This is a genomic window from Paucibacter sp. B2R-40 (assembly GCF_025717555.1).
GTDB lineage: Bacteria > Pseudomonadota > Gammaproteobacteria > Burkholderiales > Burkholderiaceae_C > Paucibacter_A.
In genome coordinates, this window is the sequence record NZ_JAJIRP010000014.1 from 1 (window position 1) to 57671 (window position 57671).

A 57671-nucleotide genomic window follows, 5' to 3' on the forward strand; every position below is an offset into this window, starting at 1 on the left:
CACCGCCTCGGGCGTGCCCTCCACCACCACCTCACCACCGGCCGTGCCGCCGTCCGGCCCCAGGTCGATGACCCAGTCGGCTTCGGCGATGACGTCGAGGTCATGCTCGATCACGACGACCGAATGCCCGCCCGCCACCAGCCGGTGCAGCACGCGGATCAGGCGCTCGACATCGGCCATGTGCAGGCCCACCGTCGGCTCGTCCAAGACGTAGAGCGTGTGCGGCGCCTTCTGGCCGCGCCGCAGCACTTGGTTCTGCAGTTACACACAGGCCTAGAAACGGGACTCACCCTGTATTGACTCGCTTGGCCAATAGAGTGGAAGCCTTCATTGACTGCTGCATTCAGCTTCGGCCGACACAGAACACCCCGGCTGCAATTAGTAGGATGCCCGCCATCCGCAAGACACCGATCTGCTCGCCGGCCCACCATCCGATTGCCGACGTGAGAATAAAACCAAGACCAACCAGCGGGTATGCCTTACTGACATCCCATTCGCTCAAGACCCGCAGCCAAAGCATCGCGCCTATCCCGTAGAGCACAAAACCAGACACTAGCCAGTAGTTACACACGCCAGCCATCAGCCACTCCAACCAACCGTCGTTGGCTGGGGCTTGGTGCCGCAACTTGTTCATGCCGGCTTTCAACGCGAACTGTGCCAGCACCGACATAGTGATGCTCCATAGCGCGAATCCCCAAGCCATTACAAGGCCCATCCCTTTGACCAAAACCTAGCCAGTAGAAACACCATAAGCACGGCCAACACGGTATAGCGACTGCCCCGATCCTTGAGTGCGAACACTACGGGGTCGTCATGCATCTCGCCGCGCGAGGTCTTGATCCACAACCGCCCCAACCAATACATCAGACAGGGCATGGTCAGCCACAGAAGTTCAGGCAGGTTGAAGCGCGCAATCGTCTCCGGCGCTTGGATAAACAAACCCATCACAAGCGTGGCACCAACGGCACTGGCTACTCCCATGGGCCATAAAACGGTCAGATCCTGCACCATATAGTCCCGCCCCGTAGTCGCCATGCGTCCTGATGCCTTCAGCGTCATCAATTCAGCACAGCGCTTGACGAGCGCGAGGCAAAAAAACAAAAACATCGAAAATGCCAACAGCCAAGTACTGAGCGATACACCGATAGCCACTGAGCCAGCCACAATACGCACCGTGTAGAGTGCCGCCAACGACAACACGTCCAACAAAACGTAGCGTTTAAGCAATAGGCTGTAGCTCAGGGTCATGATCAGATACAACAACATCATGCCGGCAAAGGCGATTGAGACAGATAGCCCAAGCAACAACCCAAACGCCAGCAACCCGATAGTCGCCAGCACAGCCTGCGGAATGTTCATCCGGCCGCTGGCCAGCATGCGCAGGCGTTTTCGAGGGTGCCGCCGGTCGTTCGGGATATCCACCATATCGTTAATAAGGTAAGTACCCGAGGCCATCAAACAAAAAGCAGCCATCGCCACCAGCGCGTGGCTTAGGTGCCCCAAGTCCAAGAAAGAGAAGGCAGTAAGTAGCGGCACCAATACCAACAAATTCTTGACCCATTGATGCACACGCAACGCGCTGGCCCAATCGCGCAGACCCATGTGCTGCGCCGGAAAATCACGTTCCACCGGCACCAGGCGTTCAGCATGCGAGCGCGTGGCCGCCGAAACTCCCACCAGAACTGCAGCGCTAGCGCTCTGCCAAACCACCAAATCAGCAGAACTGTCGCCTGCATAGACAAAGGGCTCCCCCACTAGACGGCGTATCGCGTCTAGCTTGTTGCGTCCTTTCAGGTTGAGCCCGCCTTCGGTTGCCAGTACGTCATCGAACAGGCCTAAATGGGCGGCAGCAGACTCAGCAATGTCCTTGTGTGCTGCAGTGGCCAAAATCAGGCGTCGGCCCTGTGCGCGCTGTTCGCCCAAATAGCTCAAAAAGTCGGCACGCCAGGGCAGTCCATTCATATCCAGTTGCACACGCCTGGCCAGTTCCTGCTTCAGCACCGCACGTCCCCTAACTAACCAGAGAGGAAGCATGAGCGCACGCCAAAAAGACTTGCGCACAAGGACTAAGGCAGACTCCATCAAGGTATCAGTTGGCGTCAACGTACCATCAAGATCGACGATGAGTGGCGGCTGTGCCGCTCCACCCCTCATAGGGATGGTTGCTGCTCGACCGGCGACGACGCAGGCAGACCAGTCAGTGAATGCCAGTTGCGCTGAAGATCTGCGTCAACTTTGAGCAGCAAGGTAGCAGAGTTGTACGCCATTGCGATTCCAATCAAGCTCAGCAAGCCAATATGTAGACGGCGAACAAGAGGCGGCCAAACATTGTCCGGCAGCGCCAACACAAGGACAGCAGCCCCCATCCAATGGCTCGAATACAAAAAGTAGTCAGTGCCAATACGCGCGTGCAGCAAGCCATTGAATAACACCACGCCAACCAATCCAAGCAGAATCCAGCGTTGCACGCCACCTTGGCGCCATCGCATGGCAACACACATTGCCATTGACGCACCCAAAAGCCAGCCCACCAAACTGGGCAGAATGTTCCGGCTCAGGTCGAATTGAATGTCGTAGTGATGGGGCTCGCGCAGCGACAACTGGTTGAAGATCAGCTCATAGTCGGTCGGAGCAAAAGACTGCAAAATCCGAACGGGAAAGCTAAGCAAGGCGGCCAATGGATCGCTCTTCAACGGGCCCGCACCGCTGGCCAAGAACATTTCATAGCCTCGTAGACCATAACCAAGATTCAGTAACATGGCGCTGGCAAAAGTCGCGCCGAACGCCAAGCCAGCCAGAACGACAGTGTCCCGCAAGGCCAACCCCGCACCGCGAATCCGCCAGCATGCCAGTAGATGAAGTCCCAACACCGGGAACAAATTAGTGAATGTCACCCCGGCTGTCAACCAAGCCGCAAACAACCAAGCCCACCGGCGAGGAGGTCCACCTTCAAGCCGGTCGACAAACAAATAAAGCGCAAGCGCCAGAGTCAACCCGCCCAACGCGAAGTGATCGGGCAGGCTGCTAAACAACAATTGACTGAAACTGGCTGCAAGCACAACCCCCAGCAATAGCACCTGCTCCGGCCCAACAGTGCTTCGCACCAACGTCAGCATCACAATCAACAAAGTCAGTGCACCGGCAAGTGGTGAGACAAACAAAGCCAAAAGCTCACGCTGGGACAAACGCCCTTCGGTTGAGCCCAACAACGATGCCAACGCCCGGATTGGCGGGTTGACAAAATTACAGAGATTGGGATGAACCGTGTTGCGACCATGCCCGGCCCAACCATTGGCGTAGCAATCAAGGCGGGACTTCGTATCTGTGTCAAACAGCACATCATGCTGGGCAAAGACATCGCGACGTTCCCAATGTGAAGTGATCGCGAAAGTCAATATGAAAAATGCGACAGCGGCCGCTATGCTAATCATGACACCTCGCCGACGCGTGGTGAAAGTCGCCCCTCCTCCTTGACCCATAATTCTCCGCTCCGTCTATTTAATATTCTCAAGCACGAAAACGACGCGTCACCCCCGAATTCTTGATGACTGCATCGCGCTTAGCGCGATGCCCCCTCCAATCAGAACATATCCCTTAAATCGGTAGTTTCGCTGGCGATGGGTTTGAAGGCATTATTTTCCAAGCCCAGCATTCCACTGTATCAAAAGCACCGCTACCTTCACGGACCTCCAATCTCGTTGTGGCGTGAATAAATCGAGTATGGCTGGCCTCTGACGGCCTCGACCAACTCGCTTTCAGGCTAGTGTGACCGGCGTATATGTTGGCAAGCATCGCTTCCAATACTGGGGCCTACTCACGTTTGAGTTGAACTTTGAGTTTTTGCTTGTGTGTTCCGAGCGGCTTGCCGTTGCCGTTGCCCAAGCATCACACGCTTCTGCACAGCACAGGCCGCAGCGCCACCCCCGTGTGCGAGCCCGCCGCCACCACCGCCTCGGGCGTGCCCTCCACCACCACCTCACCACCTGCCGTGCCGCCATCCGGCCCCAGGTCTATGACCCAGTCGGCTTCGGCGATCACGTCCAGGTCATGCTCGATCACGACGACCGAATGCCCGCCCGCGACCAGCCGGTGCAGCACCCGGATCAGGCGCTCCACATCGGCCATGTGCAAGCCCACCGTCGGCTCGTCCAGCACGTACAGCGTATGCGGCGCCTTCTGGCCGCGCCGCCCGACCTCGTCGCGCACCTTGACCAGCTCGCTGACCAGCTTCATCCGCTGCGCCTCGCCGCCAGACAGCGTCGGCGACGGTTGACCCAAGGTCAGATAGCCGAGGCCCACGTCTTGCATCAGCTTGAGCGGATGGCCGATCGCCGGCATCGCGGCAAAAAACGGCGCGGCCTCGTCGACCTCCATCGCCAACACATCGCCGATGCTCTTGCCCCGCCAGCTCACGCCCAGCGTCTCCGGATTGAAACGTTGGCCATGGCATTGGTCGCAGAGCACTTTGACGTCGGGCAAAAAGCTCATCTCGATGGTGCGCATGCCCTGGCCCTCGCAGCCGGGGCAGCGACCTTCGCCGGTGTTAAAGCTGAAGCGATTCGCCGCATAGCCGCGCGCACGGCTTTCCAGCGTATCGGCAAAGAGCTTGCGGATCGCGTCCCAAAAGCCAATGTAAGTCGCAGGGCAGCTGCGCGGGGTCTTGCCAATCGGCGTCTGGTCAACCTCCAGCACCCGGTCGACCAGTTCATGGCCTTCGATGCCGGCGCAACCGATCCAATGCGCGGGCGCTTTGCGCAAGGGCACGGCCTGCGCCATGTTCGCCAGCAGCACATCCCGCGCCAAGGTCGACTTGCCCGAGCCCGAAACGCCGGTCACCGCGACCAGGCGGTGCAGCGGCACGTCCAGCGTGACATACTGCAGATTGTGCAAACTCGCATCCAGCACGCGCAGGCGCGGCGCACCTTCGACCATCTCACGGCGTGCTTGCAGCGGATGGATCAGCGGCTTGGACAGAAAGCGCCCGGTGACCGAGTCGGGCCGCAGCGCCAGATCGGCGACCGTGCCCTCCGCCACCACATGCCCGCCTCGCTTGCCCGCGCCGGGGCCGATATCGATGATGTGATCGGCGCGGCGAATCGTGTCCTCGTCATGCTCGACCACCACCAGCGTGTTGCCCAGATCGCTCAGGCGGCCCAGCGCCTTCAAGAGGATCTGGTTGTCGCGCGGATGCAGGCCAATCGTCGGCTCATCCAAGACATAGCAAACGCCTTGCAGATTAGAACCTAACTGTGCAGCCAGGCGGATACGCTGCGCCTCGCCGCCGGACAGCGTCGGTGCCGCACGGTCCAGCGTCAGATAGCCGAGGCCGACCTCCTCCAGAAACTCCAGCCGCCCCTTGATCTCCGACACCACATCCCGTGCAATTTCGGCGTCACGGCCCAACAAGGTCAGGCCATCAACCCAGGCACGCGCGTCCTTGACGCTCCAGGATGCCACCGTGCTGATGGCCTGGTCTTCAAAGGTCACCGCCCGAGCGGAGGGGTTGAGCCGCGCGCCATGGCATTCGCCGCAGGGCTGATCGGCCAGGCCTTCGATCTCGACCTCCTGGCCGGCAAAGCTCTGCTCGCGGCCACCCTTGTCGTCCTGAATGGAGTCATCCAGCGCCTTGCGTTGCTCGCGCGTCAAGGCAAGACCTGTCCCCACACAACCGTTGCACCAACCGTGCTTGCTGTTGTAGCTGAACATGCGCGGGTCCAGCTCGGCATAGCTGGTGCCGCAGGTCGGGCAAGCGCGCTTGGTGCTGAAGACCTTGACCGTGCCGATGCCGAGCGTCGAATGCGCCTCGGCCAGTGCGCGGTGCAGCCCATCCAAAGGCGTCAGCAAATGCAGCACGCCCTTGCCCAGGTCCAGCGCCTTGGCCAACAGCTCGCGCAGCTCGCCTTCGTTAGCGGCGGAGATGACCAGATCGCCGACCGGCAACTCCAGCGTGTGCTCCTTGAACCGATCCAGGCGCGGCCAGGGCGCGGTGGCGATGAACTCGCCGTCGACGCGCAGATGCGTGTAGCCGCGCGCCTTCGCCCATTTGGCCAGGTCGGTGTAGAGGCCCTTGCGGTTCATCACCAAGGGCGCCAAGAGGCCGACATGCTGGCCCATGTGATCGCGCAGCAGCTGCGCGGCGATCGACTCGACGCTTTGCGGCCGCACCGGCGTGCCGTCATGCATGCAATGCTGGACGCCTAACTTCACATACAGCAGGCGCAGAAAATGCCAGACCTCGGTGGTGGTGGCCACCGTACTCTTGCGCCCGCCGCGGCTGAGGCGCTGCTCAATCGCTACCGTCGGCGGAATACCCCAGACCGCATCGACCTCGGGCCGGCCGGCCGGCTGCACGATGGAGCGCGCATAAGCATTCAACGACTCCAGATAGCGGCGCTGGCCCTCGTTGAACAGGATGTCAAAAGCCAGCGTGGACTTGCCCGAGCCCGACACGCCGGTGATCACATTGAACTTGCCGCGCGGGATCGACACATTGACCGACTGCAGATTGTGCTCACGCGCATTGACGATCTGGATTACCTCGTCGGCCTTGGCACGGGCGCGGCGGGCTCGGATCAAGCTCTGCAGCGGCATGCCCTCCTCGACCTTGTGATCCACCGCCACCGCCGGCCTGTCCATATGGGCCGAGTACTCGCGCAGCGCCAGCGCGGTATGCGATGTAGGGTGATCCTTGACCTGCTCGGGCGTGCCGACACAGACCAGCTCGCCGCCGCCCTCGCCGCCTTCGGGGCCAAGGTCGATCAGCCAGTCGGCCGCGCGGATCACGTCGAGGTTGTGTTCGATCAATATCAGCGAATGGCCGATGGTCAGGAGCTTGCGCATCGCCCGCATCAGCTTGGCGATGTCATCAAAGTGCAGGCCGGTGGTCGGCTCGTCGAACATGAACAGCGTGCCTTTTTTGGCTAAGGCTTGGCGCGGCTTGCTGGCGGCTTCGGCGAGGAAACCAGCCAGCTTCAGGCGCTGCGCCTCGCCGCCCGACAGCGTCGGTACCGGCTGACCCAGCTTCACGTACTCCAGGCCCACATCGACAATCGGCTGCAGCTTGGCGACCACCTCGCGGTCGTCTTTGAACAGGCGCACTGCCTCGCTAACGGTCAATTCAAGCACGTCGGCCACACTCATGCTGCGCTCGGCTCGCTCGAGCTTGACGTCCAGCATCTCGGCCCGGTAACGCCGGCCATCGCAATCGGGGCAGCGCAGATAGACGTCGGACAAGAACTGCATCTCGACATGTTCGAAGCCCGAGCCACCGCAGGTCGCGCAGCGGCCGTCGCCGGCATTGAAGCTGAACATGCCGGCCGTGTAGCTTCGCTCGGCCGACATCGGCGCGGCAGCAAACAGCTTGCGCAACTCGTCAAACGCACCGACATAGGAGGCCGGATTGGAGCGCGCGGTCTTGCCGATCGGCGACTGATCGACGAACACCGCGTCGGCCAACCAATCGGCGCCGAGCAGGCGTTCATGCTGGCCCGGTGTCTCGGTCTGCTGGCCAAAATGGCGCGCCAAGGCCGGATACAGAACGTCTTGCATCAGCGTGCTCTTGCCCGAGCCAGACACGCCCGTCACCACCACCATGCGCTGCAGCGGGAACTCGACGGTGACATTGCGCAGATTGTGCTCACGCACGCCTTCGATGATCAGCTTGGGCGTGCTGGCTTCGACCGGGCGCTTGACGCCCATGCCGACCAGCTTGCGCGCACCCATATAGGCGCCGGTCAGCGTGTCGGCGGCGCGAATCGTCTCGGGCGTGCCGTCAAACACGATCTGCCCGCCGCGCTCGCCGGGGCCCGGCCCCATATCGATCAAGCGGTCGGCCGCCAGCATCACCGCCGGGTCATGCTCGACCACGACCAGCGTGTTACCGGCGTCGCGCAGCCGGTGCATGGCCTGGACGATGCGGCCCATATCGCGCGGGTGCAGGCCGATGCTGGGTTCGTCCAGCACAAACAAGGTGTTGACCAGCGAGGTGCCGAGCGCCGTCGTCAGGTTGATGCGCTGCACCTCGCCGCCGCTGAGCGTGCGGCTTTGGCGGTCCAGCGTCAGGTAGCCGATGCCAACATCGCAGAGATATTTGAGCCGGTTGCGGATCTCCTCCAGCAGCAATTTGAGGGCATCGTCCAGGAGTGTGCTGGGTAGCTGCAACTGGTCGAGGAAGCTGCGCAGCCGGTGGATCGGCAGTTGCATCAAATCATGCAAGGCCAGGCCGGGCAAGGCTTCCAGTTGTTCGCGGGTCCAGTCCACGCCTTTGGGCATCAGGCGCTGCTTGGCGGGCAAGAGCGAATCGGCCAGTTCCTTGCTGCCGACACGCCAGAGCAGCGATTCGGTCTTCAGCCTCGCGCCGTCACAAGTGCCGCAGGTCGTATAGCTGCGGTACTTGGACAAGAGCACACGGATATGCATCTTGTAGGCCTTGCTCTCCAGATACTCGAAGAAGCGTTTGACGCCGTACCACTGCTTGTTCCAGTTGCCGGTCCAGTTCGGCGAACCATTGATGACCCAGTCTTGTTGCGCCGGCGAGAGCTGATTCCAGGAGGTGTCGCGCGGAATGCCGGCGTCCGCCGCGTACTTGAGCAGGTCGTCCTGGCTGTCCTTCCAGGCCGGCGTTGACAAGGTCTTGATCGCGCCATTGCGCAACGTCTTCTTGCCGTCCGGGATCACCAGGCCGAGGTCAACCCCGATCACCCGGCCGAAGCCCCGGCAGGTTTCGCAAGCGCCCATGGCCGAGTTGAAAGAGAACAGCGGCGGCTGAGGCTCCTGGTAGCGCAGATCGCTTTCAGGGCAATGCAGGCCGGTGGAGTAACGCCATAGTTCAGGCTCTGGCCCCGGGCCGTTCGCCGGGCCGCTCCCAAGAACGGCCGCGTTCCCTCGGGGGACCGCCTGTGTACCCACAGGCGAGGGGCTAGGGTCTACTGGCAAGACATAGACATTCATCCGCCCGCTGCCGCGCTTCAGGCAAAGCTCGATCGCCTCCATTGCGCGCTGCTTGTCGGTGCCCTGCAGCCTGAACCTGTCCGCCACCACATCGAGCAGCTTGCGCGGACCGGTCACCGAAGCCACTTCACGCTCGGCCTGCACCTTGGTGAAACCGCTGGCCGACAGCCATTGGGTCACCTCGTCCGAGGTGGTCGTCGCCGGCAACTCTACCGGGAAGGTCAAAACAATCCGGGGATCCAAGCTCTTGGTGCGCTCCAGCAGCTCCAAATAGACCGTCTGCGCCGTGTCATGCCGCACCGGCTGAGCGGTTTTCTTATCGAACAATTCGGCCGCGCGGGCGAACAAGAGCTTCAGGTGATCATTCAGCTCAGTCATCGTGCCGACCGTGGAGCGCGAGGTGCGCACCGGGTTGGTCTGGTCGATCGCGATCGCCGGCGGCACGCCGTCAACGCGGTCAACGGCGGGGCGGTCCATGCGGTCAAGGAATTGGCGCGCATAGGCCGAGAAGGTCTCGACATAGCGGCGCTGACCCTCGGCATACAGGGTGTCAAAAACCAAACTCGATTTGCCCGAGCCGCTCGGCCCGGTGACGACGGTCAACTCACCCGTATGCAAATCCAGATCGATATTCTTCAGATTGTGTTGACGGGCGCCGCGGATGCGGATGGTGCCTTCGGACATGGAGTAGACCTGCTGCTGCACTGGGAGGGGACATTCTAGGAAGCCTGGATGACCAAAGCTGTCAGCAGGCAGCAGCGGAGCACGAAAAAGCTTGAAACACTGCTCTGCAGCAAGGCAAACAACATCAGCGGCCGGTCAAGCCCCCGAAACCGGGGGGGTGTGGGCTGCCGAACGAACCGCCGACCAAAGCCATTGCGGCCGCGCCGCGCAGCGGCAACAATACGGGCGGCCGACAAACGCGCTCAAAAAATGTCCCCGTGAAAAGCTCGGACTGACAAGAGGCGCGCTTGAGGCCAGGCGCTCACAGCGCCGGTTTCGCGAATGAATCAGCAAGACGTAGACGTCGAGGGGGAGCAGGATGGAAACAATCAGCTTTAGGAGCGCCGTGGCGGCCAACTGGTTGCGCATGTCCACTCAGAGCTCCAGCGATTCAGCCCCACCGCACCCGCAAGCCGATCAAGCTGCCGACAGCAACTGCGCCGCCAGCATAGAGCCGCCGGTGGTGCTGCTGGTGGAAGACAACCAAATCAACCAAGTCGTAGCGCTGGAGTTTCTCGCCGTGATGGGGCTGCGCAGCCGTCTGGCCAAAAACGGTTTGGAAGCCTTGGCGTCGTGCAAAGCCAGCCCTCCCGACTTGGTCTTGATGGACATCCAGATGCCCGGCATGGACGGCCTGGAATGCACCCGCCAGCTGCGCGAACTGCAAGCTGCCGGCCAGTTGCCGGCCTTTCCCATCCTGGCCCTGACGGCTCATGCGTTGGACAGCGATATCGCCGCCAGCATGGCCGCCGGCATGGACGAGCATCTGACCAAACCGCTGGATTTCGCCGCCTTGCGTGGCCGCCTGGGTCGCTGGCTGGCGCTGCCGGGCCTCAAGACCTGACGCTTTTTGGCGTCAACGGGAATATTCACAAGGCGACTATTTCGCGCCGCAGACTCGGTTGGCCTCGGGGAAACGTAGCCCTCGCTCAGCCCGAGCTCGGCTCACCCCCCTCAAACTCGATCGAGTGGCTATAACAGCTCCGCCAAATCGCCTTCGGTAGACAGCGGCTGCAGACCCTCGATGCCACGCTGCTTGTCTACGGGGCGACAAGCCAGCTCGCCAAAGCTCTTTAGGCTAGCCCAAAAGCTAGGCATCAACAGTGGAACGGGCTCCGGACCTCGCCCTCGTGGTTCGCCCTCGGCGTGATCGACAAGCCCAGCCCGTGGCAGAGCAGCGAATTGGCAAGTCACAATCCAATCACCTGCTGCATGCTGCCCAAGCCCAATCAATGAACGCCAATCTCTTTGCCGCCCTGCAGGGCGCCTTCCCCGCCGACTTGGACGCCACCGCTATCGAATGCGCGGATGCCGGCGCGCAAGGCCAAGCCTTGATCTACAGCTGGCGCGACTTGGACCGCAGCAGTGCAATGCTGGCGAATTTATTGCTGTCGCTGGACCTGGCACCCGGCAGCCGCATCGCCGCGCAGACCGACAAGAGCGTCGAGGCCTTGATGCTCTACCTTGCTGTCTTGCGCGCCGGTTATGTCTATTTGCCGCTCAATCCCGCCTACCAGGCGGCCGAACTCGAATATTTCATCCGCGACGCCGAACCGGCCGTGCTCGTTTGCGCCGGGTCCAACTTCGGCTGGGCCTCCAAGCTGGCTTTTCTGGCCGGCACAACATATGTTTTCACACTGAACGAGGATCGCAGCGGCAGCCTGCTGGAGCGTGCGGCTTGCATGAGCGATACACACCGCATTGCCGAACGCAGCGCCGACGATCTGGCCGCGATTCTCTACACCAGCGGCACCACCGGGCGCAGCAAGGGCGCGATGCTGAGCCACGCCAATCTGCTCAGCAATGCCCGCACTTTGAAGGACTTGTGGGGCTGGCGCGCCGACGATGTGCTGATCCATGCGCTGCCGATCTTTCATGTGCACGGCCTCTTTGTCGCCTCACATGGCGCCTTGTTGGCCGGAGCCAAGATGATTTGGTTCGCCAAGTTCGAAGCACGCGCGGTGATTGGCCGCTTTGCCGAGGCCACGGTGTTCATGGGCGTACCCACGCTCTATGTGCGCATGCTCGGCGAGCCCGCCTTGACGCCCGCCGCCTGCGCGTCCATGCGGCTTTTCATCAGCGGCTCGGCGCCACTGCTGCTGGACACCTTTGTCGACTGGCAGCGACGCAGTGGCCACACCATCTTGGAGCGCTACGGCATGAGCGAAACGCTGATGCTGACCTCCAACCCCTACCGTGTGCTGGACGGCGACCGGGTCGGCGGCACGGTCGGTCCGGCACTGCCCGGCGTTGCCGTGCGTGTTCACGATGAGGCCGGCCGCGCCTGCGCGCCGGGCGAAATCGGCGCCATCGAGGTGCGCGGCCCGAATGTGTTCAGCGGCTACTGGCGCATGCCTGAAAAAACGCAAGAAGAATTCACGGCGGACGGCTGGTTCAAGACCGGTGACGTCGGTCTGTGCGACGCCAATGGCTATTTCGCCATAGTCGGGCGCAGCAAGGATCTGATCATCTCGGGCGGCTTCAATGTCTACCCGGCGGAAATTGAAGGCTTTTTGAATGAGCTGGACGGCGTGGCCGAATCGGCCGTGATAGGCGTGCCGCATGCCGACTTCGGCGAAGCCGTGGTCGCTGTGCTGGTGGCCAAGCCGGGCCAAAGCCTCGACGGTGCGGCCTTGATCAGCACGCTGAAGCGCCAGATCGCAGGATTCAAGGTGCCCAAGCAAGTTTTTGTCGTCAACGAGCTGCCGCGCAATGCGATGGGCAAGGTGCAAAAGAAGCTGCTGCGCGAGCAGCATGGCGGGCTGTTTTCATGAACTCGCCGAGCCAAGTCCTCGATGACTGTTGCCCGCGCTGCGGCGAGGCTTTTCATTGCGCGGCGGCCAATGCGCACTGCGACTGCTTCGACCTGACCCTGAGTGCGGCGCTGCGCCAAGCGCTGGCCCGCCAATACAGTGCTTGCCTATGCATCGCCTGCCTCAAACAGCTGCAAGCGCAGGCAAATGCCCTGTCGGCTCTGCAGGCGCACCAAGACTGAGCGGCTTGGCCGAAAAGGCCACGCAGCGTGCGTTATTTCCAAGCTATGCTGGCAGCGAAAGCGCCGTATTATTTGCAAGCAACCTCAGTCTCTATAGCCTGGGCCGACGGCCCCGTCACCGCAGATCATCCTCCAGCCTTGCGCCGAAAGTCAGCATGAACGCACCTCAGCACAACGCAGCCCTGCCGACCCTCTTGATCGTCGACGACTCGCCCGACATCTTGATTTTGATGGAAGAGTTGCTGAGCGATCAGTACAAGATCCTGACCGCATCCGGCGGCGCCCAAGCGCTGGACATCATTGCCAGCTCAACACCACCCGATTTGATCTTGCTGGACTGCATGATGCCCGGCATGGATGGCTATGAAACCTGCCGCAAGCTGCGCAGCTCCAGCGCCAGCAGCACGCCGGTGATTTTCCTGTCGGCCCTGAGCTCAATCGAAGAACGCCTGCTGGGCTATTCGGCCGGCGGTGACGACTATGTCTGCAAGCCCTTCGACATGCCCGAGCTGATTGCCAAAATCGAACGGCAGTTGGCCGTCGTGAGCTCCAAGCGCGAACTGGGCAACCAGCTCAACGAGGCCGTCAATGCGGTCATGAGCAGCGCCGATATGGTCGGCGAAGTTGGCGTGGTGTTGGATTTCCAGCGCGCGCTCAATGCCTGCACCGACTACGCCAGCATCGCGGCCAGGCTGTTCGAAGCCTTCGAACGCTACCGCTTGGATGGTTGCATCCGCATTCAGGGCAAGATGGGTGCCGTGTCGCTCAATAGCAAGACGAGCTGTACGGCGCTTGAGCTGTCCATCTTGGACCATTTGGCAGCACAAAAGCCCGACCCGCGCATCCGCCCTTTCGGCCCCCACACCAGCTTCAATTTCGGCAGCATCATTTTGTTTTTGCGCGATCTGCCGATGACGCGCTCACCCGAGATGGACCCCGAACTGGCCGAGCGCTATGGCCGCGCCATCGACAATGTGGCGCTGTTGATTGAAGGCGCTTGCACCAAGGTGACGGCACTGGACAATGAGCTGGCGGTGCGCGAGCTCAACAGCACCGTGATCAAAATGGTCAACATGACCAGGCTGGCGCTGGCGGATATTTCGGCCAAGAACAAGGCTCAGTCCAGCGAAGTGCAGGCGCTGTTCGAGGCGCTCGCCAAAGATGTGGACGACAGCTTTATGAATCTCGGCCTGCTTTCACAGCAGGAAGAATTCCTCAGCGGCCTGATCAAGTCCTATATGGCTGCGGTGATTCAGTCGCTGGCCAAGGGCCGCGAGACCGAGAACCGCCTGGGCAAGGTGATTGAGCAGCTCGGTCAGCTGAAATAGCGCTTCAGACGATCAAACCCAACCAGCTCAGGCCCAGCGCCGCCACGCAAGCGACGATCAAGCCAATGCTGACCCAGCCGGCCAGCGCGCCCCAAGCGCCGGTTCGCGCCGCGCCCATCACGCGCGCATCGTGCGCCAGCAATTGCAGGGCGATCACATGCATGGGCAGCATCACCGCATTGACGACCTGGCTGGTGTAGATCAGCGGAATCAAGGGCAGACCCGGCAGCGATACAACACTGGCCGCCGCCACCGTCAAGCCAACGAAGGCGGCGTAGAAAAGCTGAAAGTGGCGTGAGTCCAGGTCCAGCGATGCCGGCGCCCCAATGCCTTCGGCGATCGAATAAGCGGTTGCCAAAGGCACGATGGCTGCAGCCAGCAGCGACGCGCCGAGCAGGCCGGCACCGAACAAAACGGTGGCGAAGTTGCCGGCCAGCGGAGCGAGCGCAGCGGCCGCGTCACTGGCGTCCTTGATATGCACGCCGGCCCGGTTCAAGGTGGCCGCGCAGGCCACCGCAATCGCCAGCCCGATCACCCCGGTCAAGACCGAGCCGACGACCACATCCACGCGCTCCCAGCGCAGCTTGTCCAGCGTGACCTTTTTGTCCACCGCGTAAGACTGGATGAAGGCCAAGCCCCAGGGAGCCAGCGTCGTGCCCAGAGTGGCGGCGATCACGACCCAACCGGCCGGGCTGGTCGGGAGATGGGGAACGATGGAGTTATGCAAGACCTGACCCCAATCGGGCGCGGCCAGAATGCCGGCCACGATGTACAGCGCCAGCGTCGACGAGATCAACAGCAGGACCCGCTCGACGCGGTGAAAAGAGCCGTAGACCACCAGCATCGATATCAGCAGCGCCGCAAGCGGCGAGCTGACCCAATTGGGAATGCCGACCAAACCACCGGCGGCCGAGATGCCGGCGTACTCGGCGCAGATGGTGCCGAAGTTGGCGAACAGCAGACCCACTGCGCCGAAGTATCCGGCCGCCCTGCCCCAGCGCTGCCGGATCACCCCGACAAAGCCCAGGCCGGTCACAGCGCCCAAGCGCACCGCCAGCAAATGAAACTGCACCAACAAGATGGTGGAGGCCGGAATGATCCAAAGCAGGCGATAGCCAAAGTCAGCGCCCAACACCGAATAGGTGGTGATACCGGCCGGATCATCATCCGACAGGCCTGCCAGCAGGCCGGGACCGAGCACCGCCAAGAAAGCAGCGAAGGCGCCGGCACCGGCCGCCCGAAAGCGCTGAAACCGTAAAGCAATGCCGCGCCGGTGATGCGCGACCGCATGCGGTGGCGCCCTGAGTCGGGCGTGCTGAGGCGGGGTGAAACGATGGGCCTTGGGCGGCTTGCTCATGCGCTCAAGCTTGCTGGCCAAGGCGACGCAGGCGCATCAACTGACCCGCCACCATCTCGGCCATGGTTTGCGCCACCGCTGCGGGCTCAAGGCTGGGGTCATCGAACAGCAACTCTTGCGCAGCGTAGAGCGCGTCAATCGCCAAGCGAAAGGTCAGCCGGGCGGCGCCTCGCTCGCAGCCCGGATGCGCTTGCATAAAAGGCTCGACCAAGAGGTCGGTGACGAAATCATGCGATCGGTTACGCACCTCTTGCAGCGAGGGCACCGCCCGCAGCGCCCGCGTGACCCAAATGCCGGCCGGCATCTGCTCGGTCAAGACCACGGTCTGCAAAAACACCTCGGCCACGCTGCGCGCGAACTCGGGCTCGGGCAAGGCCATCGTGGCCGGCGTGGCCCAAGGCGTCAGCAACTCGTTTTGGACCTGCATCAAGCGCTGGCCCAGCTCATGCAAGACCGCATATTTATTCGGGAAATATTGGTACAGCGCCGGCGGCGAAATACCGGCGCGCTGGCAGATCAGATTGGTCGACAAACGTTCGATGCCGACCTCGCCGAGCAAATCTGCACAAGCGCCGAGGATGCGCTCAAAGGTCTCCAAAGCACGCGACTGGCTGGGGCTCTTTTTGGCCGCGAGGTCCGGTGTCGGCTGACGGGTGGGGTTCACCGCTGCCTGCACGTCACTGGGCTGGGTCGGGGTGTCTTGATGGCGGCTACGGGTGCGGGGCATGGCCCGAGTCTAGCGCGGCCCGACCTGGGGAATGTCCCAGGGTTTTGGGCCTAGGCAATAAATATAGTTATCGCTATATTTCAATTCGCCGACAAACAAGCCCAGGCAAAGTTCGGCGCCAACCACCAGGAGACAAAATGCTTCAAGCCCCATCGCCCCACCTGCCGCGCTCGCCGGGCCACTTGGCTGTTTGTGCCCTACTGAGCCTGCTGACGGCAGCGGCCGCGCAGGCCCAGGTCGACTCTTCCGCAGCAGCGACTGCCGTTGCGGCGGCAGCACCGGCCGCCGCCAGCAGCGCCGCACAGCTCGACACCGTGATCGTCTCGGGCCAGGGCCGCACGCAGCAGCTGCAATCGGTGCCGATCGCGCTGCAAGTGATTGGGGCGGAGCAGATCCGCAATCTGGCGGCCAGCAATTTGGGTGATATCAGCCGCCATATTCCGGGCCTGGAGCTGGACGCCAACCAAGCCACCCAGCCGCGCATGGCGCTGCGCGGGATCGGCAGCTCGGACTTTGGCATCGGCACCGATTCGCCGGTCGGCATCTATGTGGACGGCGTCTACACCGGCAAAACCGGCGGCGCTTTGACGAACTTCAACGACGTCAAGCGCATCGAGGTCCTGAAAGGCCCGCAGGGCACCTTGTTCGGGCGCAACAGCGCGGGCGGCGCGATTTCCATCGTCAGCAATGAGCCGACTCAACAGCGCGAGGCTCAGGGCTTGTTGCGCCTGGGCAGCGACGGCCTGCGCCATGTCGAGGCGCTGCTCAACCAGCCGATGGGCGAGAACCTGGCGCTGCGCGCCAGCGTGGTCTCGCAGCACAGCGATGGCTTTTTGACCGATGCCGGCAGCGGCCAGCGCGCCGGTGGCGAGGATGCGTGGGGCCTCAAGCTGGGCCTGCGCTGGCAGGCCAGCGAAGACACCCACGCCCTGCTCAGCTATGAGCATGAAAAGCTGGATCAGCGTGCGCGGCCGGCCATCGGCCTGGTCAAGGAGCCAGCCGATGGCGGCCCCCTGCCCTACCCCGCCGACCCAACAAAGTTTCTCGACCCGCATCACGCACCGCTCTTCAATGATGTGGTGGGCGACGCCGAGAAGCGCGACTTTGACGCCCTCACGCTGCGCATCGAGCACAGCCTGGCCTGGGCCGACTTCACGTCCACCACCGCCTACCGCAAGTTCAACACCCTCAACCGCCAAGACAATGACGGCACGCGCAATCCGAACGCCTTTCTGTCCACCACCAACTTGGAAGGCAACAAGAGCTGGCAGCAGGAGTTCCGCCTCAGCGGCAAGCAAGGCAGCGTCGACTGGCTGGCAGGCCTGAGCTTTTATCAAGAGCGGGCCACGCAGTCGGCCTTGATTGACGCGAGCAGCACCAGCCTCGATGCACTAACGGCCAATGCCATCGGCATGCCCTTGTTCAGCACGATTGGCGGCCTGGCCCAGCTGGCCGGCGTGCCGGGGGTCGATTTGCTGGGACTGCCCTGGCAAGAAGCGATGCACAACCAGGGCCGCTACCGGGCCGGCGCCCTCTACGGCGACGCGATCTGGCACCTCACGACGAAAACCAATTTGACCGCCGGCCTGCGCCTGACACGCGATCAAAAGCGTTTCAGCTGGCACAACCCTCTGCGCAGCGCGGCCGGCCTGGACGCCCAACTCGACGGGCTGGACGCCGCCGGCCTGTTCCCGGCTTTGGTGGCGGCCGGCGCTTTGAGCCAGGCCGAGGCCGATGGCCTACAAGCCGCCAGCCGCAACAATATGCTGGTCGCCACCAGCGGCGCCACCGCCGCGCCGCTGACGATTCAGCGCAGCTGGACCGACCTGAGCCCGCGCCTGGTGCTGGACCACAAGCTGGACGGCGGGCCGATGATTTATGCCTCGCTGACGCGCGGCTATCAAGCCGGCGGCTTCAATACCTTGCAGGTCAATTCGGTATTCGAGCCCGAACATGTGAGCAACGCCGAGTTGGGGTTGAAGGGCCAAAGCAACAGCCTTGGCTTGAGTTATAGCGCCGCGCTGTTTCACTACCGTTTTGATAATTTGCAGACCATGGACCTGGTGCCCGCCAGCACGGCCGGCGGCCTGCCCGCCTATCAGGTGACCATCAGCGACCAGCAGGCCAGCGGTCTCGATGTCGACCTGCAATGGCAGGCCACGCAGGCCTTGCGCTTGGGCTTGGGCGCCGAGCTGATCAACCAGACCTACCGCCGCGGGCGCAGCAGCGACGGCCAGGATTTGAGCGGCCAAGCGGTCGGCACGCCGCGCCTGAGCGCCAGCGTCGGCGCCAACTACCTGTGGGCGGCGTTCGGCGGCCAGGCCAGCAGCGGCCTGCAGTTCGCCTATAGCAGCGCTCAGCGCTGCAACCCCGAGTCCTATGTGCAGGGCCAGTGTTTTGAGGCGGCCGCATGGCGCGTCGGTGGCCCGCGCCAGCGCTGGGATCTGCGCCTGGGCTGGGACAGCCAAGCCCGAGCCAAGGCCGGCGACGGCGGCTGGGGCTTGGCCTTGATCGTCAACAATTTGTTGAACGAGCAGCCGGTCCACAAGATCTGGTTTGAGGCCGCCCCACTGGGCAGCGCCTACGCGACCCTGGCCCGGCCGCGCAGCCTCGCGCTGGAGCTGCACGCCAGCTATTGACCGGGATGCCCGCCATGTCTATCCGGTTTTTTCTCTGCGCCGGCATCGCCCTGCTGGCGGCCTGCGGCCCAGCCAAGCAGGAGCAGGCCTTGGCCGCCCGCCGGGCCGAGCAGCTGCGCCCGGCCGATGCGCGCTTGGCGGCCCTCTACGAGCGCAGCTGCCTGAACTGCCACGCCCGCGCCGACAGCGGCGCGCCGCTGACCGGCCAGCCCGAAGCTTGGGGCCTACGCAGCGCACGCGGCCTGCCGGCGCTGGTGCAAAGCGCCAAGCAAGGCCTGGGCGCCATGCCCGCGATGGGCTTGTGCGCAGACTGCAGCGATGTCGATCTGCGCGACCTGATCACCTTTATGCAAAGCCCCTCCCCATGACAGCAAGACGCGATTGGTTGAAACACACGGCGGCGCTTGGCGCCGGCATCGCCATCGGCGGCCCAGCGCTGGCGCAGGGTCAAGCCTTGCCTGCTGCTCCGCTGAAGCCCCAGCCCCAGCCCCAGCTGCCAGCACCCCGAGCCTGGCAAAACTGGTCCGGCATCCAGCGCTGCCAACCCAAGGCCTGGCTGCTGCCGACCGACGAGGCCGCGCTGCAGCAGGCGCTGCGCGATCACAAAAGCGGCCCGCTGCGCTGCGTCGGTGCCGGCCATTCCTTCAGCCCGCTGGTGCCGACCGAGGGCACGCTGGTGTCGCTGGATCAGCTCTCCGGCATCGTCGCCATCGACCCCGGCAATTCGGCGCAGGGCCCGAGCGTGCGCGTGCGCGCCGGCACGCGCATCGGCATGCTGGCGCGCGCGCTCAACGCCCAAGGCCTGGCCCTGTTCAACCAGCCCGATATCGATGTGCAGACCCTCGCCGGCGCACTCGCCACCGGCACCCATGGCACCGGCCAGACCTTGCCGGCCCTGCACGCCGAGGTGCTGGCGCTGCGCCTGGTCAGCAGCGAGGGCGAGCTGCTGGAGCTGAGCGCGCAGCAAAACCCTGATTTGTTCGACGCGGCGCGGGTCTCGCTGGGCACGCTGGGCGTGATCAGCGAGTACACGCTGAAGGTGCGGCCGCGCTATCAGCTGCGCCGGCGTGTCTGGCTGGAGCGCACCGAGGCCTTGTTGGAGCAAGCGCCCGAGCTGGCCGCCAAGCACCGCCACTTCGAACTCTATGTGCTGCCCTTCACCGGCTATAGCGCGGCCATCACGCATACCGAGGTGGCGGGCGGCGCGGGCGACATCTCGCACCCGGCCTCGGCCGACGAAGATGTCTTGCGCGACCTGCAGCGCCTGCGCGATTGGCTGGGCCGCTGGCCCGAATTGCGCCGCTGGACCGCCGCCAAACTGATCGCGCAGACGCCGGCCGAGTCGGCGCAGGACTGGTCCTGGAAGCTGCTCAGCAGCAGCCGCCCGACGCGCTTCAACGAGAGCGAATACCACCTGCCGCGCGCGGCCGGCATTGCCTGCCTGAAAGACATCATCAAAACCTTGGAGCAGCGCAACGAGGTGTTCTTCCCGATCGAATTCCGCTTTGTGCGCGCCGATACCGCCTGGCTGAGCCCCTTCTACATGCGCGACAGCTGCTCGGTCGCCTGCCACGCCTTGCAAGGCGAAGCGCATGACTATTTGCTCAAGGACTTGGGGCCTGTTTACCGTCGACACGGCGGCCGGCCTCACTGGGGCAAGCTGCACGATCTGGGTCGCGCGGAGTTGCAGACGCTCTACCCCAAACTGGCCGACTTCGAGGCTCAGCGCCGCCAACTCGACCCGCAAGGGCGCCTGCTCAACCCCCATGTGAAGGCGATGCTGGGGCTCAAAAATGGCTGATAACCGCCCAGTTCTGACACGCCGGCGTTTGCTGGCGGGCGGCGCGCTCGCCCTTCCCGCTGCTGCCTGGCTGGCCCGGCCGGCCGAGCAAGGCGGGCCGCATAACGCCTATTTCGAGGGCCTCAGTGCAGCGCTGCGCGAGGCCGGTCTGGCGCAAGCCTGCCTGGTGCTGGATCTGCCGCGGCTGCGCGCCAATCTGGCGGCGATTGCGCAGCACCAGACCCAAACCGGCATGGCGCTGCGCGCGGTGCTCAAGAGCCTGCCCAGCCTGGCAGTGATGAAGGAAGTGGCGCTGGCCTGGCGCAGCGACAAGGTGATGGCCTTCAACGCGGCGCAAACCGCGCAACTGCTGTTGGCACGCCCGCAGTCCGAGGTCTTGCTGGGCAAGCCGCTGCCGGCCGCCGCTGCCCATCATTTGCTGCAGACGCTGCCGCCGGCCCTGATAGCCAAGATCGAATGGCTGATCGACACGCCCGAACGCCTCGCCCAATATCAGTTGCTCGCGCAAGCGCTGCCGGCCGGTCAGGCCTTGCGGATGAATCTGGAGATCGATGTCGGCCTGCACCGTGGCGGCTTCGAGGAGCGGGCGCAAATCGGCAACGCGCTGCGCGCCATCCAGGGCTCGGGCGGCCGTTTGCAGTGGAGCGGCCTGATGGGCTATGACGCTCATGTGGCGGCGCTGCCCGAGGCCCTGGGGCTGCGCCGCAGCGCCTGGGACGGTTCGCAGCGCCGCTACCAGGCGGCCTGGGCAACCGCGCACAGCGTGATGGCTGAGCAGGCCGCCAAGCAACTCAGCTTGAATACCGCCGGTTCACCGACCTTTCGCCTGCATGACGGACGAGGCGTCGCCAACGAGGTTTCGGTCGGCTCGGCCGCCGTCCTGCCGCTGGACTTTGAAAAGCCGCTGTTGGCCGATCTATTGCCGGCCCTATTCATCGCCACGCCGGTGCTCAAGTCCTGGCCGCAATTCCGCCTGCCCGAGGGTGTCACTTGGCTGAGCCAGTTGGCACAGACCTGGGACCCCAACCAGGCACAGGGCTTGGCCGTGCATGGCGGCCATTGGCTGGCGCAACCAGTTTCACCGCCCGGCGTGCTGCCCAGCGGCCTGTTCGGGCATTCCTCCAACCAGCAGGTGATGGTGGCCTCGCGGCGGGTGCGTCTCAGGCCCGACGACCATGTCTTTCTGCGCCCCTTGCAGAGTGAGGCGCTGATGCTGCAGTTTGGCGATCTGGCCGTGTTCGACGGCCAGCACATCAGTGAGCGCTGGCCGGTGCTACCCGCCAGCGCTTGAAACAACAGCGAGCGCCCGACTTCACTTCACCACCAAGACCGGCAGCTTGGCGAGCGTCAACACCTTCTGTGCGACGCTGCCCAGGATCACGGCATCAAGGCCGCGACGACCATGCGAGCCCATCACGATCAGTTCACAGCCGCTGGACAAGGCATGCTCGGTGATCGCCTGCGCAGGCCCGTGCTCGCGCAGCACATGGCCACTGAAGGCCACGCCTGCGGCTTTGGCCGCTGCTTCGGCAGCAGCAAGGCCTAGCTTGGCCGCTGCCTCGGACGCTTCCATATACAGCGCCATCGCCTCACTGCCGCCGTCGGGAAAGTACATAAAAGGCAGTGGGTCAATGACGCTGACGATCTCCAGGCTGGCGCCATAGCGTCCGGCCAAATCCACCGCGACAAGGGCCGCTCTTTGGGCTGTTTCGGACCCATCGGTGGGCAAAAGAATTTTTTTGAACATGGTGAACTCCGGACTGATCAATCAACAATGATCCAACAGCGCGGCACCGCCTGACTTGCTTCAAATCAAGGCAAAGGCCGGCGCGAACTAATCCTGCTTGACCCGCTGCAGGGTCAGCTGCAAGACCATCGCGTCGCTGCTGGCGCGGTGGCGGCGCAATTGCTGCTCGGCACGCACCTGATCCAAGACCTGTCCCCAGCGCAAAGCCTCGGCCTCGCTGAGCAGACTGCGCAAATCGGCCAGGCGAAAACTCGGCGCCAGATCACAGACATCGAACAAGCGGCACAACCAAGGGTAGTCATGGCCCCAGGCATCGCAGTAAACGGTCTGGCCGGCCAAGCGCCGATTGATTTGCTCGGCCACCCACAGCGGCGGCTTGCCATGGCGCAGCAGGATCTCACGCGTGATGCCGTGCAAGGTCTCGGCCGAAGCGTCCCAGTGCAGCCAATCGGGTTCGGGCCGAATCAAGCAACAAAACACCGTACCCTTCGGTTCCACAAACCCGATCTCGATCGGATAACTGCCCCGGCCAAAACCAGAGGCTTCCACATCAAGAATGGTGGGCGGCGTCATGGGCCCCAGTGTAGGGGCCAGCCACTGGGGCTTTAGTCAGGGTTGTCGATGATGAGTTCGCGTTCAAACAACTCGATTGCTGCCTTGGCGACCTGCTGGGTGTCGTAATAGGCATAGGCGCTGACGGCCGCCGCGCCGACCACCGGCACCCAGCGCGACACGCCTTTTTGCAGCACCCGCTGGCTCAGCTTGGCGCCGACCGCACCGACCACACGCTGCAGCAGCGCGCTGCTGGCCGGCCGGATCAAGACCCGCTGGCCAACCCGCACCGCCAAGTCACGCACCGCCTGCGCCGCCGTGTGGCGAAACAAGCAGTAAATCATCTGCGCCTGGCCGAGCTGCGCCGAGCGGCCATAGAGTGCCGCGATGTCGGCCACCAATTGCGACTGGATATGCCAGACCGCCGCCATCTCCGGCAAGATCGTCAACCAGCCCAGCGGCCCGGGTGGCAGAGCGAATGCGCCGGCAGCCATCGCGGCCTTGGACGCCGCATCACTGGCTGCTTTTTTTGCAGCCTGCGCAGCCAAGGACGGGCTGGCACTGGGCAGAGCCTTGGACTCCGGCGCGGTGCCTATCAGTTTGAGCAAGGCGGTCGACAGCTTGGCCTGCATTTGCTCTTTCGCGGGGTCTAGGGGCAGGTATTCCTTTTGCGTCATGGTGTGACTCTACATGGCGCGGCGGGGCGGCGGGACCTCTTCTTTTTTTTGACATAGCCCCGCGTAGGCCAATCCGCTTTCACTTCCACGATGCCGACTTTTGTGAAGCCCTTGAGGAGCTTCTTAGACTGGAGGAAGGGGATGAAGGGGATGAAAAGGATAGAGAAAAAGCAAGGCTGGCATTTCGCCTCGGTCCCTGCCCTCGGTCAAAGGAGACTCAGCCACTGCAAGCGCCTGGGTGACTTCCAAGCAAGGGCTGGTAAAAACTGAAATGCCTAGGGGTCCAGACTCAAGACCTGACCCCGACTTCAGCTGAGGGTCAGGTCTTGCCTATAGATTTAAAGACAGGGCCGCGAGCGTGTGGTTTCACACGAGTGTCCGAGAAACCCCGGTTTTTCCCCCGTGGTCACGGGGTGTGTGGGCACGATCCCGCCAAACACAATGGCGACACGCACCGCAAACACAATACGTCGCAGCGGTTCTCAGCCACCCCAACGAAAAAGTAGTCCATGAAGTCACTCAAGATTGTTGCCATCGCCGCCGCTTCACTATTGGCAAATTCGGCCTTCGCTGCCGCCGTCGTGACCGACACCACCCAGTTCGATTTGGGTTTCACGGTTTCCAACACCGATCTGCTCCAGACCAGCTTGGCCAGTTCAGTTTTCACCGGTGAGTTCAGCCATGAGGGCTCCACTGGCGCTGCGGCCTTGAACAACGGTATCTACGGTGCTCAGGGCAATCAAGGCAGCTTTGGCAATGGCACCGAGGCCGCAACCGCAAGTTCAGGAAGCGTCGCCACTTTCACCTTCAGTGGCGCTGGCGGCTACAACATCACTTCCGTCGACAGCTACGCCGGTTGGGATGACTACCGCGGCGGCCAGAGCTATGACCTGTCCTACGCAACGGCTGCCGATCCAAGCAACTTCATCTATCTCGCAAGCGTCTACAACGATGCCCAGGCAGGTGGCAATACCAATACCCATGCCAACATCCTCGGCAGCAGCGGCTACCTTGCCAGCAATGTGCAAAGCCTGCGCTTCGAGTTCAAAGGCGATTTGACCTATGGCTACGCAGGCTACCGTGAAATCGACGTGCAAGGCGTCGCAGCCGCTGTGCCCGAGCCACAAAGCTATGCCTTGATGTTGGCCGGCCTGGGTGCCATCGGCTTCGTCGCCCGCCGTCGCAAGCTGGCTCAACAATAAGCCAGCTTCGAAACTAGTTCAGCCCAAAAGCCGGCCTGAATGGCCGGCTTTTTGCATTTCGGATGAGTCGGCTCTTTGCAGCTCAATAGGGCATCGCAAAGTGAACGCACAAGCTCATCCGCATTGCCCCACATACCCACAAGCGGTGCAAAAATCACAACCGTCCTTGTGAATCATCGTGCTATTGCCGCATTCCGGGCAAGGCTTGCCGGCCATCGCCTGCACCTTCTCGCCCACATGAGCCTTGGCAATCGGCGCCTGCAACAGCCCCATCTCGACCAAGGGCAGGCCCTGCTCGTCCAGCACACCTAACATCGCATAGCGATGGATGATCAAGCGCGCCACATAGGCCACCGTCGAGGGCCAGATCTGCTGGCGGCGCTCGCCGGTCAACGTCGGCACCGGCGCCATGAAGTGCCCCAAGGGCTCGCCCACGTTCAGCAGCTTACGCAGCTTCATGCCTATCCAGGCCGGATCCATCACCCGCATGTCCAGGCTCAGCAGTCGTGCCATGCCGTCCAGCGCCTTCGGGTAATTGCCCGAGAAGCCCATGGCGCACGGCCGAGTGACGAAGCCACCTTCCGGTGTCGGCAAGCTGACCTCTTTCAGCGTCAGCGTGAATTGCTCGTTGGTAGCCGGGTTGTCCACGTCGACCGCCCAGGCCAGCGTACCCATGGTGCTGGTGCGCGGCTCTTCGCGGCTGAACATCGCGTCGATCACCGGCGTGGCGCCGCCGTCTTGCAGCGCACCGAGTTGCTCGCAGCGCCAGCGGATCACGGCAGCCGTCGCCGCCACCACACCGGGGAAGAGGCGCGATTCGCCGCTTGGCGGGATCGGCATCTCAAACGCCCGCTCCTCGGCCACCGTCGCAAGCGCGTCCAGCTTCAGGCGCAGCCAGGCCGCGTCATTGGTGCGCAGGTCCATCGACAAGGTCTTGGCTACCGCCGCCAAACCGCGTGGCTGCTCGGCGCCATTGACCCAGACCTCGAAGGGCAGGTTCTTGCCGAACAGGCCGGCGTCCGGCCCCTCGGCCGGCAGCTCGCCGACGAAGAGCGCAAAGTCGCCATGCGGGTGCCGGATCATGTAGCTCCAGGCCGGGTTGCCGCCAGGCAACTCGGGCCGGCTCGGCCAGCGCAACGAGGCCAACACCGCATTCGGCAGGCGCGATACCAACATGCGCTGGTTGCTGCCATCGGCCAAGACCGGTTTCAGCGCCTCGGGCTCCTTGACGGCGGTCGGCTCGACGCTCAAGACCGAGCCCAGAATGCTGTTAGGCCGATAAGTGGCTAGGCCCTTCAGACCCGCCTTCCAGGCATCGGTGTACAGATCCTGGAAGTCGGCATAGGGGTAATCAGCCGGCACATTGACGGTTTTGGAGATCGAGGTATCCACAAAGGGCGCGACGGCCGCGACCATGGCCGCATGGTCGGCCGCGCTCAGCTCCAGCGCGGTCACAAATGCGTCGGTCAGCGGCGCGTCCTTGCCGAACATATGGCGATACAGGCGCCAGGCGTGATCCTCGACGGCATATTCCTTGAAGCTACCGTCGGCCATACGCTTCTTGCGCGTATAGCTCCAGCTGAAGGCTGGCTCGATGCCGTTGGAGGCGTTGTCGGCAAAGGCCAGGCTGATGGTGCCGGTCGGCGCGATCGACAGCAGGTGCGAGTTGCGCAGGCCTTGCGTGCGGATCTTGTCCTTCAAGCCATTCGGCAGCCGCGACGCGAAGTTGCCGCCGGACAGATACAGATCGGCATTGAAGAGCGGGAAGGCGCCTCGTTCGATCGCCAGATCGGCCGAGGCCTCATAGGCGGCATCGCGCATCACCTCACTCAAACGGCGCGCCACATCGCGGGCAGCTTCGGTGTCGTAGCGCTGATTCAGCATCACCAAGGTGTCACCCAGGCCGGTGAAGCCCAGGCCCACGCGGCGCTTGTTGCGCGCTTCTTGCTGCTGCGCCGGCAGCGGCCAGGGCGTCACGTCCAAGACGTTGTCGAGCATGCGGGTGGCAACGCGGCAGACCTCGGCATAGCCTTCTTCATCGAAGCTGGCATTCGGGCCAAACGGGTCGCGCACAAAGCAGGTCAGGTTGACCGAACCCAGGCAGCAGCAGCCATAAGGCGGCAGCGGCTGCTCGGCGCAGGGGTTGGTCGCCGCGATCGACTCGCAGTAGTGCAGATTGTTGTCGACATTGATGCGGTCCAGGAACAGCACGCCCGGCTCCGCATGGTCATAGGTGCTGCGCATCACCTCATCCCACAGCGCGCGCGCCTTGAGCTTGCGATAGACCCATTGGCCATCAGCGCGCTGGTAGGCGCCGGCCTCAACCTGCTTCTGGCCCGGCTCGGCCTTGTGAGTCAGCTCGATTTCGCCGTCAGCTTCAACCGCTTGCATGAACTGATCGGTGACGCCGACCGAGATATTGAAATTCTTCAGGTCGCCCTTGTCCTTGGCGCGAATGAATTCTTCGACGTCGGGGTGGTCGCAGCGCAAGACGCCCATCTGCGCGCCCCGGCGGCTGCCGGCGCTCTCGACCGTCTCGCAGCTGCGGTCGAACACGCGCATATAGCTGACCGGGCCGGAGGCGCTGCTTTGCGTGGAGCCGACCCAGGCGCCGTGCGGGCGGATGCGCGAGAAATCGTAGCCCACGCCGCCGCCACGGCGCATGGTCTCGGCCGCCTCGGTCAAGGCCGTGTAGATGCCGGGGTGGCCGTCTTCGCTGGAAGCAATCGAGTCACCGACCGGCTGCACAAAGCAGTTGATCAAAGTGGCGGAAAGTTCGGTGCCGGCGGCCGAATTGATGCGCCCGGCCGGCACAAAGCCGCGCCGCTGCGCATCCAAAAAACGCGCTTCCCACTCGGCCCGCGCTTCGGGCGCCTCGGCTTGTGCCAGGGCGCGCGCGACGCGCTGGCGCAGTTCGTCCAGCGTGCGCTCGTCGCCCTTGGCGTACTTCTCCAACAAGACCTCGGCACTGATGTCTTGGGCCGGCAAGGCGGAGGCAGGCGCTACTGCGACTCGGAATGCCGGCGTGTTGCCGAAGATATCGGCTTGAGCCTCATGGCTGTTGTGAGCGGCATTGGGGGTGGCGATGTGGGTGGGGTTGGGCGAGCTCATGCAGGTCTCCGAGACGGCGGGATCAAATTGTGTGCGCAATACTGCGGTCATCTTAGCGAGCGAGGCTTGACGCTAGACAGGGCTTGGCCTTCTTTATTCCTTGATGACCCTCGATCAAGCCGCCAGGACGGGCGCAAAAATCATCAATTGTGAGCGGTCACTCTGAGGCGGGCGCTTGCGGAAAATAGGCCCAGCTTGCTGAGCTGACCCGCACCAGGCTTGAAAAACTCACCGATGCAAGCGCTGCCAAGTCATTTCAAGCCAGCCCTAGTGCAGCCGACAACTCGGCCGCTGTGTAAAAGGCTTGGCGCCCTGGCACCCAAGCCTGCACCAAGGCCTGCATCCGCGCGTTCAAGGGCGCTTGGCGGCCCATTCCTGCCGCCAAGCGAACGACCTCGCCGCACAGCGCGTCCACCTCCGTCGGCCGCCCCAGGCTGAGGTCATCGGCCATGCTGGAGCGCGCCTTGGCGTCGATTCTGAGCATGCGCGCTGCCAGCAGACGAAACACCGGCGTCGGCAAGCGCAGCATGGTGATCAGCCGGCGCGGCGGCAGCGGCGTCATCGCGGCGACCTCGATGCCAGCTGCGTCCAAGACATCCAAGGCCTCGCTCTGCAAAGCCGCAAAACAACGCCGATAGCCGCGCTGCAGCAATTGCTCGCGCAGCGGCCGGCCGGACATCGCATTGACCGGGTTGTTCAGATTGATGAGCAGCTTGCCCCATTGCACCGCACGCAAATCCGCATGCAGGCGCAGCACCAAACCCTGGCGTTTGAACGCGGCCTGCAGGCCCGCCAAGGCGGGCTCACTGGCCTGACCTTGCATCGCCAAGGCCCCAAGTGTGCCGCGGTGGAAATGGCCGGGGGCTACTTCGGCCACATTGAACGGCGTCATGCCGGCGCGCCAATCAAGCGCCGGCGCAGCGCTGTTCGCCCGCTCGGCATTGCCGACACCGTTTTGCATGGAAACAACCAAGCTGCCGGCCGGCAGCGCTTGTTGCAACTGCACGGCGGCCTCGGTCGTAGCTGCGCTCTTCACGCACAGCAGGGTCACCGCGGCTTGCAGCCCGGCAGGCACGCTTTCATGCAGACTCAAGCCGGCGGCGGGCAAATGATGATGGCCACCGTCCAAATCGCTCACGGTCAGCCCGCAAGCCCGCAGATCAGCCAAAACACGCGGTCTGCCCACAAAGTGGACCTGCAAACCGGCTGCGGCCAACACCGCGCCCAAATAGCAACCGACCGAGCCGGCGCCCAGAATCAAGACAGAAATCGGCTCATGCTCTGGCGCGCTGACAGCCATCGCTCAAGCGAGTGGATGGGCCAAATCGCGCAAATGGGTGGGCCCAACACGGCGCTCAATTTCGCCCAGCATGTCTTGCCCCCAACCCAGCGCAAACATGGCCTCACCGACGACAAACATCGGCCCCACCAGCAGGCCGACCAGATCATCCACAAAGGCGGGCTTTTTGCCTTCGTAATAGTGCCCCAGAAACTGGATCACCCAGCCGACGACAAAAGCCCCGACTCCCCAGGCCAGCCAATTGCCCAGGCTGCCTGCTGCGAGTGGTTCCGCCAGAGACATCAGCAAAGCATTGACGGCGCTAACGGCCAATCCCAAGACCAGATTGCCGCGCGTCAAATACCAAGCCGTGCTGGCGCCCCAGAGCAGCCAGGCGGCCGTTAGTTGAACGCCGCCAAGGCTGAGTTCGGCGCGCGCCAGCAAGACGCCGATCGCAAAAACGATCAGCGGAATGCCGACGAAATGAGTCGCGATATTGCGGCGGTCGCGGTGATAGCTGGCGTATTGCGCCATCAAATCGAGTGCGGGGCGAAAAGGACTGGCAGCCATGCTTGTCTCCTAATTCAAAGATCATGGGTCATATCAGCCATACTAAAGCAGCATGGCGCGGTGAGGCTGTCAAAATCGATACAGATTCTGCGGCAGTTTGGCCGATAAAAATGAACCTGACCCCATTTTTGAGATTATTCCCTCTTTCATTTGGGGTGTTGCTGCTCTGCGCTTGCGCGGCTCAGGCTCCTCCGGCTCCGCAATTGACAGCCTGGGCGCCTGATTTTGCCGACTTGCGCCAGCTCAGCCAGGGCCAAGCGCTGTGGCCCGTAGATGCGGGGACCTCGACCCTCAGCGTCCATGTGTTTCGCGGTGGCCGAGCGGCGCAGCTGGGTCACAACCATGTGTTGAACGCGCCCAAGCTGGCAGGTTTGCTCAGATTGAATGCGAGCGAGTGCTGCCAAGATTTGGATCTCAAGACGGCCGCTTTCGAACTGGCCTTGCGCTTGGATGAGTTGGAACTGGATGCGGCCGCTTCCCGCGCGACTTTAGGCGTCGGCTGGGCCAGCGCAATATCGCCCGAGATGATCGCCGCCACTCGCCGCAATATGCTGGGCGAAGCAGGTCTGCAGGCCAGCAGCTATCCGCTGCTGAGAGTGCGCTCGCTGCGCATCAGCGGCGCCTACCCAAAACTTGCTGCGCTGGTAGAGATTGAATTGCATGGCCACAGACAGCGCCAATGGTTGGCCTTGAACCTCTCAAACAAGCCTGGCGGCGGCGTGCAAGCGCGGGGGACCATGGTGATCAGCCAAAGCGAATTTGGCTTGACGCCGTTTTCGGTCGCCGGCGGCTTGCTGGCGGTGCAAGACGAGTTGCTTATCGAATTTGATCTGCTGGCAAGACCTTCAACTCGCCCGGACTGACAAAACACTGCACCAGCCCCTGCCACCACCCCTCGGTCAACACATGCTCGGTGAAATTACCGCCTGAATATTCGGTGATCACGCGGCGCCAAAAGGCTTGCGCCGCCACATTGCCCTTCATCTGCCCGACCTCCCAGGGCCCCGGCAATGCCTGAAACACTCCGCGCGCCAGCTCGGCACCCAGGCCGGCGCGTCGGTACTTCTTCAGCACAAAGAACTGCGCCATCCAATGCGATGAGTGATCGGGTGCGCCGAGCTTGCCTTGCGGATTGACCAGCGCAAAGCCTGCATACCGATCATTCACCAAGGCGATAAACGGATGCCAAAGCGGATCACGCCAATATTGATCCAGCTCGTAGCCATACTCGCCATGGCGGTCCAGATCTTGATCCCAGAGATCCGACAAATCGTGCTGGTACAGCTCCAACATTCGGTACAGCGGCAAGCGGTCTTCAGGCAGTGCCCGGCGTATCTGCAATTCGGTCAAATTCATGGCGTCCCTTGGCTTTACGAAACCATTGTCCGCTCGCTTTATCCCTTGGTTCTATCCCTTGGTTTTGTCCGCTGGTGTTGTCCGCCGGTCTTGTCCGTCGGTCTTGTCCGCACACTGTCCGCGGACAGTTTCCTCGCTGGCGCGCTCACCCTAAGCTCTTGATTTTCATAGGATTCAACTTGGGGCAAGTGCTGGCATGCCGCTTGCATTGAATAGAGTAACAAAGCCACCCGACGCAAGCACCCCATGATTCGTGACACCTCTGCGCAGGACCAAATCCTGACACCCCGCAAGACCCGCGGCCGCCGCTTCGCCTTGGCCGGCCTGGCCCTGGCGACCGTCGCCTTGCTCGCCTACACCGGCCCAAAGCTGCTGAGTCAATTCGGCGGCGGCGCCTCGGTCGCCCTGGCAAGGCTGTCCCTGGCCACGGTCGAGCTGGGGCCGCTGACGCGCGACATCGCCGCTGAGGGCCGCGTGGTCGCCGCCAACAGCCCGACGCTGTTTGCCGGCAACCCCGGCACCGTCAATTTGAGCGTGCAGGCCGGCGATCAGGTCAAGCGGGGTCAGGTCTTGCTGAAAATTGCCAGCCCGGAGTTGACGGCGCGCTTGGGCCAGGAACGTGCCAATGCCGACGCGCTGCAAAGCGAATGGCTGCGCGCCCAGGCCGACTCACGCCAGCAGCGCGCGCAGGCGCAGAGCCAAATGGAAACGGCCCAGATCAGCTTCAAAACCGCGCAAAACGAGCTGGCGCGCCAGACCCAAGCCTTCCAGGCCGGCGCGACTGCGGCGGCGCAGGTCGACCAGGCGCGCGACACTTTGGCCAAGGCACAAGTCGCGCTCAAGCAAGCGCAGGAGTTGCTGGGCCTCAAAGATGACGCGCTCAAGTTCGAGTTGCAGGCCAAGCGCCAGGCTTTCGAGCGTCAAGCGCTGATGGTCAAGGACGTGGAGCGTCAGCTGGATGAGTTGAATCTGCGCTCACCAGTCGACGGCCAGGTCGGCCAACTCTTTGTCACCGACCGCGCCAGCGTCGCCAAAGACGCCAAGCTGCTGTCGGTGGTCGATCTGTCCGCCCTGGAAGTGCAAATCCAGGTGGCCGAGAGCCTGGCGCGCGAGCTGCAGCCACGCATGGCGGGAGAAATCAGCGGTGGTTCGGATCAAAAGTGGAAAGGTCTGCTCAGCTCCGTTTCACCCGAGGTCGTCAATGGCGAAGTAGCGGCCCGCCTACGCTTTGACGGCCCGCAGCCCGAACAGCTGCGCCAGAACCAACGCCTGTCGGTACGCATGCTGCTGGACCACAAGGACAAGGTCTTGACCCTGTCGCGCGGCAGCTTTGTCGAAGAAGGCGGTGGCCACTTCGCCTATGTCTTGCAAGGCGCAAATGCCGACTACGCCGAAAAACGTGCGATCAAGCTTGGCGTGCAAAGCCTCGCCAAGGTCGAGGTGCTGGAAGGCCTGAAGGCCGGTGAGCAAGTCGTGATCTCGGGCGCGGACAACTTCAAGGACGCACAGCGCGTCAGCATCAGTCGCTGAAAAAGCCAACTCTTATTTCAAATACCCAGGAGCCCACACCATGTTGATAATGAAATCCCTCGCCAAGGTCTACCGCACCGAGATGGTCGAAACCTATGCGCTGCGCGACTTCAATCTGGAAGTCAAGCAAGGCGAGTTCGTCGCCGTGACCGGCCCGTCCGGCTCGGGCAAGACCACCTTTTTGACCATCGCCGGCCTGCTCGAAGCCTTCAGCAGCGGCAGTTACGAGTTGGACGGCGTTGACGTCAGCCGCATGAACGACGACGCACGCTCCAAGATTCGCAACCAGAAGATCGGCTTTGTGTTCCAGGCCTTCAACCTGATTGGCGACCTGAACGTACTCGACAATATCGAAGTGCCCTTGCGCTACCGCGGCATGGGCGCGGCCGAGCGCACGCGCCGGGCCAAGGATGCGCTGGCACGGGTCGGCCTGTCGGCCCGCGCCAAGCATTACCCGGCCGAGTTGTCGGGTGGCCAGCAGCAGCGCGTGGCGATTGCGCGCGCGCTGGCCGGCGAGCCCAAACTCTTGCTGGCCGACGAGCCGACCGGCAATCTTGACAGCCAGATGGCGCGCAGCGTGATGGAGCTGCTGGAAGAGTTGCACCGCGAAGGCGCGACCATCGTGATGGTCACCCATGACCCGCAACTGGCCGCCCGCGCCCAGCGCAATGTGCATGTGATCGACGGCCAAGTAGTGGACATTGCCGCCGAGTTGCGCATGGACCCAGCGCTGTTCAAGGCCGAGTCGGCACAGCTGGGCTGAGGGCGATGAAGCTGCAACGCCTACTCCTGTTGACGGCGTTGGCATGGCCTGTGTTGGCCAGCGCCGATGACCTGCTGAGCATTTACGCACAAGCCCGCGCCGCCGACCCCGTGCTGGCCAAAGCGCAGGCACAACGCGGCAACCAGGAAGAAGCCGCCGCGCAGGCACGCGCTGTTCTGCTGCCGCAATGGACGCTCAGTGCTGAAAAAAACCAAGTCAATCCCGGCTCGGCCAATAGCAACTTGATGGCCAGCCACATCAGCCAAAGCCTGCTGGATCTCAGTCAATGGCGCAGTCTGGCCGCCGAGACCACCTTGCTCTCGGCCCAAGACGCACGCCTGCGCGCCGCGCAGCAAGAGCTTTGCGCCCGCGTCGCTAACGCCTATTTCGCTGTACTGATCGCTCAGGCCGGCCTGGGCACCAGCCGCGCCAACGAGGCCGCCTTTGCCGAGCAGGTCAAGCAGGCGCAGAGCCGCTTTGAGGCCGGCTTGTCGGCGCAGGTCGATGTCGATCAGGCGCGCACATTTCACCAGTTAGTGCGCGGCAATGTGATCCAGGCCGAGCAGGTTTTGGCCGATGCCAAGCAGGCCTTGGCAGAGATCACCGGCGTCCAGCCAGGCCCCTTGAGCCCGCTGGCCCAAGACTTGCCGGCCTTGCCACCGCAACCGCAGGACGCGCAGGCCTGGGTCGAGCGCGCCTTGAGCAGCAACCCGCAATTGAAGGCCATCGGCTTGGACCTGAGCGCCAGCGAACGCCGTATCGAGGCTGCCCGCGCCGGTCATTTGCCGACGCTGAGCTTGGGGCTGGACAGCGAGCGTCGCAGCGGCAATGCCGTGCCCGATGCCGTGAGCGGTCGCCAAATCAACACCGTGGGCCTGAAGCTGAACATCCCGCTGTTTGCCGGTGGCGCCACCCAGTCGCAAGTGCGCCAAGCCGGCTTCCGGCGCGACGCGGCGCAGAGCGATCAAGAGAGTACGCGGCGTGCGCTGATCCGCGAGACCCAGGCGCAATATCAGGCGGTGATGGCGACGCTGGCTCAAATGGAGAGCAGCCGCTTGGCAGTGGCCGCCGCCAATCAAGCGCTGGCGTCCACCAAGGCCGGCCAGAGCTTGGGTCTGCGCAATATGACCGACCTCTTGCTGGCCATTCAAGCACAGGCCTCAGCGCAAAACGCGCATGAACAAGCTCGCCACAGCTTTGTCTTGGCCAAGTTGCTGCTCAGCGCAGCGGCAGGCGCACTCGATGCCTCCGAATTGGCTGCAGTCAACCAATGGCTGCAGGCACCCGGCATCGACACCGATATTGAAAGGAAATCATCATGATGATGCTCAACTACTACTTTGAGCTGGCGCTGCGCAGCTTCAAGTCCTCGCGCGGGCTGACCGCGCTGATGCTCTTGACCATCGCCATGGGCGTGGCCGCTTGCATGACCACGCTGACGGTGTTCCATGTGCTCTCGGGTGACCCGATCCCGGGCAAGAGCGGCCGGCTGTTCAATATTCAATTGGATGCCAATCCACTGCGGGGCTACAAGCCCGGTGACGAGCCGAATCTTCAACTGACCCGCTTCGACGCCGAGGCCCTGCTGCGCGAGGCGCGCGCCGACAAGCAGGTGATGATGTCCGGAGGCAATATGGCGATCACCCCGCCGCAAACCGGGCAGCAGCCCTTTATCGCCAGATCACGCAATACCTCGGCCGATTTCTTCACCATGTTTGAGGTGCCCTTCCTCTACGGCCAGGGCTGGACGGCGGCCGATGATGGGGCCGAGGCGCGCGTGGCGGTGATTTCCAAGGCCTTGAACGAGCGCCTGTTCGGCGGAGCCGATAGCCGCGGCAAAACGCTGCGGGTGCGCGACAAAGACGTCACCATCGTCGGCGTGATGAACGAATGGCGCGTTGTGCCGCGCTACTACGACCTGACCAATGGCCCCTTCTCCAAAATCGACGAAATCTACTTCCCCTTCAGCACGGCGATGGCGCTCAGGTTCGGCATCTCCGGCAATTTCTCTTGCTGGGCCAGTCCTGCCGGTGGCAATGCCCGCGCCCTCAACGCGCCTTGTTCCTGGATTCAATATTGGGTCCAAGTCGATAGCCCGGAGAAGGCCAAGAACTACCTCGCCTATCTGAACCAATACTCGGACCAGCAACGCGCCAGTGGCCGCTTCGAGCGCCCCAACAATGTGCGCATGCGGGACGTCATGGCCTGGCTCAAACAGAGCCAAGTCGTGCCCGATGACCTCGGCCTGCAGCTTTGGCTGGCCTTCGGCTTCCTGGCTGTGTGTTTGACCAATACCGTGGGCCTGCAACTGGCCAAAGCGCTACGCCGCTCGGGCGAGATCGGTGTGCGCCGCGCCTTGGGCGCGCCGCGCCGGCAAATTTTTGCGCAATTCCTGGTCGAGGCCGGCAGTCTCGGGCTGCTGGGCGGCCTCTTAGGCCTGGGTCTGACATGGCTGGGCGTACTGGCCGTACGCAATGGCGCCAGCGAATACGCCGCCCAGATACAGATGGACGTCTTGATGCTGGCCACCACGCTGGGCCTGGCCCTGTCCGCCAGCCTGGTCGCCGGCATCCTGCCCGCCTGGCGTGCTGCCCAAGTGACGCCGGCCCTGCAATTGAAGTCTCAATAAGGACGGAATTACAAACATGGACATCCTGCCCATCCTCGCCACGCTCAAGCGCCACAAAACAGCGTCATTCTTGATCGTGCTGCAGATCGCCTTGACCTGTGCCATCGTCTGCAATGCCTTGTTTCTGATCATGCAGCGGGTCGAAAAAATCAATGAACCGTCGGGTCTGGCCGACCAGGAAATCGTCGCACTGCGGGTGGGCGGCATTGGCCCCATACAGAACGAGGACGCGCTGACCCGCGCTGATCTGCTGGCGCTGCGGGCTGTCCCCGGCGTCAAGGAAGCCACCCTGCTGAACCAGTTCCCCTTTGGCGACAATATGCAGATGAGCACCATGCGTCTGCAGCCGAAATCGGATGGCAGCGGGGTAGACGCATCGCTGTACGCGGCCAGCGAAGGCTGGTTGAAAGCGACAGGACTGCGCCTGGTCGCCGGGCGTGATTTTGAAGCCGGCGAGTACCAGAACCAATCCGATTTCGACAAGTCCGAAAACGCCAGCATTCCTGCCGTCATCCTCAACCGGGCGATGGCCAAACGCATGTTCCCCAAGGGCGATGCGGTCGGCCAAGTGATCTATGGCCTTGGCGAAGAGCCGATCCGTGTGGTCGGCTTGATCGACACCTTGGTGTCGGCACAACCGGGCGGCAAAGATGAGGCGCTGAGCTACAACATGGTGCTGCCGGTGCGCTCGAGTTTTCGAAGCGGCACCTACCTGCTGCGCACCGAGCCTGGCAAGCGCGATGAGGTGCTGAAGGCAGCGGCCCTGGCGCTGGACAAGAGCGGTCCCAACCGGATCAAGTCGGAGAGCAAACGCCTGGAAGATTACCGAGAGCGCTACTACCGCCAAGACCGCAGCATGATCAATTTGCTGGCGGCAGTCTGCTTGGCCCTGCTGGTGGTGACCGCCTTCGGCATCGTCGGCCTGGCCAGCTTCTGGGTCCAGCAGCGCACTCGCATGATTGGCACGCGACGGGCCTTGGGCGCCACCCAGGGTCAGATCTTGCGCTACTTCCAAACCGAGAATTTCATCCTCTCGACGGTGGGCATTGCGCTAGGCATGTTCGCGGCCTACGGCATCAGTCTGCTGCTGATGAAGAGCTATGAGCTGCCACCGCTGCCTCTTTACTTCTTGCCCGTCGGCGCCTTGCTGCTGTGGGCTTTGGGCCAACTGGCCGTCTGGGCGCCGGCGCGCCGGGCGGCCGCACTGCCGCCGGTCGCGGCACTCCGAGGCGCTTGATTGCTATGCTCGCGCCCTGATGAAAAACGTTCTGATCATTGACGACAACCCCGGCGTCGGCGAGGCGCTGTCGCTGCTGCTGTCGCTGCACGATATAGCGCCGCTGTATGTGGCCAGCCCGGACGAGGGATTGGCCATGCTGGCCGCCCGCCCGGTGGATCTGGTGATACAGGACATGAATTTCACGGCCGACACCACCTCGGGCGCCGAAGGCGTGGCGCTGTTTCGCGCCATTCGCGCCAACTATCCCGATCTGCCGGTGATTCTGTTGACCGCCTGGACGCGCTTGGAGGCGGCGGTCGAATTGGTCAAGGCCGGCGCGGCCGACTATCTGGCCAAACCCTGGGACGACGCCAAGCTGGTCATCACGATAGGCAATCTGCTGGAGTTGTCAGAAGCCTCGGGCGAGTTGCGGCGCAGCCATCAAGAGCGCCGCAGCCGCCGCCAGGCCCTGCAGCAGCGCTTCGACTTGGACGGTCTGGTCTTCGCCTCCGAGGCGATGCTGTCGACCTTGGAGCTGGCGGCGCAAGTCGCACGCACCGAATTGCCGGTCTTGGTCAGCGGGCCGAACGGCTGCGGCAAGGAGCGCGTTGCGGCGCTGGTGCACGCCAACTCTGCGCAGCGCAAGGGCCCTTTCATCGCTTTGAACTGCGGCGCCTTGCCGGCCGATTTGATCGAGGCCGAGCTGTTCGGCGCGGACAGTGGCGCCTTCACCGGCGCGCACAAGGCACGTGAAGGTCGCTTCGAGGCGGCTCACGGCGGCACGCTGTTTCTGGACGAAATCGGCACCCTGCCGCTGGCCGGCCAGGTGAAACTCTTGCGGGTCTTGGAGACCGGCCGTTTCGAGCGTCTGGGCTCCAGCCGCACGCGCGAATCAAAAGTCAGGGTGATCAGCGCCACCAATGCCGACTTGAAGGCCATGGTGGCGGCGGGCACATTCCGCGAAGACCTCTACTACCGACTCAATGTGTTCGAGCTGCGCCTGCCGGCGCTGGCGAACCGGCGCGACGACATCTTGCCGCTGGCCGAGTTTTTCCTCGGCCAGGCCAGTGGCGCGCGCATCTCTGATGCGGCCCGCAGCGCCTTGCTGGCCCACGCTTGGCCAGGCAATGTGCGGGAGCTGAAGAACGTGATGGCCCGCGCCGGTTTGCTGGCTGCTGAGGGCTTGATTCAGCCCGGCCATCTGGGCTTGGCAACACCCGCCGCACCGACTTTAGGCGCGCGCAATCTGGACGAACCCAGCCGCGAAGTGGTGCTGGGCGCGTTGGCTGCAGCCGGCGGCGTGGTCAGCCGGGCCGCACAGGACTTGGGCCTTTCGCGCCAAGCGCTATACCGGCGCATCGAGCGCTACGGTCTGGACGCCGGCTGATGCGTGGACCTGGGCTGCATACACGGCTGAGCTTGGCGCTGCTGGCAGCAGCACTATTGGGCGGGCTGGTCCATGCTGCTCTTGCTGCTTGGCCATCCATCTGGAGCCGCTCAGCCTTGTTGGGCGGCGCGGCCCTGTTGCTGATCTGGCTGAGCAGCCAGATGCTGGCACCACTCAAACGACTGTTACGGGCGCTGGAAGGCTCGGTGCTGAGCTATCGGGACGGTGATTTCAGCATGTCGCTGGCGGCGCCCTCACGCGGCCAACCGTCCGAGCTGGCCGACTTGCTGCGCTTGCACAGCGACTTGGGCCTGGCCTTGCGAGAGCAACGCCAGCAACTCGCGCAGCGTGAATTGCTGCTCGACACCGTGGTGCAAAACACGCCGGTGGCGATGCTCTTGTGTGACCCGCTGGGCGGTATCAGCTATGCCAATATCGCCGCCCGCCAGTTGCTGGCGCAGGGCCGCAGCATCGCCGGCATCGCGCTGAGTGAACTCTTGGCCAACACGCCGCAGGCCTTGGCGCTGGCGCTGCAAAGCCAACAGGATCAATTGGTCAGCGTGCAGGAGATGGATCAAGAGGAGCAGTTTCACATCTCTCAGCGCAGCCTCTTGCTGCACGGTCAACCACATCGCTTGCTGCTGATCCGCCGCATGACGCGCGAGTTGTCGCGTCAAGAAGTGGCCAGCTGGAAGCGCGTGATTCGGGTGATGAGCCATGAGCTGAACAACTCATTGGCACCGATTTCATCGCTGGCGCATAGCGGCGCGGAGCTGGCGCGGCGCGGCCAGATCGAGCGGCTGGAGGCTGTCTTCAAAAGCATTGGCGGGCGCGCCGCCCACCTGCATCAGTTCTTGTCCGGCTATGCCCGCTTCGCCAAACTGCCGCTGCCGCAGCCGGCCACCGTCTTGTGGCCGGAATTCCTGGCCGGCTTGAGCGCGCACTGCAAGTTTGATCTGCAAGGGGTTTGGCCGGATCAGGCGGGCTATTTTGACGCCGGCCAGATTGAGCAAGCGCTGCTCAATCTGATCAAGAACGCCCATGAGGCGGGCGGACCGGCTGACGCGGTCTGTTTGAGCTTGAAACAGGACGCGCAATGGCTGGCATTGACCGTGGCCGACCGCGGCCCCGGCATGAGCGAAACGGTGCTGGCGCAGGCCTTGTTGCCGTTTTACTCGACCAAACGCCAGACCGATGGCGGCGGCACCGGCCTCGGTCTGGCGCTGGCGCGCGAAATCGCCGAAGCGCATGGCGGGCGCATCACGCTGGCCAATCGGGCCGGCGGTGGCTTGGCGGTCAGCCTGTTGTTGCCATGTCGCTGATTTGCTGATTTGCTGATTTGCTGATTCGCTGATTCGCTGATTCGCTGATTCGCTGATTCGATTGAAATCGTCTGCATGAGCGCTATCCTTAGCGACTGTTACTTGCCGATCTCGCCGACCTATTGCGCCAACCATGTTGCCCGACATAGATCTCGCCACCGCCAGCCGCGCCAGCTTGGAGCTGGCCATTGCACAAGCCTGCAGCCAGCCCGCTGGCATGGCGCTGACGGCTTATTTGAGCGCCTGCCACTTGCGCCTGAGCGCGCTGTGCGAGCAGGCCCAAGACTTTGAAGCGGCACTGCACCACTATCGGCGCTTTCATCAGCTGAGCCTGCAAGACCGTGTTTCAACCTTGCTTGATCGCGCAGCGCTGCTGCAAGGCTTGCATGAACTGATAGTGCAATCCAAAGGACTGGGTGTGGGCCTGTGCTTGGTTGCCCTGGAGGTGGACCGCGCCGCGCACGGGCCTGACGAGCAAACGCAGCTGGCCGACTTGCTGCGTCGTCAATGCCGGCCGGAAGACTTGATTGCTTGCCAAGGCCGCGGTTCGGGCCATGGCTTGCTGCTGGTTTTGAGCGATGTGGACTTGGCCTCGGCGCGCAAGGTCTGCGAGCGGGTTCGCTCGGCCTGGCCCAAACAAAGCGCAGGAGGCAGCCTCAGCATGGGATTGAGCGCCTGGCGTGGCCCAGCCGATGAGCTCACTCGCCTGCTAGAGCGCGCCGAGAGCGCTTTGACGGCGGCCCAACGCGGCGGCGGCAACTGCCTGCGCAGCGGTTCGGCCTGAGCTGCACACGCTTGGCCCAGCCTTGGCGTGATTTTTTGCTCGTTCAAATCGCCTTGCCAGCAAGCTGGCGCGGCCTACACTCTCGCACTGACGGGCCTGGGCAGTTTTTGTGCGCACTGCGCACGCTGATATCTTTTTGCGCGGCGGCATGCCCGCGCCATTTCTAAACCTAGAGACATGAGTACACAAGCCGACTTATCCAAGCTGGCCATTGCCTTGGAATACGCCGACTTGGGGGCAGGCCTGTATCTGGCCGGCGGCAGCGACCACGCAGCCAAGCTGTTGGCCGCCGCCGCCGAGCAAGTGCTGGGCGACCTGGCGCGTTTGCTGGGACCCTCCGCCCACAATGATGAGGTGCAAACCCTGCTCGCCAAGATCGCCAAACGCTACAAGGCCGCGCCACTGGAGCCCAATAGCTCGCGCGCCAAGCGAGGCGACGGGCTGTCAGCCCTGGGCTTTGCTCAAGCTGGCGAGAAGGTGAGTGAGGAGACCCGCGAGGCCACTGCCGCCTATCTGCGCGCGGCTTGGTATACCTTGGAAGCAATGGGGCTGGACGCCGTCGTGCCCTTGCGCCTGCAAAAAGCGGTCGACCAAAGCACCATCTACGCCAACCACAGCTGAAGCACCGAAACAGCGGTTTTGCACGCGCTAATCTCATCGCCACGCGCAGGGTGCATCTGCTAGCATCAAAGCCAAGCATCAAAGCCAAGCATCAAAGCGGTGCACAAGGAGCCTGCCATCAATACCGAACGCCGCCATTTCGCCCGCGTCGCCTTCGACGTCGAGGCCGAGTTGATCACCACCCAAGAACATCTGAAAGCTCAGGTGCTGGACCTGTCGCTGAAGGGCGCTTTGCTGAACCTACCGGGTGCAGCCGAGTTGGCGCTGAACCTGCCTTGTTTGCTCAAAGTGCGCCTGAATGACCAGGAAACCGTCATCGCCATGGCTGGAGAATTGGCCCATGTGGAAGGCGAGCATGCCGGTTTTCTGTGCCGCAGCATTGACATCGAAAGCATCACCCACCTGCGCCGCCTGATCGAAATGAATCTGGGCGACGCATCGCTGGTGGAGCGCGAACTGGCCGCACTGATCAGTAACTGATCAAGCTTGAATGAACTGGCGCAGCGTGGCAAACGCGGCCTCAGGGTCATCGCGCCATGCGCCATGTCCGACGCCGGGGAAGCTGACGAATTGCGCCCATTGCGCCGGCAACGCCGCTGCCATATCCCGCGCATCGTCGAGCGGGCAGACCGGATCCTCCTCCCCCGCCATCACCAAGACCGGGCATTGAGCCCGCGCCAAGCCGGGCAATAAATCCATGCCTTGCTTCTCGCCGCCAACGAAGTGCAGCAAGATGTCTTCGCGCAGCAACGTCCGCTGGCCTGCATCCGGGTCGCGCGGCTCGGAGCTGTTGTAGAGCTTGCGGCAGCCGGCCCAATAAGCCGCCCAAGAAGCCGGCGTCGGCTCGCTCCAGAACTTCAGCGCCAAATCACGCGCTGCGGGGCCGCCGAGTTTTTCAAACATCGCCAGCTTGCGCGCCATCACCATATTGGGCGAGGTGCTGGACAGAATGATCTTGGACGCATGCTCGGGGTGGCGAGCCAGGTAATGCTGGGCCACAAAGCCGCCGAAGGACTGACCCAATACGATGGGCTTGACGATACCTAATGCGTCGCACAAGCGCACCACGTCATCGGCCCAGGTGTCCAGCGTCCATTCGGCCTGCGGCCGCTCGTCACTGCGGCCATGTCCTCGGTGGTCGTAATAGATGATTTGCACCAGATCAGCCAGCCGGCTGAAGATAGGCTTGAAGGCACTGTGATCAAAGCCAGGCCCGCCGTGCAGGCAGATCAGCGTCGGCTTCTGCCGCAGCGTAGGGCCGTCCGGCACCCATTCCGGGCCTTCGACGTCCACGAATAAACGCACGCCGCCGCCGATAGCTATCTTCATCGCTGCATCCTCGCCAGACAAAGGTGCAGTATGCAAGATAGCGCGCAGCGCTGTCGCCTAGAAGACCTGCACAGTGAGGCTCAGGCCACAAAATTCACTCCAACCTTCGTCGATTGATTTGGAATAGAGAACCATGAGCGACACGCTAAAGACGCATTACCGCATCTGCCCTTTGTGCGAGGCCTGCTGCGGGCTGGAGCTTCAAACCCAAGGCGACAGGGTCATCAGCATCCGCGGCGCTGAGCAGGATGTGTTCAGCCGCGGCTTTATCTGCCCCAAGGGCGTGTCACTGAAGGACCTGCACGAAGACCCCGACCGCCTGCGCCAGCCTTTGATCAAACGTGAGGGCCGCTTTGTTGAAGCCAGCTGGGACGAGGCGCTGGGTGAAGTGGCCAAGCATTTGTTGCCGGTGATTGAACAATACGGCCCCGATTCGGTCGCCAGCGTGATAGGCAATCCTGCCGCCCACAAGATCAGCCTCTTGAGCTACTTCCCGCGCCTGGCCCGTGCCCTGGGCACGCGCAATATTTTCTCGGCCTCTACCCTGGACCAGATGCCCAAGCAGCTCTCGAGCGGCCTGATGTTCGGGCATTGGCTGTCGATTCCGGTACCCGATATCGAACGCTGCGACTGGCTCTTGATCCTGGGCGCCAACCCCATGGTCAGCAATGGCAGCCTCTGGACGGTGCCAGACTATCGCGGCAAGGCCAAAGCGATGCGCGCCCGTGGCGGCCGCATCGTCGTGGTTGACCCGCGCCGCAGCGAGACGGCAGCGGCGGCCGACGAGCATCTGGCCATCCGGCCGAACGGCGATGTGTTCATGCTCTTGGCCATGGTCAACACGCTATTCTCCGAAGGTCTGGTGCGCACAGGCAGGCTGGGCGAACACATCAACGGGCTGGAGGAGCTGCGCGCTGCGACCGCTAACTTCACGCCCGAGCGCATGGCGTCCGGCTGCGGCATTGATGCAATCACGCTGCGCCGCTTGGCCCGCGAGTTGGCCACCGCCAAATGCGCAGCGGTTTACGGGCGGATCGGCACCTGCACGCAGCGCTTCGGCACGCTCAACAGCTGGCTGGTCGATGTGCTGAACATACTCAGCGGCCATCTGGATGCGCCCGGCGGCGCGATGTTCCCCAAAGCGGCGGCCTTCGCGGCCAATACCCAGGGCAAGCCCGGCAGTGGCCGCGGCATCAGCACCGGGCGGCGCAGCAGCCGGGTGTCCGGCGCGCCCGAGGTGTTTGGCGAATTGCCTATCACTTGTTTGGCCGAAGAGATAGAAACCGCCGGCGCCGGTCAGGTGCGCGCCTTGATCTGCATAGCCGCCAACCCGGTGCTGTCGACGCCCAACGGGCCACGCCTTGCCCGCGCGCTCGAGGGCCTGGACTTCATGCTCAGCCTGGACATCTACCTGAACGAGACCAGCCGCCATGCCGATGTGATCCTGCCGGGGCTGTCGCCGCTGGAAGATTTGCATTTCGATGTAGCCTTTCCCCAGCTGTCATTTCGCAACCATGCGCGTTTTTCTGGACCGGTGTTTGCCAAGCCAAACGGGCAGCCCGAAGAATGGGAAACCCTGTTGCGACTGACGGCCATGCTCGAGGGCCGCGATTGGCGCGCCGATTTGACCGAGTTGGACGACGCGGCCATCGCCGCAGACCTGCAGCGCTTGGGGCCCGCCACTGCCGCTTCCTTGTCACAGCAACTCGCCGGCCAGCGCGGGCCGGAGCGCTTGATCGACTTGGCGCTGCGCACCGGACCTTATGGTGGAGCCGCAGAGCAAGACCTGACCCTCGCCAAGATCAAGGCAGCAGATGGCGGCATCGACCTCGGTCCTTTGCAGCCGCGCATCCCCGAGTTGTTGCGCACACCTTCCGGCCGCATCGAGCTGGCGCCGCCTTCGCTGCTGGCAGATCTGCAATATGTCGACGCGGCATTGAGCGTGGCGGCGCCCGAGTTCAGCCTGATAGGCCGGCGTGATCTGCGTTCGGGCAATAGCTGGATGCACAACCTGCCGCTGCTGGCCAAGGGGCCGGAGCGCTGCACCCTGTTGATCAATCCACAGGACGCCGCGCGACTGGGTCTGCGCGACGGCAGCCAAGCCAAGCTCAGCAGCGACTTGGGCGAGTTGCAAGTGCGGGTGGCATTGAGCATGGACATGTCGGCCGGTGTGGTCAGCCTGCCGCATGGCTGGGGACATGACTTGCCCGGCGTGCGGATGGCCATCGCAGGCATCAAACCTGGCGTCAATCTGAACGCCCTGATGAATGACAGCCTGCGCGACCCACTCTCCGGCAACGCCGTGCTCAGTGGCGTGGCGGTCAAGATTTGTGCTGCATGAGTCAGAGAAAACTCAAACTACTCGACAGAGCTATAACTTTCGTGTTACATTCACCGGATAGATACGCACAAGACCGTTTCTTCAAGGTCTTCAATCTGCAGCCCCGCCGTACGTACGCTTTATTCGTCGCGCTAGGCTCGCTTCAGTTTCAACTCCCCGTTTGACTGTTCTTGAGTGTTTCTGTCTTCGAAGGTCTCGCGTTGTCGCGAGCCGCGAAGTGTTTTTTATTTTGTTCAAAAGGAACACATCATGACAACAATGCAAACTGGCACCGTGAAATGGTTCGACGACGGCAAGGGCTTCGGCTTCATCACGCCTGAAGACGGCTCCAAGGATCTGTTCGCTCACCACAGCGAAATCCGCAACAACGGCGGTTTCCGCACTTTGGCCGAAAACCAAAAGGTTGAGTTTGAAGTCAAGCAAGGCCCTAAGGGTCTGCAAGCTTCGAACATCCGCGGCCTGTAAAAGCCCCGGTACGGCGCGCAAGCGCCGTCACTAAAAAGGGTTAGCGCGCAAGTGCTGACCCTTTTGTTTTGATTTACAAGTTTTGCCCGTTTCAAATTTGATCTCACCAGTTCAAACGGTTTTGCCCCCAACAAAGCCAATGCGCCGCCCCACCATGCGCCGCAGTTTCACCTTGCCAAAATAATTACAAATCCAGGCAAGCGAATATCAAGGTCGGCCCATTGAGCCCGGCACCTGTCAAGCGCCCACCAAGCCAAGACCAAGCCATTACCGTCGTTTGAGGCCACGAAGACTCACGACCCCATGCGCGACCCCCGATCACGCAGTCAATAAGCAAATCCCCTTCGCCATATCGCGCCGCGACATCTGTCATGGCGCACACCTCTCTCAAAAAAAATGCAAACTAAAAACAGCATTGAGGTGGGCAAATATCTTGTCTCACCCATGATCAAACCCCAGGACGATGGCAGTTTTGCTGCGTCTGTTTCAATCCGCTCAGGTCGCGGCATGGCCAGCCATGACCGTGTGATGCGCTTCACCCCGCGTTTCATCAGCCAGCGCGCTGCGATGCGCTACGCCACGTCCGAAGGCTTGGCCTGGGTGCGCGCGCATTGATGCACGCGAACTCATAAGCCAATAAGAAAAGGCGCTCCGAGGAGCGCCTTTTTGCGTTCAAGCGGCCGGCAAGTTAACTCTTGGCCAGGCCGCCGCCCAGCGCCTTGTACAGCTGCACATTGTTCAGCAGCAAGCCCAGGCGGGTCTGCAACAAAGCCTGTTGCGCGGCATAACTGGCACGTTGAGCGTCCAGCAGCTCCAGGCTGTTCGATGCGCCATTGGCAAACCTCAGCTCCACCAAGCGCAGCCGCTCAGCCTCGGCGCGCGCCTGCTCAAGCTGTGCCTGCGTTTGCTCCGCATAAGTGGCGCGGCCCGCCAAGGCATCGGCCACTTCACGGAAAGCCTGCTGCACCGTCTTTTCATACTGCGCGACGGCGATCGCTTGCGCCGTCTTACTGGCCTCCAGATTGGCCTTGTTGCGCCCGGCATCAAAGATCGGCATCAGCGCTTGCGCGCCCAGACTCCAGACCGTGTTGCTGAACAGCTGCGACAGCTCATTGCTGGCCGTCCCCAAGCTGGTGGTCAGGCTGATGGACGGGAAGAAGGCCGCCCGCGCCGCGCCAATATTGGCGTTCGCCGCGATCAGCAATTGCTCCGCCTGCAAGACGTCTGGGCGCTTGATCAAGACCTCGGACGGCAGGCCGGCCGGCAGCTCGAACACTTGAGCCGCCGCCAATTGCTGGCCCTGAGCCATATCGCTCGGCAGAGCTTGGCCAAGCAGCAGCACCAGACCGTTCTCGCTCTGCTCGCGCTGGCGCTTGGCCTGTGCGAGGCTGGCGCGTGCAGCAGCCGCAGCGGACTCGGCAGAGCTCAGGTCCAGGGCCGAGCCGGCGCCGCCGTCAAACTTCATGCGCGTCAAGCGCAGCGTGTCCTCACGGGCGGCCAAGGTCTGGCGGGCCAAGAGCAGGAGCTCCTGGTCGGCTTGCAGCGCCAGATAGCTGGAGGCCACGCCGGCCACTAGGCTGATTTGCGCTGCGCGGCCGCCCTCCGCGCTGGCCAAGTAACGCGCCAGCGCAGCGTCACTTTGGCTCTTCACCCGGCCGAACAAATCGAGCTCGAAGGCGCTGATCTGCAGTCCGGCCTGGTAGTTATTGCTGCTACCTCCGCTGCCGTCTGTTTTGGGCTGCCGGTTGGCGCTGAGGCCTGCATTGACGGTCGGCCAACGGTTGGCGTCAGCCACCCGCGCCAGTGCGCGCGCCTGCTCGACATTGAGCAGCGCCACGCGCAGATCGCGGTTGTTCTTGAGGGCGATTGCAATCAGCTCGCTGAGCCTGGCGTCGGCGGCATAGAAACTCTGCCAGGGCAGCTCAACCGCTGAAACGGCGGCCGAGGAGCTGCCTTCGGCATGAAGCCAGTTGGCAGCCACCGGCGCCGCCGGCGTCTTGTGCTCAGGCGCCAAAGACATGCAAGCGCTGAGCAGCAGGGTTGATGCTGCCGCAATCAGACCGATTGAAAAACTTGGGCGAATCATGGTGCTTGCTCCTGAGTCGATGCTGGAGCCACGCCAGCGCCGAGATGATGTTGGGCGCTGAGTTGGCGTTGCCGCTCGGTGCCCTTGAAAACACGCCGCACCACCAAGAAGAACACGGGCACGAACAAGACCGCCAGCACGGTGGCCGAGATCATGCCGGCCATCACGCCGGTACCGATGGCGCGCTGGCTGGCCGAGCCCGCGCCGCTGGCAAACACCAAAGGCATCACACCCAGAATAAAGGCCATCGAGGTCATGATGATGGGGCGAAAGCGCAGATGACAGGCTTGCAGAATCGATTCGATCAGCCCCAGACCCTCGGCCTGCAAATCCTTGGCGAACTCGATGATCAGGATCGCGTTCTTGGCCGACAGGCCGATGATGGTGATCAGGCCCACTTTCAGAAACACGTCATTGGGCATGCCGCGTAGCGACACGCCAGCCAAGGCTCCCAGCAGACCCAGTGGCACCACCAGCAGAACCGCCAAGGGAATGGTCCAGCTCTCATACAGCGCGGCCAGGCACAGGAACACCGCCAGCAGCGAGAACACCAGCAGGATGGTCGCCTGCGAGCCCGACAGTTTTTCTTCACGCGACAGCCCGGTCCACTCATAGCCGATACCGGCCGGCAGCTTGGTGATCATCTGCTCGAGCTCCTTCATCGCGTCGCCGGTGGAAGAGCCCACAGCGGCATCACCGGCCAGACGCATCGCCGGGTAGCCGTTGTAGCGCACCGCTTGCATCTGACCGCTGGTCCAATGCGTGGTGGCGAAGGCCGACAGCGGCACACTCTTGCCCAGGTTGTTGTTGACATTGAGCTTGAGCAAGTCCTCAGGCTTCATGCGCGCGGCGGCCTCGGCCTGCACGATCACGCGCTGCAGCCGCCCGCTGCTCGGGAAGTCATTGATATAGGCCGAGCCCAGCTGCGTGCCGATGACCGCCGCCACCGACTCATAGGCCACGCCCAGCGCGTTGGCCTTGTCGCGGTCGATCTCGACCTGCAGCTGCGGTGCGTCTTCCAGACCGTCCGGCCGCATGCCGGTGATGACCTTGCTCTTGGACGCCATGCCCATCAGCTGATTGCGCGCATTCAGTAAGGCCTCATGGCCCAGGCCGGCTCGGTCCTGCAGACGCAGGGCGAAGCCGGAAGCCGTGCCCAGCTCGGGGATGGGCGGCGGCGAGAGCGGGAAGATGAAGGCATCGCGCACCGCCATCATCGCGCCGAAGGCTCGCCCGGCCAGCGCCTGCGCGCTGTGCTCGGGGCCATGGCGTTCGCTCCAGGGCTTCAGCGGCACGAACACCAGCGCGGCATTCTGGCCCTGGCCGGAGAACGAGAAGCCGATCACGCCGACGGTGGCTTGCACCTCGGGCTGCTTGAGCATGAAGTCTTCCACCTTCTTGACCGCAGCCTCGGTGCGATTGGTCGTCGCACCCGGCGGCAGCTGCACATTGACGATCAGATAACCCTGATCTTCATTGGGCAGGAAAGAGGTCGGCATGCGCACATAGAGCAGGCCGACGACGGCGACCAGCGCCACATAAATGATCAGTACCCGGCCGCTGCGGCGCAGCAGCTTGGCGACCCAGCCCTCATAGCCCTTGGCGGTGCGCGAGAAACCGCGGTTGAACCAGCCGAAGAAGCCGGTCTTGGCATGGGCATGGCCGGCCTGCACCGGCTTGAGCAGGGTGGCGCACAGCGCCGGCGTCAGCGTCAGCGCCATCAACGCCGACAAGAGCATCGCCGCCACCATGGCGAGCGAGAACTGGCGGTAGATATTGCCGACCGAGCCGGCGAAGAAAGCCATCGGCACGAACACCGACACCAGCACCACGGTGATGCCGATGATGGCGCCGGAGATCTGCCCCATCGCCTTGCGGGTGGCCTCCAGCGGCGACAGCCCCTCCTCGTTCATGATGCGCTCGACGTTCTCGACCACCACGATGGCATCGTCAACCAGGATGCCGATCGCCAGCACCATGCCGAACAGCGTCAGCACGTTGATGGAAAAACCCATGGTCAGCATGATGGCAAAAGTACCCAGCAGCGCGATCGGCACCACCAGGGTCGGGATCAAGGTGTAGCGCCAGTTCTGCAGGAACAGATACATCACCAGGAAGACCAGCACGATGGCTTCGAACAAGGTCGTCACCACCTGCTTGATCGAGATGTCGACGAACTTGGACGAGTCGTAAGGGATCTCGTAATTAACGTCCTCGGGGAAGTAGCGCTGCAACTCCAGCATGCGCGCCTTCACCGCATCGGCGGCCGCCAGCGCATTGCCGCTCGGTGCCAGCTGGATGCCGATGCCGGTGGATGGCTTGCCGTTCAGGCGCGAGTAGGAGCCATAGCTCTGGCCACCCAGCTCGATGCGGGCGACGTCCTTCAGGCGCACGCTTGAGCCGTCGGCATTGGCGCGCAGCACCACATTCTGGAACTGCGCAGCGCTTTCCAGCTGACCCTTGACCACCACGGTGGCCGACATGGTCTGCGTCGACAGATTCGGCAGATCGCCCAGCGTGCCGGCAGGCACCAAGGCGTTCTGATTGCGGATCGCGTTATTGACTTCGGACGGGCTGATATTGAAAGACAACATCTTGGCCGGGTCCAGCCAGATACGCATCGCCCGCTCGGTGCCGAAGAGCTGGGCCTGGCCGATGCCGGACAGGCGCTGGATCTCGGGGATGATGTTGCGCGAGGCGTAATCACCCAATTGCACGGGATCCATGGTCCCATGCTTGGACGACAAGGTGACGAACAACAAGAAGTTGCTGCGCGCCTTGTCGATGCGCACGCCCTGCTGGACCACGGCCGAAGGCAGACGCGGCGAGGCGCGGCCCATGCGGTTCTGGATCTCGACCTGGGCCAAGTCGATATTGGTGCCGGGCTCGAAGGTGACGGTGATCGCACCGGTGCCGTTGGCCTGGCTGACCGATTCCAGATAGGCCAGGCCGGGCGCGCCATTGAGCTCTTGCTCGATCACGGAAATAACGCTCTCGTCCAGCGTCTTGGCAGAAGCACCCGGATAAACGGTACTGATGACCAGCGACGGCGGCGCCACGGTCGGGTACTGGGCAACCGGCAGTTTGGTGATGGCGACAGCGCCAAACACCAAAATGAACAGCGCAATCACCCAGGCAAAAATCGGTCGATCAATGAAAAAACGTGCCATTGCGTGATCCTCGGCTTAGTGGCTGGCGGCCGAGGCTGCAGCCATAGACGCGGGCGCCGAAGCGGCTGGATCCGAAGCTGCCGCCCACGGTACCGGTGTCACCGGCGCGCCGGGCACGAACATCTTCTGGAAGCCGTCAACAATGACTTGTTCGCCGACCTTCAGTCCCTCCAGCACCACCCATTGATTGCCGGCGGCCTGGCCGATCTTGACCATGCGGTTCAGCGGCTTGTTGTCGGGGCCGATGACCATCACGGAGTCACCCTGATTGCCGCGCTTGACGGCTTGCTGCGGCAGCAGAATACCGGCCGGCAACTCGGCCTGCACCAGGCGCACCCGCACATATTGGCCGGGCAAGAGTTGCGCCTCGGCATTGGCCACTTCGGCGCGCAGCGTCACCTGGCCGGAGCTGGGGTCAACGCTCAAATCGGTGAAGAGCAGGCGGCCGGGCTGCTTGAGCTCGCTGCCGTCATCCAGCACGATGCGCACTTCGGCAGCGGGCTGGCCCGTCTTTGAGCCGAGCTTGCGCAACTGGCCGGCATTCAGTGCCCGGCGCATTTGCTGCACCTCGTTGGCGCTTTGGGTGAAGTTAACAAACACGCTGGAAGTCTGCTGAATTAGCGCTAGTTGGGTGGCCTCAGCAGCGCTGACCAAAGCGCCCTCGGTCACCAGCGCGCGGCCGATGCGGCCGGAGATCGGGGCGGTCACATGGGCATAGTCCAGATTCAGCTTGGCGCCGGTGATGGCGGCCTTTGCGGCGGCCACATCGGCTTCCGCCGCCTTGGCCGCAGCCACCGAGATCAAGTATTCCTGCTGCGAAATGGCCCTGCCTTCATACAAAGGCTTGTTGCGTTCAGCTTGCGCGGCCGCCTGGCTCAAATTGGCCTGCGCCTTGGCCAAGTTGGCCTGCGCGCTGTCCAGCGCGGCCTGGTAGGGCGCCGGGTCGATCTGGAACAAGGCCTGGCCGGCCTTGACTTCCTCGCCTTCGGTGAACAGGCGCTTGAGCACCACGCCATTGACGCGCGCCCTCACCTGCGCAGTGCGCAAGGCCTCGACCCGACCGGGCAATTCAGTTTGCAAGGCCACGGCTTGCTGCTGAGCGCTGATCACGCCGACTTGCGGAGGAGGCGGCGCGCCACCTCCGGCGGGCTTGTCGGTGCCGCCGCCACAGGCACTCAATGCGGCGGCCACGGCAATGGCCAAGGGAATCAGATAGAGAACCCGAGCGCCGGTACTCAGCGCGCGTGGGGTCAAGGATGCGTTTTTTGTCGGCATGGTGATGGGAGGCAAATGGTTTGAGGCAACTGAACAAGAATGGCTCGCATTCTATACATACATTCACGCATGTATGTAAATAGGGTTAAAATATCCTCACGATGGCCAGGAAAACAAAACTCGAAGCGCAAGAGACGCGCAATAGCTTGCTCGACGCGGCGGAATTGCTGTTTCAGCAGCGCGGCGTTTCACGTTGCTCGCTGCAAGACATTGCCGTGGCGGCCGGCGTCACGCGCGGAGCGATCTACTGGCATTTCCAGGACAAAGCCGAGTTGTTCAACGCCATGATGGAGCGCGCCACCATGCCGCTCGAAGAAGGCATGCACCCGCCCAGCGCGGCCGCCGCACACCTGACCTTGACGGAATTGCGCTGGGGCTTGGTCAACGTCTTCTACACGGCCATGCACAACGAACGCACCCGCCGGGTGTTCGAGATCGCGATGCAAAAGGTCGAGTACACCGGCGAGATGCAGGCTCTGCGGGAGCGCAAGCTGGCCTCGCACCGTGAGTGGCGCGAGCAAAACCGCGCCGCATTCAATCACGCCGTGGGCTTAGGCCAATTGCCCAGCAGCTTGGACACGCGTATCGCGGCCGTGTCCTTGGTCGCCTTGGTGGACGGGCTGCTGCACCAATGGATGATGGACCCCAGTTCCTTCGATTTGCTGGAAGTCGGACAGGCTGCGGTGGAGGGCTTCCTGACCAGCTTGGCCTCCAAGGACAGCAATTTGCTGCCACCGATGAGCGAGGAAGAACGCGCACGCCTGGGCCAAGTCGGCATTTGCCGGCGCAGCAGCCAGCTTGATCCGCAGCACTGAGAACCCTTGAATGGCCGCTGGGATGGCGACTTGATCGTCCATCTGAGCGGCCATTTCATGAACAAAGCCCGCCACTTGCAGGTACTAAGCCCTTGATTTTTGATGGCAATGAGCGGGTTTGTCCTAAGTCAGGGACAATCGCGGGTTGCTCTCCAAAGAATTGCCGCCGTGTCCGCACACCCAACCCTCACCGCACCGAAACCAGTCAAGGCCCTGACGGCTTATCGCCCGTTCTGGGCCAAGCGTTTTGGTCACGCCCCTTTTCTGCCCATGAGCCGGGCCGAGATGGATCAGCTCGGCTGGGATTCCTGCGACATCATCATCGTCACCGGCGACGCCTATGTGGACCACCCGAGCTTCGGCATGGCGGTGATTGGCCGCACGCTCGAAGCCCAGGGCTTCCGCGTCGGCATCATTGCGCAACCCGATTGGCAAAGCGCCGAGCCGTTCAAGGTCTTGGGCAAACCGAATCTGTTCTTCGGCATCGCCGCCGGCAATATGGATTCGATGATCAACCGCTACACCGCCGACCGCAAGATCCGCAGCGACGATGTCTACACGCCCGGCGGCCAAGGCGGCAGCCGGCCTGACCGCGCCACCTTGGTCTACACCCAGCGCTGCAAAGAGGCCTGGAACGAAGTGCCCATCGTGATCGGCGGCATCGAAGCGTCGCTGCGCCGTATCGCGCATTACGATTATTGGCAGGACAAGGTACGCCGCTCGGTGCTGGTCGACTCCAAGGCCGATCTCTTGGTCTACGGCAATGCAGAACGTGCCATTGTCGAGATCGCGCACCGCCTGGCCGCGCGCCAGCCGGTCGAAAGCATCACCGATGTGCGCGGCACCTCGTTCATGCGCCGCACCGATGATCCGACCTCGCATGAATGGTTCGAGCTGGACTCGTCCTCCGTTGATCTGCCGGGCCGCATCGATGCGCACATCAGCCCCTATCAGACGATTGAAGAGACCGCCACCGACAAGGCAGCCGCCTGCGTGACCGGCCAGGTCAAGGCGCCCGGCGAAGATGGCAGCAAGCCGATCAAGATTGTCCGCATGGCCAGCGCCGCTGTAGCTGCGGCACCTTTGTCGGGCAAGATTCAAATGCCCGCCCGCGAACGCACCGTCGTGCGCCTGCCCTCTTACGAGCAAGTCAAGAGCGACCCGGTGCTGTATGCCCACGCCAACCGCGTCTTGCACCTGGAGACCAACCCGGGCAATGCCCGCGCGCTGGTGCAAAAGCACGGTGACCGTGACGTCTGGATCAATCCACCGCCAATCCCGCTGACGACGGCCGAGATGGACCATGTGTTCGATCTGAACTATGCCCGCTCACCGCACCCGCGCTATGCCGACGAGAACGGCAGCCATGACGGGGCAACCAAGATCCCGGCCTGGGAGATGATCCGCTTCAGCGTCAACATCATGCGCGGCTGCTTCGGTGGCTGCACCTTCTGCTCGATCACCGAGCATGAAGGCCGCATCATCCAGAGCCGCAGCGAGGACTCGGTGATCCGCGAAATCGAAGAGATGCGCGACAAGGTCAAGGGCTTCACCGGTGTGGTGTCCGACCTCGGGGGACCTACCGCCAATATGTACCGTATCGGCTGCAAGTCGCCCGAGATCGAGGCTGCTTGCCGCAAGCCGTCCTGCGTCTACCCCGGCATTTGCTCCAACCTCAACACCAATCACGATCCGCTGATCAAGATGTACCGCCGCGCGCGGGCCTTGAAGGGTGTGAAGAAGATTCTGATCAGCTCGGGCCTGCGCTATGACCTGGCCGTCAAGTCACCCGAATACGTCAAAGAACTCGTAACGCATCATGTCGGCGGCTACCTGAAGATCGCACCCGAGCACACCGAGAACGGGCCGCTTACCAAGATGATGAAGCCCGGCATCGGCACTTACGACAAGTTCAAGCAGATGTTCGAGCAGGCCAGTGAAGAGGCCGGCAAGAAGCAATACCTGATCCCCTACTTCATCGCCGCTCATCCGGGCACCTCGGACGAGGACATGATGAATCTGGCCGTCTGGCTAAAGAAGAATGGCTTTCGCGCCGATCAGGTGCAGACCTTCTACCCCAGCCCCATGGCCACCGCCACGGCGATGTATCACACCAGCAAGAACCCGCTGAAGAAGATCACCCGCAGTGCAGAGACCAGCGAGACCGTCGACATCGTGCGCGGCGACCGCCGTCGGCGCCTGCACAAGGCCTTTTTGCGCTACCACGATGCGAACAACTGGCCGCTCTTGCGTGAGGCCTTGCAAACCATGGGGCGCGCCGATCTGATCGGTAACGGCAAATACCATTTGATCCCGACCTACCAGCCGGTCACCGACGGTAGTTACGAGAGTGCGCGGCGCAAGAACTCGACGCCGACCGGCGCGGCCAAACCTGCGCTCGGCAGCAAACCGCGCCCAGGCCAGATCCTGACCCAGCACACCGGCCTGCCGCCGCGCGACACGGGCTCACGGCCGGCGCCGCGCCGTTCGACCGGCGCTACAACGGTCAGCAGCGGCGTGCGTCGCCCGCAGACGAAGAAGTGAGCTTCAGGGCTTGGCGCGCAAGGCAGTCAATAGCCGCGCCAGCCGCAGCCCCAAGCTGGCAAAGCCCAGCACCTTGCTGACAAAGCCAGCGCGCCGCAAACCAGTCGCCATCACGACTGCGCCGGCCAGACCACCGGCAGCCCCAAACCAGCTCACCGGCTTGAGCATGGCTTGAGCCTCGGCGCGCATTTCTGAGCGCAACTCGATATTGCGCAGGCGCAGCGCCAATTGACGCTGCTTCAACTCGACCAATTCGCGTGTAAACATTCAGGGCTCCAAGGCACTGCGATCACGACCCAACTCGGCCACTGTGCCGGCAAAGGCGCCACCAGGCTGACTCAATTGGCGACCGGCACGCTGCCAGCAAATCCAAGCCAGAGCCAGGTAAAACAGGCCCAAGACCAAGGCCGTGACCCAGCGCCATGGCTCCGGCGTCATCAGCAAAAGGCACAGGCTCAACATGCCCAGCGCCGCCGCCGCCAGAAGCAAAGCCAAGAGCGACTGAATCAAAGCGCCGAAAAGTCTGAGCTTCTCGGCCTCGAATTCCAGTGAAATTTGCTCGACGCGAATCTGCACCAGCTCAAGGCCATGCCCAAACAAGCGCCGCAAAGACACCAACAGGCCCGCCGCTGGCTCAGCCTCTTGTTGGCCCCTCTCCTTGCTCCCCGGCTCACTCGTCATATCTTTTTCTCCAAAAAAACATCTTGCCACGCTATTCAGTCGATCAATGCTGCTGCAAATCGTCTATAACCGCAAACAATGCCAATAAGAGCGTTGCTTCATAGGCAATTGCGCTCATAGCGGCAGGGTGCAAAATGAAATACCCTTACGCTATTGTCAATCCATAGGCTGGAGCACAGGCCCTCATGCGCGAGACAAACAGTCCGGCCAAGTCCGATCATCAGGACGACGACGATCTATTGGAATTCTTGGATGGCCCGGAGCACGGTGACGCCGGGGATCACTCATCAAGCCAGCCATGGCGTGTCTTGATCGTTGACGACGATGGGGATGTCCATAAGGCCACCGAGTTAGCGATGCAAGGGCTGTTGGTTGAAGGCTTGCCGCTCAGTTTTTTGCATGCCAGCTCGGCAGCTGAGGCACGGCAGATATTGGCGAGCGAGACCGACCTCGCCGTCGTCTTGCTCGACGTCGTGATGGAATCCGAAGACGCTGGCCTGCAGCTGGTGCGCTACATACGCGATGACCTGGAACTCGGCGCCGTACGCATCATCTTGCGTACCGGACAGCCCGGCTACGCGCCCGAGATCGAAACGGTGCAGGCCTATGACATCAACGACTACAAGACCAAGTCCGAGCTGACGCGCACGCGGCTGTACACGGTCTTGACGGCCGCGATCCGCTCCTACCGCCAAATCTGCTCCTTAGACTCGAACCGGCGCGGCCTGGAGATGATCGTCGAGGCCAGCACCGAGTTGAGCCGACTGCGCGGCCTGCACCGCTTTGCCGAGGGCGTCGTCACGCAACTCTGCGCGATGTTGGGCATCCTGCCCGAAGGCATGGTCTGCGTGCAGATGGAAAACGAAGCCGATGCGGATGTACGCATCGTGGCAGCGGCCGGGCAGTACAGTGGGCTGATCAATTGCTCGCTCGCTTCGGTGCAAATCAAGTCCGTACGCGAACGCCTGCAGCGCTGTTTGAGCCAGCGTCAAAACATTTACGACGAAGGCACCTGCCTCTATTTTGGCCTGTCCAATGGTCGGCCGATGGCGGCCTTGGTCGATGTGGGGCGCAAACTCAGCGAGCTTGATCAGCAACTGCTGCGTGCGTTTTGCTCCAATATTTCGGTCGGCTTCGAGAATGTGGTGCTGTACGGCAAACTCTTGGATCAAGCTTACAACGACCAACTGCTGCAACTGCCCAACCGCAACCGCTTTGTCGAGTTGCTGGACAAGAATCTGAAGGATCCGGCCGGCGTCACACTGGCACTGATCGATCTGGACGATTTCTCCGACATCAATGATGCCTTCGGCCACCACTTTGGGGACCAAGTGCTGAAGTCGGTCGTCGCACGGCTGGGCAGCAAGCTCGGCCTGAGCACGGCGATGGCCCGGATCGGCTCGGACACTTTCGGCCTCCTGGGCGAGAACGCGATCGTGTGCGGCGAGACCATTCAAGACGTGTTTCTGGAGCCCTTCTCGGTTGCCGGAGAGCGCTTGCAGCTGTCAGCCACCACGGGCTTGGTGCGCCTGACCGAATCCGCGGCGGTGGGCTCGGAATTGCTGCTGGACGCGCAGATCGCGCTCAAACAAGCCAAGCAACAGCACCGCGGATCCTCCGAATATTTCTCACCGGCCATGGGTACCGATGCACGGGAACGCTTCAAGCTTTTGAAGGGCTTGCGCGCCGGCTTCGAA

General features: G+C 62.8%; 45 protein-coding genes and 1 pseudogene (1 of these 46 running past the window's edge). 26 read left to right on the forward strand and 20 right to left on the reverse strand.

The window, feature by feature from the left end:
* The 5 genes and pseudogenes from LNV09_RS22525 to uvrA all read right to left on the reverse strand — a co-directional run.
* A pseudogene (locus tag LNV09_RS22525) lies at positions 1 to 249 on the reverse strand (hypothetical protein); the annotation flags it as partial.
* A gap of 94 nt (positions 250 to 343) precedes the next feature.
* Complete coding sequence (locus LNV09_RS22530; RefSeq protein WP_411969336.1) at positions 344 to 670, reverse strand: EamA family transporter; 327 nt, start codon at positions 668 to 670, stop codon at positions 344 to 346.
* A 32-nt stretch (positions 671 to 702) separates the two neighbouring features.
* The gene (locus LNV09_RS22535) at positions 703 to 2154 is read right to left on the reverse strand and encodes a UbiA family prenyltransferase (protein ID WP_263559310.1); all 1452 of its coding nucleotides are present in this window, start codon (positions 2152 to 2154) and stop codon (positions 703 to 705) included.
* Entirely contained in the window at positions 2151 to 3431 is a 1281-nt protein-coding gene (locus LNV09_RS22540; RefSeq protein WP_263559311.1) for a DUF6080 domain-containing protein, read from the reverse strand. The genes LNV09_RS22535 and LNV09_RS22540 overlap by 4 nt, the downstream gene beginning before the upstream one ends.
* A gap of 454 nt (positions 3432 to 3885) precedes the next feature.
* The gene (gene uvrA / locus LNV09_RS22545) at positions 3886 to 9633 is read right to left on the reverse strand and encodes an excinuclease ABC subunit UvrA (RefSeq protein ID WP_263559312.1); all 5748 of its coding nucleotides are present in this window, start codon (positions 9631 to 9633) and stop codon (positions 3886 to 3888) included.
* Positions 9634 to 9991: 358 nt separating this feature from the next.
* Here uvrA and LNV09_RS22550 point away from each other — a divergent pair, with 358 nt between their 5' ends.
* From LNV09_RS22550 to LNV09_RS22565, 4 genes are all read left to right on the forward strand, one after another.
* On the forward strand, positions 9992 to 10516 hold the full coding sequence (locus LNV09_RS22550; protein WP_263559313.1) for a response regulator: 525 nt from the start codon (positions 9992 to 9994) through the stop codon (positions 10514 to 10516).
* Positions 10517 to 10904: 388 nt separating this feature from the next.
* Entirely contained in the window at positions 10905 to 12446 is a 1542-nt protein-coding gene (locus LNV09_RS22555; RefSeq protein ID WP_263559314.1) for a malonate--CoA ligase, read from the forward strand.
* Entirely contained in the window at positions 12443 to 12667 is a 225-nt protein-coding gene (locus LNV09_RS22560; RefSeq protein ID WP_263559315.1) for a cysteine-rich CWC family protein, read from the forward strand. Before LNV09_RS22555 ends, LNV09_RS22560 begins: the two co-directional genes overlap by 4 nt.
* Before the next feature lie 155 nt (positions 12668 to 12822).
* Positions 12823 to 13995, forward strand: a complete 1173-nt coding sequence (locus tag LNV09_RS22565; RefSeq protein ID WP_263559316.1) for a response regulator transcription factor — start codon at positions 12823 to 12825, stop codon at positions 13993 to 13995.
* 4 nt (positions 13996 to 13999) lie between these two features.
* Here the strand turns inward: LNV09_RS22565 and LNV09_RS22570 are convergent, their stop codons facing one another.
* Positions 14000 to 15352, reverse strand: coding sequence for an NRAMP family divalent metal transporter (locus LNV09_RS22570; protein WP_263559317.1), 1353 nt, complete (start codon positions 15350 to 15352; stop codon positions 14000 to 14002).
* A 4-nt stretch (positions 15353 to 15356) separates the two neighbouring features.
* Entirely contained in the window at positions 15357 to 16079 is a 723-nt protein-coding gene (locus tag LNV09_RS22575) for a TetR/AcrR family transcriptional regulator (RefSeq protein WP_263559318.1), read from the reverse strand.
* Between the two features lie 137 nt (positions 16080 to 16216).
* Between LNV09_RS22575 and LNV09_RS22580 the strand changes: the two genes are divergently transcribed.
* Genes LNV09_RS22580 through LNV09_RS22595 form a run of 4 tightly spaced genes read left to right on the forward strand, consistent with a single transcriptional unit; the run spans position 16217 to position 21810 of the window.
* Positions 16217 to 18718: a TonB-dependent receptor gene (locus LNV09_RS22580; protein WP_263559319.1), complete on the forward strand. Its 2502-nt coding sequence runs from the start codon at positions 16217 to 16219 to the stop codon at positions 18716 to 18718.
* 14 nt (positions 18719 to 18732) lie between these two features.
* Positions 18733 to 19086: a c-type cytochrome gene (locus tag LNV09_RS22585; protein WP_263559320.1), complete on the forward strand. Its 354-nt coding sequence runs from the start codon at positions 18733 to 18735 to the stop codon at positions 19084 to 19086.
* Positions 19083 to 20519, forward strand: a complete 1437-nt coding sequence (locus tag LNV09_RS22590; protein ID WP_263559321.1) for a D-arabinono-1,4-lactone oxidase — start codon at positions 19083 to 19085, stop codon at positions 20517 to 20519. The genes LNV09_RS22585 and LNV09_RS22590 overlap by 4 nt, the downstream gene beginning before the upstream one ends.
* On the forward strand, positions 20512 to 21810 hold the full coding sequence (locus tag LNV09_RS22595; protein WP_263559322.1) for an alanine racemase: 1299 nt from the start codon (positions 20512 to 20514) through the stop codon (positions 21808 to 21810). The genes LNV09_RS22590 and LNV09_RS22595 overlap by 8 nt, the downstream gene beginning before the upstream one ends.
* Before the next feature lie 21 nt (positions 21811 to 21831).
* On the opposite strand, the gene LNV09_RS22600 is transcribed toward LNV09_RS22595, so the two are convergent.
* From LNV09_RS22600 to LNV09_RS22610, 3 genes are all read right to left on the reverse strand, one after another.
* Positions 21832 to 22266: a universal stress protein gene (locus tag LNV09_RS22600; RefSeq protein WP_263559323.1), complete on the reverse strand. Its 435-nt coding sequence runs from the start codon at positions 22264 to 22266 to the stop codon at positions 21832 to 21834.
* An 87-nt stretch (positions 22267 to 22353) separates the two neighbouring features.
* Positions 22354 to 22839 (reverse strand): 3'-5' exonuclease, encoded by a 486-nt coding sequence (locus tag LNV09_RS22605; protein ID WP_263559324.1) that lies wholly within the window; start codon positions 22837 to 22839, stop codon positions 22354 to 22356.
* A 32-nt stretch (positions 22840 to 22871) separates the two neighbouring features.
* The gene (locus LNV09_RS22610; RefSeq protein WP_263559325.1) at positions 22872 to 23495 is read right to left on the reverse strand and encodes an EcsC family protein; all 624 of its coding nucleotides are present in this window, start codon (positions 23493 to 23495) and stop codon (positions 22872 to 22874) included.
* Between the two features lie 509 nt (positions 23496 to 24004).
* Here LNV09_RS22610 and LNV09_RS22615 point away from each other — a divergent pair.
* Positions 24005 to 24697: a PEP-CTERM sorting domain-containing protein gene (locus LNV09_RS22615; protein WP_263559326.1), complete on the forward strand. Its 693-nt coding sequence runs from the start codon at positions 24005 to 24007 to the stop codon at positions 24695 to 24697.
* Positions 24698 to 24811: 114 nt separating this feature from the next.
* On the opposite strand, the gene LNV09_RS22620 is transcribed toward LNV09_RS22615, so the two are convergent.
* The 3 genes from LNV09_RS22620 to LNV09_RS22630 form a co-directional block, all read right to left on the reverse strand.
* Positions 24812 to 27808, reverse strand: a complete 2997-nt coding sequence (locus tag LNV09_RS22620) for an adenosylcobalamin-dependent ribonucleoside-diphosphate reductase (protein ID WP_263559327.1) — start codon at positions 27806 to 27808, stop codon at positions 24812 to 24814.
* Positions 27809 to 28064: 256 nt separating this feature from the next.
* Positions 28065 to 29108: a 2-dehydropantoate 2-reductase gene (locus LNV09_RS22625; RefSeq protein WP_263559328.1), complete on the reverse strand. Its 1044-nt coding sequence runs from the start codon at positions 29106 to 29108 to the stop codon at positions 28065 to 28067.
* A gap of 3 nt (positions 29109 to 29111) precedes the next feature.
* Positions 29112 to 29657: an Mpo1 family 2-hydroxy fatty acid dioxygenase gene (locus LNV09_RS22630; protein WP_263559329.1), complete on the reverse strand. Its 546-nt coding sequence runs from the start codon at positions 29655 to 29657 to the stop codon at positions 29112 to 29114.
* 203 nt (positions 29658 to 29860) lie between these two features.
* On the opposite strand from LNV09_RS22630, the gene LNV09_RS22635 reads away from it, so the two are divergent.
* A complete protein-coding gene (locus LNV09_RS22635; RefSeq protein WP_263559330.1) occupies positions 29861 to 30520 on the forward strand; it encodes a YceI family protein in 660 nt (219 codons plus the stop codon).
* Here LNV09_RS22635 and LNV09_RS22640 read toward each other — a convergent pair.
* Complete coding sequence (locus tag LNV09_RS22640) at positions 30474 to 31013, reverse strand: GNAT family N-acetyltransferase (protein WP_263559331.1); 540 nt, start codon at positions 31011 to 31013, stop codon at positions 30474 to 30476. The two genes, LNV09_RS22635 and LNV09_RS22640, sit on opposite strands and share 47 nt — an antisense overlap.
* 246 nt (positions 31014 to 31259) lie before the next feature.
* Between LNV09_RS22640 and LNV09_RS22645 the strand changes: the two genes are divergently transcribed.
* From LNV09_RS22645 to LNV09_RS22690, 10 genes are all read left to right on the forward strand, one after another.
* Positions 31260 to 32543, forward strand: a complete 1284-nt coding sequence (locus LNV09_RS22645) for an efflux RND transporter periplasmic adaptor subunit (RefSeq protein ID WP_263559332.1) — start codon at positions 31260 to 31262, stop codon at positions 32541 to 32543.
* A 40-nt stretch (positions 32544 to 32583) separates the two neighbouring features.
* On the forward strand, positions 32584 to 33306 hold the full coding sequence (locus tag LNV09_RS22650; RefSeq protein ID WP_263559333.1) for an ABC transporter ATP-binding protein: 723 nt from the start codon (positions 32584 to 32586) through the stop codon (positions 33304 to 33306).
* Positions 33307 to 33311: 5 nt separating this feature from the next.
* The gene (locus LNV09_RS22655) at positions 33312 to 34628 is read left to right on the forward strand and encodes a TolC family outer membrane protein (protein WP_263559334.1); all 1317 of its coding nucleotides are present in this window, start codon (positions 33312 to 33314) and stop codon (positions 34626 to 34628) included.
* Positions 34625 to 35935, forward strand: coding sequence for an ABC transporter permease (locus LNV09_RS22660; protein WP_263559335.1), 1311 nt, complete (start codon positions 34625 to 34627; stop codon positions 35933 to 35935). The genes LNV09_RS22655 and LNV09_RS22660 overlap by 4 nt, the downstream gene beginning before the upstream one ends.
* Before the next feature lie 16 nt (positions 35936 to 35951).
* Positions 35952 to 37172, forward strand: a complete 1221-nt coding sequence (locus LNV09_RS22665) for an ABC transporter permease (protein WP_263559336.1) — start codon at positions 35952 to 35954, stop codon at positions 37170 to 37172.
* 19 nt (positions 37173 to 37191) lie between these two features.
* Positions 37192 to 38541, forward strand: a complete 1350-nt coding sequence (locus LNV09_RS22670) for a sigma-54-dependent transcriptional regulator (protein ID WP_263559337.1) — start codon at positions 37192 to 37194, stop codon at positions 38539 to 38541.
* Positions 38541 to 39863, forward strand: a complete 1323-nt coding sequence (locus tag LNV09_RS22675) for a sensor histidine kinase (RefSeq protein WP_263559338.1) — start codon at positions 38541 to 38543, stop codon at positions 39861 to 39863. Before LNV09_RS22670 ends, LNV09_RS22675 begins: the two co-directional genes overlap by 1 nt.
* 133 nt (positions 39864 to 39996) lie before the next feature.
* Entirely contained in the window at positions 39997 to 40647 is a 651-nt protein-coding gene (locus LNV09_RS22680) for a GGDEF domain-containing protein (protein ID WP_263559339.1), read from the forward strand.
* Positions 40648 to 40824: 177 nt separating this feature from the next.
* Entirely contained in the window at positions 40825 to 41268 is a 444-nt protein-coding gene (locus tag LNV09_RS22685) for a hypothetical protein (protein ID WP_263559340.1), read from the forward strand.
* Between the two features lie 99 nt (positions 41269 to 41367).
* A complete protein-coding gene (locus LNV09_RS22690) occupies positions 41368 to 41748 on the forward strand; it encodes a PilZ domain-containing protein (protein ID WP_263559341.1) in 381 nt (126 codons plus the stop codon).
* On the opposite strand, the gene LNV09_RS22695 is transcribed toward LNV09_RS22690, so the two are convergent.
* Positions 41749 to 42597 carry an alpha/beta fold hydrolase gene (locus LNV09_RS22695; protein WP_263559342.1) on the reverse strand — a complete coding sequence of 283 codons (849 nt, stop codon included), beginning with the start codon at positions 42595 to 42597 and terminating at the stop codon, positions 41749 to 41751.
* A 133-nt stretch (positions 42598 to 42730) separates the two neighbouring features.
* Between LNV09_RS22695 and LNV09_RS22700 the strand changes: the two genes are divergently transcribed.
* The 3 genes from LNV09_RS22700 to LNV09_RS22710 all read left to right on the forward strand — a co-directional run bounded on the left by LNV09_RS22700 (position 42731) and on the right by LNV09_RS22710 (position 46018).
* Positions 42731 to 44938, forward strand: coding sequence for a molybdopterin-dependent oxidoreductase (locus LNV09_RS22700; protein WP_263559343.1), 2208 nt, complete (start codon positions 42731 to 42733; stop codon positions 44936 to 44938).
* 258 nt (positions 44939 to 45196) lie between these two features.
* Entirely contained in the window at positions 45197 to 45403 is a 207-nt protein-coding gene (locus LNV09_RS22705) for a cold-shock protein (RefSeq protein ID WP_263534780.1), read from the forward strand.
* A gap of 444 nt (positions 45404 to 45847) precedes the next feature.
* Positions 45848 to 46018 (forward strand): hypothetical protein, encoded by a 171-nt coding sequence (locus LNV09_RS22710; protein WP_411969337.1) that lies wholly within the window; start codon positions 45848 to 45850, stop codon positions 46016 to 46018.
* Between the two features lie 73 nt (positions 46019 to 46091).
* On the opposite strand, the gene LNV09_RS22715 is transcribed toward LNV09_RS22710, so the two are convergent.
* The 3 genes from LNV09_RS22715 to LNV09_RS22725 are packed head-to-tail and all read right to left on the reverse strand — an operon-like array spanning position 46092 to position 51934.
* Entirely contained in the window at positions 46092 to 47489 is a 1398-nt protein-coding gene (locus LNV09_RS22715) for an efflux transporter outer membrane subunit (RefSeq protein ID WP_263559344.1), read from the reverse strand.
* Positions 47486 to 50659: an efflux RND transporter permease subunit gene (locus LNV09_RS22720; protein ID WP_263559345.1), complete on the reverse strand. Its 3174-nt coding sequence runs from the start codon at positions 50657 to 50659 to the stop codon at positions 47486 to 47488. Before LNV09_RS22720 ends, LNV09_RS22715 begins: the two co-directional genes overlap by 4 nt.
* 15 nt (positions 50660 to 50674) lie before the next feature.
* Positions 50675 to 51934, reverse strand: coding sequence for an efflux RND transporter periplasmic adaptor subunit (locus tag LNV09_RS22725; protein WP_263559346.1), 1260 nt, complete (start codon positions 51932 to 51934; stop codon positions 50675 to 50677).
* A 101-nt stretch (positions 51935 to 52035) separates the two neighbouring features.
* Here LNV09_RS22725 and LNV09_RS22730 point away from each other — a divergent pair, with 101 nt between their 5' ends.
* Positions 52036 to 52749: a TetR family transcriptional regulator gene (locus LNV09_RS22730; protein WP_263559347.1), complete on the forward strand. Its 714-nt coding sequence runs from the start codon at positions 52036 to 52038 to the stop codon at positions 52747 to 52749.
* 168 nt (positions 52750 to 52917) lie between these two features.
* Entirely contained in the window at positions 52918 to 55293 is a 2376-nt protein-coding gene (locus tag LNV09_RS22735; protein ID WP_263559348.1) for a YgiQ family radical SAM protein, read from the forward strand.
* Positions 55294 to 55296: 3 nt separating this feature from the next.
* Here LNV09_RS22735 and LNV09_RS22740 read toward each other — a convergent pair whose 3' ends face one another.
* Positions 55297 to 55560 (reverse strand): hypothetical protein, encoded by a 264-nt coding sequence (locus LNV09_RS22740; RefSeq protein WP_263559349.1) that lies wholly within the window; start codon positions 55558 to 55560, stop codon positions 55297 to 55299.
* Positions 55561 to 55974, reverse strand: a complete 414-nt coding sequence (locus tag LNV09_RS22745; RefSeq protein ID WP_263559350.1) for a phage holin family protein — start codon at positions 55972 to 55974, stop codon at positions 55561 to 55563.
* 185 nt (positions 55975 to 56159) lie between these two features.
* Between LNV09_RS22745 and LNV09_RS22750 the strand changes: the two genes are divergently transcribed.
* Positions 56160 to 57671: the 5' portion of a GGDEF/EAL domain-containing response regulator gene (locus LNV09_RS22750; RefSeq protein WP_263559351.1), read on the forward strand. Its footprint extends 741 nt past the window's final position; the window shows 1512 of its 2253 coding nt (coding positions 1-1512); the start codon lies at positions 56160 to 56162; its stop codon lies beyond the right edge, outside the window.

What these genes read in the sequence shown, in the direction of transcription:
- LNV09_RS22530 (WP_411969336.1), bottom strand. Translation starts at nt 670, where the DNA reads ATGTCGGTGCTGGCACAGTTCGCGTTGAAAGCCGGCATGAACAAGTTG.
- LNV09_RS22535 (WP_263559310.1), bottom strand. Translation starts at nt 2,154, where the DNA reads ATGAGGGGTGGAGCGGCACAGCCGCCACTCATCGTCGATCTTGATGGT.
- LNV09_RS22540 (WP_263559311.1), bottom strand. Translation starts at nt 3,431, where the DNA reads ATGATTAGCATAGCGGCCGCTGTCGCATTTTTCATATTGACTTTCGCG.
- uvrA (WP_263559312.1), bottom strand. Translation starts at nt 9,633, where the DNA reads ATGTCCGAAGGCACCATCCGCATCCGCGGCGCCCGTCAACACAATCTG.
- LNV09_RS22550 (WP_263559313.1), top strand. Translation starts at nt 9,992, where the DNA reads ATGGAAACAATCAGCTTTAGGAGCGCCGTGGCGGCCAACTGGTTGCGC.
- LNV09_RS22555 (WP_263559314.1), top strand. Translation starts at nt 10,905, where the DNA reads ATGAACGCCAATCTCTTTGCCGCCCTGCAGGGCGCCTTCCCCGCCGAC.
- LNV09_RS22560 (WP_263559315.1), top strand. Translation starts at nt 12,443, where the DNA reads ATGAACTCGCCGAGCCAAGTCCTCGATGACTGTTGCCCGCGCTGCGGC.
- LNV09_RS22565 (WP_263559316.1), top strand. Translation starts at nt 12,823, where the DNA reads ATGAACGCACCTCAGCACAACGCAGCCCTGCCGACCCTCTTGATCGTC.
- LNV09_RS22570 (WP_263559317.1), bottom strand. Translation starts at nt 15,352, where the DNA reads ATGAGCAAGCCGCCCAAGGCCCATCGTTTCACCCCGCCTCAGCACGCC.
- LNV09_RS22575 (WP_263559318.1), bottom strand. Translation starts at nt 16,079, where the DNA reads ATGCCCCGCACCCGTAGCCGCCATCAAGACACCCCGACCCAGCCCAGT.
- LNV09_RS22580 (WP_263559319.1), top strand. Translation starts at nt 16,217, where the DNA reads ATGCTTCAAGCCCCATCGCCCCACCTGCCGCGCTCGCCGGGCCACTTG.
- LNV09_RS22585 (WP_263559320.1), top strand. Translation starts at nt 18,733, where the DNA reads ATGTCTATCCGGTTTTTTCTCTGCGCCGGCATCGCCCTGCTGGCGGCC.
- LNV09_RS22590 (WP_263559321.1), top strand. Translation starts at nt 19,083, where the DNA reads ATGACAGCAAGACGCGATTGGTTGAAACACACGGCGGCGCTTGGCGCC.
- LNV09_RS22595 (WP_263559322.1), top strand. Translation starts at nt 20,512, where the DNA reads ATGGCTGATAACCGCCCAGTTCTGACACGCCGGCGTTTGCTGGCGGGC.
- LNV09_RS22600 (WP_263559323.1), bottom strand. Translation starts at nt 22,266, where the DNA reads ATGTTCAAAAAAATTCTTTTGCCCACCGATGGGTCCGAAACAGCCCAA.
- LNV09_RS22605 (WP_263559324.1), bottom strand. Translation starts at nt 22,839, where the DNA reads ATGACGCCGCCCACCATTCTTGATGTGGAAGCCTCTGGTTTTGGCCGG.
- LNV09_RS22610 (WP_263559325.1), bottom strand. Translation starts at nt 23,495, where the DNA reads ATGACGCAAAAGGAATACCTGCCCCTAGACCCCGCGAAAGAGCAAATG.
- LNV09_RS22615 (WP_263559326.1), top strand. Translation starts at nt 24,005, where the DNA reads ATGAAGTCACTCAAGATTGTTGCCATCGCCGCCGCTTCACTATTGGCA.
- LNV09_RS22620 (WP_263559327.1), bottom strand. Translation starts at nt 27,808, where the DNA reads ATGAGCTCGCCCAACCCCACCCACATCGCCACCCCCAATGCCGCTCAC.
- LNV09_RS22625 (WP_263559328.1), bottom strand. Translation starts at nt 29,108, where the DNA reads ATGGCTGTCAGCGCGCCAGAGCATGAGCCGATTTCTGTCTTGATTCTG.
- LNV09_RS22630 (WP_263559329.1), bottom strand. Translation starts at nt 29,657, where the DNA reads ATGGCTGCCAGTCCTTTTCGCCCCGCACTCGATTTGATGGCGCAATAC.
- LNV09_RS22640 (WP_263559331.1), bottom strand. Translation starts at nt 31,013, where the DNA reads ATGAATTTGACCGAATTGCAGATACGCCGGGCACTGCCTGAAGACCGC.
- LNV09_RS22645 (WP_263559332.1), top strand. Translation starts at nt 31,260, where the DNA reads ATGATTCGTGACACCTCTGCGCAGGACCAAATCCTGACACCCCGCAAG.
- LNV09_RS22650 (WP_263559333.1), top strand. Translation starts at nt 32,584, where the DNA reads ATGTTGATAATGAAATCCCTCGCCAAGGTCTACCGCACCGAGATGGTC.
- LNV09_RS22655 (WP_263559334.1), top strand. Translation starts at nt 33,312, where the DNA reads ATGAAGCTGCAACGCCTACTCCTGTTGACGGCGTTGGCATGGCCTGTG.
- LNV09_RS22660 (WP_263559335.1), top strand. Translation starts at nt 34,625, where the DNA reads ATGATGATGCTCAACTACTACTTTGAGCTGGCGCTGCGCAGCTTCAAG.
- LNV09_RS22665 (WP_263559336.1), top strand. Translation starts at nt 35,952, where the DNA reads ATGGACATCCTGCCCATCCTCGCCACGCTCAAGCGCCACAAAACAGCG.
- LNV09_RS22670 (WP_263559337.1), top strand. Translation starts at nt 37,192, where the DNA reads ATGAAAAACGTTCTGATCATTGACGACAACCCCGGCGTCGGCGAGGCG.
- LNV09_RS22675 (WP_263559338.1), top strand. Translation starts at nt 38,541, where the DNA reads ATGCGTGGACCTGGGCTGCATACACGGCTGAGCTTGGCGCTGCTGGCA.
- LNV09_RS22680 (WP_263559339.1), top strand. Translation starts at nt 39,997, where the DNA reads ATGTTGCCCGACATAGATCTCGCCACCGCCAGCCGCGCCAGCTTGGAG.
- LNV09_RS22685 (WP_263559340.1), top strand. Translation starts at nt 40,825, where the DNA reads ATGAGTACACAAGCCGACTTATCCAAGCTGGCCATTGCCTTGGAATAC.
- LNV09_RS22695 (WP_263559342.1), bottom strand. Translation starts at nt 42,597, where the DNA reads ATGAAGATAGCTATCGGCGGCGGCGTGCGTTTATTCGTGGACGTCGAA.
- LNV09_RS22700 (WP_263559343.1), top strand. Translation starts at nt 42,731, where the DNA reads ATGAGCGACACGCTAAAGACGCATTACCGCATCTGCCCTTTGTGCGAG.
- LNV09_RS22705 (WP_263534780.1), top strand. Translation starts at nt 45,197, where the DNA reads ATGCAAACTGGCACCGTGAAATGGTTCGACGACGGCAAGGGCTTCGGC.
- LNV09_RS22710 (WP_411969337.1), top strand. Translation starts at nt 45,848, where the DNA reads ATGATCAAACCCCAGGACGATGGCAGTTTTGCTGCGTCTGTTTCAATC.
- LNV09_RS22715 (WP_263559344.1), bottom strand. Translation starts at nt 47,489, where the DNA reads ATGATTCGCCCAAGTTTTTCAATCGGTCTGATTGCGGCAGCATCAACC.
- LNV09_RS22720 (WP_263559345.1), bottom strand. Translation starts at nt 50,659, where the DNA reads ATGGCACGTTTTTTCATTGATCGACCGATTTTTGCCTGGGTGATTGCG.
- LNV09_RS22725 (WP_263559346.1), bottom strand. Translation starts at nt 51,934, where the DNA reads ATGCCGACAAAAAACGCATCCTTGACCCCACGCGCGCTGAGTACCGGC.
- LNV09_RS22730 (WP_263559347.1), top strand. Translation starts at nt 52,036, where the DNA reads ATGGCCAGGAAAACAAAACTCGAAGCGCAAGAGACGCGCAATAGCTTG.
- LNV09_RS22740 (WP_263559349.1), bottom strand. Translation starts at nt 55,560, where the DNA reads ATGTTTACACGCGAATTGGTCGAGTTGAAGCAGCGTCAATTGGCGCTG.
- LNV09_RS22745 (WP_263559350.1), bottom strand. Translation starts at nt 55,974, where the DNA reads ATGACGAGTGAGCCGGGGAGCAAGGAGAGGGGCCAACAAGAGGCTGAG.